Genomic DNA, 54,218 nt, shown 5'->3' with positions numbered 1-54,218 from the left:
GTTCGTTTGTGTGGCGGACGCGTCGAGGGCCGGGCGCAGCGACTGTAGGAGCGGCGCGAGCCGCGACCGCGACACCGCGCATACGACGCGACCTGCTGCCCCGCGGTCGCGGCTTGCGCCGCTCCTACAGGTAGGCCATGCGGGATTAGTCGAGGGCTTGCAGGCGCAGGCCGTCGCGGTCGACGCGCAGCACCGAGCCTTGTTCGTACCAGTCGCCGAGTACCACGCGTTTGCAGGCGCGGCCGCCGGCGTCGAGCTCGTGGATCGCCGGGCGGTGGGTGTGGCCGTGGATCATCGTGTCCACGCCGTAACGCACGAAAGTTTCTTCGACCGTGGCCGGGGCGACGTCGGTGATGGTTTCCATGCGTCCGTCGTCCTTGAGCCCGGCCTGGTGCGCCTTGCTCGCCGCGCGCGCCTGCTGGGCGAAGGCCAGGCGCGCGGCCAGCGGCTGGGCCAGGAACTGCGCCTGCCAGCGCGGGTGGCGGGTCTGGGCGCGGAACTGCTGGTAGGCGACATCGTCGGTGCACAGCAGGTCGCCGTGGCCGATCAGCACCGGCCGGCCGTACAGCACGATCACCGCCGGGTCGGGCAGGATGCGCATGCCGGCGCGGTCGGCGTACTCGCGGCCGAGCAGGAAATCGCGGTTGCCGCGGATGAAGAACACCGGCACGCCCGAATCGGCCAGCGCCTTGAGCTCGGCGGCGACGAAGGCGCCGGTCTCGGCCGGGTCGTCGTCGCCGACCCAGGCCTCGAACAGGTCGCCGAGGATGTACAGCGCATCGGCGCCGCGGGCCTCGTCGCGGACGAAGCGGCCGAACAGTTCGGTGATCTGCGGGCGCTCGGCGTCAAGGTGCAGGTCGGAGATGAAGAGCGTGGTCATGCGGCTAGTTTAGGGCGTTTCGTCTGGTGGGACGGCGTGCGGGCAGGGGGACGGTTGGCTGGTTGGCGCACCGGCGCACCGGCGGCGCAGTTTTCTCTAAACCCGTCATTCCGGCGAAAGCCGGAACCCATTTTGATTTTCGCTCCGCCCGGCGATAGCCGGCCGGCTCTGCGGGCAAACCCGAAGCAAGATCAAAATGGGTTCCGGCTTTCGCCGGAATGACGGTGAAGACGAAGACGAAGGCGCCGGGACAGGGCCGGGCTGAAGCCCCCAACCGCCCCCGCAAAACCCCTGGCCCCCGCATCCGTTAAAATCCCCGGTCTCCCTCCGATCCACCCGAGCCCGCGCATGACCCGCACCCGCTTCGCCCCCAGTCCCACCGGCTACCTGCACATCGGCGGCGCCCGCACCGCCCTGTATTGCTGGCTGGAAGCGCGCCGCGCGGGCGGGCAGTTCGTCCTGCGGATCGAGGACACCGACCGCGAGCGCAGCACCCAGGCGGCGATCGACGCGATCCTGGAGGCGATGGACTGGCTCGGCCTGGGCTACGACGAAGGCCCGATCTACCAGACCCAGCGCCTGGCGCGTTACCGCGAGGTCGCCGAGCAGATGGTCGCCGCCGGCACCGCGTATTACGCCTACGAGACTCGCGACGAGCTCGAAGCCGCGCGCAACGCCGCGCTCGCGGCCAAGGAGAAGCCGCGCTACAACGGCGCCTATCGCGAGCGCAACGAGCCGTTCCGCGACGATCCGAACCGGGTCATCCGCTTCAAGAACCCGCTCGACGGCACGGTCGTGTTCGAAGACAAGGTCAAGGGCCGGATCGAGATCGCCAACAGCGAACTCGACGATCTGGTGATCTTCCGCGCCGACGGCTACCCGACCTACAACTTCGCGGTGGTGGTCGACGACCTCGACATGGGCATCACCGATGTCGTGCGCGGCGACGACCACGTCAACAACACGCCGCGCCAGATCAACATCTACAAGGCGCTCGGCGCGCCGGTGCCGCATTTCTCGCACCTGCCGATGATCCTCGACGAGAACGGCGCCAAGCTGTCCAAGCGCACCGGCGCGGCCGACGTCATGCAGTACCGCGACGCCGGCTACCTGCCGCACGCGCTGCTGAACTATCTGGTGCGGCTGGGCTGGTCGCACGGCGACCAGGAGATCTTCTCGATCGAGGAGATGACCCGCCTGTTCCAGCTCGCCGACGTCAACTCCAGCGCCTCGCGCCTGGACGCGGCCAAGCTCGGCTGGATGAACCAGCAGTACCTCAAGAACGACGATCCGGCCGCGGTCGCGCCGCACCTGGAATGGCACCTGCGCCAGCAGGGCTACGATCTCGCTGCCGGCCCGGCGCCGGCCGACGTGGTGATCGCGCTGCGCGACCGCGTGCAGACGCTCAAGGACATGGCCGAGCGCGCCGCGGTCTGGTATCGCCCGCTGCAGCAGTACGACGACGCGGCCGTGGCCAAGCACCTCAACGCGGCCGCGCAGGCGCCGCTGAGCGAGGCGCGCGCGCGCCTGGCGGCGCTGCCGGCGTGGACCGCCGACGCGGTCGGCGCGGCCCTGCACGAGACCGCCGAGGCCCTGGGCATCGGCATGGGCAAGGTCGCCCAGCCGCTGCGCGTGGCCATCACCGGCACCCAGGTCAGCCCCGACATCTCGCACACGGTCTACCTGGCCGGGCAGGCCCAGGCCTTGCAACGCATCGACGCCGCCCTTACTAAGATTCCGGCATAACCCATCCAGCGAAGGCCGCCGCGCCGCCACCGGGAGCCCGCCATGAACGCCGACACCGCTTGCACCGATCCCCACCACCACGTCCACGACGGCGACGCCTTCGTGCACGAGGTCGAGCGGGCCTGCGAGCAGCGCGGGCTGCGGCTCACGCCGATCCGCGCCCACGCGCTGCGGCTGATCGCCGATGCCGGCCGGCCGATGAAGGCCTACGACCTGCTCGATCAGATGAAGGCCACCCACGACGCCGCGGCGCCGCCGACGATCTACCGCGCGCTGGATTTCCTGCTCGAACACGGCTTCATCCACAAGCTGGCGTCGATCAACGCCTTCGTCGGCTGCCATCACCCGGGCGGCGCCCAGCACGCGGTGCCGTTCCTGATCTGCGACAGCTGCCAATCGGCGACCGAACTGGAAGACGAGCGCATCGTCGACCTGCTCGAAGCCCGCGCCCGCGCGCTCGGCTTCGTGCCGCAGGCGCAGACCCTGGAAGTGCACGGCATGTGCGCCGACTGCGTTACCGCGAAAGCCGCCAAGGCCTGATCGCAGCAACGCCGAAGCCCCTGTAGGAGCGGCGCGAGCCGCGACCGCGACACAGCGCCAACGACGAACCCGGCCCGCGAGCGGGAAGCCCGCGGGCGCAGCCGCGATCGTGCGGCTGCGCAAAGACGTCGCCATCGCCGCGAAGCCCCCTGTAGGAGCGGCGCAAGCCGCGACCGCGAATCCGCAACGACGATGCTTCTACCCGCAAGCCTGTCGCTGGCGGGGCGGATCTTTCGTGGTTGCGGATTCGCGGTCGCGGCTTGCGCCGCTCCTACAGGTAGATAGCGCGGCCTGCGCTCAGGCCTTGGCCGGCAGCAACCCGGGCGCGGTCGGCCTGGCCTCGCGGATCGGCAGATTCGCCGCCGCCGCCAGCAGCGCCAGCACGATGTCGGCGTACCACATCCAGGTGTAGTCGCCGAACTTCGCCATCGCCAGGCCGCCGAGCCAGGCGCCGAAGAAGCCGCCGATCTGGTGCGAGAGCAGGGTCAGTCCGAACAGCGTACCCAGGTAGCGCGGGCCGAACAGCTTGCCGACCAGGCCCGCGGTCGGCGGCACCGTCGCCAGCCAGGTCACGCCGAGGCCGGCGGCGAACAGGTAGAAGGTCAGCGGCGTCGGCGGCGAGAGCAGATAGATCGCGATCAGCGCGGCGCGGCTGGCGTACATGCCGGCGAGCAGGTACTTCATTCGCCAGCGTTGGCCGAGCCAGCCGGCTGCGAGGCTGCCGGCGACGTTGAACAGGCCGATCAGCCCCAGCGCCATCGCCGACACGTCGTCCGACAGCCCGCACAGCGCGATTTCGCCGGGCAGGTGGGTGACCAGGAAGGCGATGTGGAAGCCGCAGGTGAAGAAGCCGACGTGCAGCATCCAGTAGCTCGGATTGCGCAAGGCGATGCGCAGCTGTTCGCGCAGGCCGATGCCGTCCGCCGCGGCGCTCGCGGCGGCGGCCGTCGCCGCGGTCTCGCGCCGGCGCCGCAGCGGCCAGGCCAGCGGCAACGTCGCCATCGCGGCCACGGCCAGGGTCCACATCGCCGCCATCCAGCCGGCCGCGGCGATCACCGCCTGCACCAGCGGCGCGAACAGGAACTGGCCCATCGAGCCGCCGGCGTTGATCACGCCCGCGGCCATCGAGCGCTTCTCGGCCGGAATGCGCTGCGCGGTCGCGCCGATCAGGATCGAGAAGCTGCCCGCGCCCGCGCCGGCCGCGCCGAGCACGCCGAGGGTCACCATCAGACCCCATTGCGACGACACGAACGGCGTCAGCGCCATGCCGGCGACCAGCAGCAGGCCGCCGAACACCAGCACCCGGCCCGGGCCGCGCTGGTCGGCGAGGGCGCCGAACAACGGCTGCACCGCGCCCCACACGAACTGGCCGATGGCCAGGGCGAAACTGATCTCGGCGATGCCCAGGCCGGTGCTTTGGCCGATCGGTTTGATCAGCAACCCCTGCGATTGGCGGATGCCCATGGTGATCAGCAGCATGGCGGTGGCGGCGAGCAGCAGCGGCCAGTAGGACGCGGGCTTGGCGGGCGCCGGAGGCGGCGTGGAGGTCATGGCGGGCTCGGGTGGGAGGGCCTTCAGGCCCGGCGCTGTTCGTGCAGGGCGGCTGAGATCCGCTGTCGTGGCAGGGCTTTCAGGCCCGATGTTGTCGGTACAGGGCGGCTGCGATCCGCTGTGGTGGGAGAGCCTTCAGACGCGATGTTGTCGGTACAGGGCGGCTGCGATCCGCTGTTGTGGGAGGGCCTTCAGGCCCGACGCTTTTCGCTCAGGTCGGGACGAAAAGCGTCGGGCCTGAAGGCCTTCCCACAAAGGCAGTTCCACGGCGGGCGCGGCAATCGCGCAACCCGAGGCGGTCACGGCGCTTCGCCCTGCAACTGCGCGATCGCCCGATCCAGTTGCGCATGCAGCGCGGCGATCCCGTCCGCGCCGAGCCCCTGGTCGATTTCGTCCTGCGCCCGCCGCCACAGCGGCATCGCCCGCTCGACCGCCGCGCGGCCGGCCGCGGTAACCCGCAGCAGCCGTTGCCGCGCGTCCTCGCCCGGCGCCGATTCGATCCAGCCCGCCGCCGCCAGCGGTTTGAGGTCGCGGCTCAGCGTGCTGCGGTCCATGCCCAGCTCGTGGGCGATCTCGCCCAGCGGCCGGCCGCGGCCGCCGGTGCGGCGCAGGATCGAGTACTGGTTGAGGTTGAGCCCGGCCGGCGCCAGCGCCTGGTCGTAGCGTTGGCTCATCAGCCGCGAGAGTTTGCGCATGCGGAAGCAGGTGCAGACGCTGGCCGTGGGGGCAGGAGAAGGGGCGATCGGCGGTGAGGTCATTGAGTGTATATACACCTATTTCGTCCGCAACGGCAAACGCCGGCGCAGGCCGGCGTTCGCGAGATCGCAGCGAAAGCGCGACGCCGGCCGGGACCGGCGCCGCCGCGCGGATGCCGCCCGCCTGCGCGGCGGGCGGCCGCGCGCTCAGAAGAACATGCGCACGCCGAAGGCGACCCCGCGCCCCGGCAGCGGCGCTACGTCCTTGAGGAAGGAGGTGTGGGCGCGCGCTTCCTTGTCGAGCAGGTTGCTGCCGTCGAGGAACACTTCCCAGGCGTTGCCGGCCGGAGTGTCGGCGTGCCAAGCGACGTGCGCGTCGACCAGGGTGTAGCCCGGGGTCTGCGTCTCGTGTTCGGCGACCCGGTCCTGGCGCGCGTAGCGCACCGCGCCCAGCGAGGCGCGCCACGGCCCGCGGTCCCAGCGCAGCTCGCCGCCCACGCGCCACGGCGCGATCCGCGGCAGGTTGCCGCCCTGGGCGATGTCGGCGGTGTAGTCGTGCGTGTGGTCGCCGTGCGCCACCGAGAAATCGACTTCGCGCGAGCCGCTGCCGGCGAGCTTGCCGCGGACCACGTCGCCGAACACGCGCAGGCCCCAGGCGCCGGAGTCGTTGTCGAGGAAGGTCCAGTCGGCTTCAGCCTCGGCGCCGTTGAAACGCGCGTCGCCCTGGGTCCACAGGCGCACCGGGCCGTCGTGCTCTTCCACGCCGGTGTCGGCCAGGTAGATGAAGTCGTTGTAGCGCACGTGGTACAGCGAGGCGCTGAGCTTGAGCGGGCCGTTGTGCCAGTGCAGGCCGATCTCGGCGCGGTTGGCGGTCTCTTCCTTCAGGCGCGCGTCGCCGAGCTCGACGCTGGCGGTGGCGACGTGGGTGCCGTTGGAGTACAGCTCCTCCGCGGTCGGCGAGCGTTGCGCGCGGTCCAGGCCGAAGGACAGGTGGAAGGCGTCGCTGAGGTTCCAGCGCGCCGACGCCGACAGGCTGGTGGTGTCGAAATCGCGGTCCGGGCCGCTCGCGCCCTCGGCCAGTTCGATCTTGTTGCGGTCGTGGCGCGCGCCGAGTTCCAGCTTGACCGGGCCGAACTCGCGCTCGCCGATCCAGAACAAGCCGGCATCGCGCGACTGCGACGGCGGCACGAACGCCTCGTCGCCGACGGCGCGGAAATCGCGCTTGCCGAACTGCAGGCCGAACGCGCCGCTCCAGCCGGCCCAGGGTTTGTGCACCAGTTCCACCCGGCCCTCGGTGCTGGTGTTGTCGAACACGGTGCCCGGCACGGCGCCGTCGTATTCGGTGTGGGTGTATTCGGTGCGGGCCAGCTTGACCCGCAGCGAGGCGAACGGGCCGAGGTCGTTGAGGCCGCCGCGCACTTCGGTGCGGCGCTGGTCCATTTCGATGTGGACCGGGCCTTCCTCGCCTTCCTCTTCGCCGCCGTGGTCGTGGCCGTCGTCGTCGCCGTGTTCGTGCGAATGGCCGGGCACGCCGTAGCGGGTATTGAACAGGCTGTAGCTGGCGCCGAGGAAGCCGCGATCGCCGACCCAGGAAATGCCGAGCGAGCCGGCGTCGGTGCGCACCGCGCTGTTGCCCAGCACGCCCTTTTCGGCCGGATCCGGGGTTTCGCCCTCGGCGGCCATGCGCGCGCGGCTTTCGGCGTAGCCGGGGATGTCGTAGTCGCCGGTTTCGCGGTGCAGGGCGTCGAAATGGAAGACCACGTGGCCCGAGGCCGAGGTGCCGTCCAGGCGCACCATGCCGGTCTTCTCGTCGCTGACGGTGTTGCCGCGCAGCTCGGCGCGGCCCTGCAGCGGCTGTTCGGTGGCCTTCTCGGGAATGCGCCCGTCGACGACGTTGACCGCGCCGCCGATCGCGCCGCTGCCGTAGAGCAGGGTGGCCGGGCCCTTGAGCACTTCGATCTGGTCGGCCAGGAACGGCTCGATGGTCACCGCGTGGTCGACGCTGACGGTGGACACGTCGCCCGAACCCAGGCCGTCGCTGAGCACCTGCACGCGCGCGCCGTCGAAACCGCGCACGATCGGCCGGCCGACGCCGGGGCCGAAATAGGAGGTCTGCACGCCCGGCAGCTTGGACACGGTCTCGCCGAGCGAGTTGGCCTTGGCCCGGTCCAGGCCTTCGCCGGCCAGCACTTCCACCGGCCGGGTCAGTTCCTCGGCGGTGCCGGGCAGCGGCGTCGCCTTGACCTCGACCGCGGACAGGTCCTTGGGGGAATGGCGATCGCCGTCGGCATGAGCCGCGTCTTGCGCCTGCGCGATCAGCGGCAGGGCCAGGTTGAGCGAGAGGACGAGCGGCAGCAGCCGGGGCAGGGAACGCTTCGACATGGGTTTCAGCTACAGTATTGGAGGAGGCGGCGGTAATGTTATACTATTACGACAGCAGGTCCTCCCCCAGAAGTCATCATTAAAATTCTTTAACCTGTCGCCTCGCCGCGACCGGTTGATCGCCACGCTAATGTCCGATTCGCCATCCCGCAGTCTGATCGACCGTATCGGTGCCCTCGGTTCGCTGTTGTGCGCCGTGCATTGCGCGCTGTTGCCGCTGGCGATCGCGCTGATCCCCTCGCTCGGCCTGGCCAGCCTCGCCAGCGACCGGTTCGAGCTCGCCTTCGTCGCCTTCGCCACCGTGCTGGGCGCCTTCAGCCTGATCTGGGGCTATCGCCGGCACCACGCCGTGCGCGCCCTATGGCTGCTGGTGCCGGGGCTGGCCCTGCTCTGGGTCGGCGTGCTGTACGCGCCGCTGCATCATTCGGTGGTCCCGCACGCGATCGCCATGACCATCGGCGGCGCCCTGGTCGGCCTGGCCCACCTCGCCAACCTGCGCCTCAACCACGGCCACATCCACAGCGCCAGCTGCGCTCACTGAGCCGGCCCGCACCGGCCGCGCCCTCGTGCCGCCATCCGGGCCGCCGCAGGCCCGCCGAACCCGTGTTCCAGGCGCTTGTGCTAGGCTTCGCAGCCTCGCGCGCGAGCCTTTCGCGCGGATCCGGGGCATCGCGACCCCGGCCGCGGCGTTCGCGGCTTGCGCGAGCCATCATTTCGAAACACCGTACATCACGATTACAGGAGCACGACCATGGGTAAGGGCGACCGCAAGACCGCCAAGGGCAAGCGCTACAACTCCAGCTACGGCAACGCCCGCAAGGCCGTGACCAAGGCCACCGGCAGCGCCGCCGCGCCGGCCGCCAAGAAGACCGCCAAGACCGCCGTCGCCAAGGCGCCGGCGAAGAAGGTCGTGGCCAAGAAGGCCACCAAGGAGTAAGCCGCGCCGCGGCCCCAGCGGCCGCCGCTGCGACGACGAAGCCCCGCTCCGGCGGGGCTTTTGTTTTGGCGCGGCCGGTGCCGTCCGCGCATGCGGCGCTGGGACGGGCTGCGTACAAAAGTCACTTGAATCGCAGATGCGCCGTGCCCGTCTTCAATATTTCGAGACGGTCTGTGATTTTTTCATTAAGATTCGCGCCGATCCCGAGGAACGGGACGCTTACCGAATCAAGGACCAAGGGGACTTATGAAGAAGCAACTCGCGCTGGCCCTCGCGCTGGCCGCCGCCTCCACCTCCGCCGCCGCCTACGACAGGCTGAGCCACACCTACGTCGAAGCCGGTTTCGCCCATCAGCAGGCCGAAGTGCCGGTGCTCGCTCCGGTCGGGGTCACGGTCGACGACATGAAGGCCAACGGCGGCTTCATCAACGGCTCGATCGCGGTCGGCGAGAAGTTCTACGTGTTCGGCGGCTACCAGAAGGGCAAGGACGACAGCATCGCGGTCAACTTCGAAGGCTTCGGCAAGATCGGCGAATTCGAGATCGACGCCCAGCAGGCCCATGGCGGCGTCGGCTACGGCCACCAGCTCAGCGACCGGGTCCAGTGGACCGGCGAAGTCAGCTTCCTGCGCACCCGCTTCAAGGCCAAGGGCGAAGATATCACCCAGGACACCGCCGAAGGCGACGACTATCGCGCCTCGCTCGGCCTGCGCGGCAACCTGGCGCGCAACTTCGAAGGCTGGATCAAGGCCAACTACACCGACGGCGACATGTACGACCAGGAGTTCAGCGGCACGCTGGGCGGCCTGATCAAGTTCAACGACAACTGGGGCATCGTCGCCGAAGGCGAGTTCGGCAGCGACCAGAAGCAGTACCGCCTGGGCGTGCGCTGGAGCTTCTGATCCGCGCATCGCGCTGGTCGACGGCGCAACGACGACGAAGCCCGGCTCGCGCCGGGCTTCGTTTTTTTTGGGTCATCGCGCTAGGCGAGAGGGTCTTCGGGCCCGAGGTCTTTGCATCCGCCGCGGTGGGGTTCCGGCGACCTGAGCCGAAAGGTGCCGGGACTGAAATCCCTCCCACAACAGCCGCGTGGCAGCGACAGTTGCGAAGAGCTTCTGTGGGAGGGCCTTCAGGCCCGACGCTGTTCGATCCGTCGCGGCATGGCTTCGCGTCAGCCTGAGCCGAAGCATCGGCGCTACGGCGCCGCGCTCACTCCGGCGCGTCCTGCACGATCACGTACTGCTTGCGGAATTCGATCGTTTGCCCGGGCGCGCTCGGCCAGTTCGCGGCGTAGTCGCGCAGGCCGTCCAGGCCCTGCGGCCAGTCCTCGCCGTTGACCCGGCAATCGGCCTGGCATTCGCCGTCCTGATGGTCGCGCGAAGCGAACAGGCGCAGGGCGAATAGGCCCGGCTGCTCGAGCAGCGGACGGAACGCCTCCAGCGAGTTGGTGAACAGGCAGCACGGGCAGAAGCCGTGCGCGTCGCCGTCGTCGCCGGCCTCGCATGCGTCCGCCGGTTCGCCGTCGGCCGCGCAAGCGGCGGCGCGCGCGGCGTCCGCCTCGGCCTGCTGCGCGCGGCCGAAACTGGCGACGGGGCCGAACACGATCCGCCGCTCGCGCCGTGGCGCGCCGTCCTCGCCGCCGAACTCCATGCGCATGGTCATGCAGGTTTCCGGCTCGGCGCGCGTCGCGTCGAGCAGCGCGAGCAGGTCGGTGCGCGCCCACTGGTCGAAGCCGCGCTTGACCGAGTCGTCGAAGGTCTCGCCGGTGGCGTGCTGATACTCGAACAAGCCTTGCGGGAACAGCCGCGGGTGATTGCACTGGATGGTGCTGGCGGTGCGGATCGTGCCGCCGTCGAGTTCGGTGAAGTCGACCAGTTGCGGGAACGCGAACAGGCCGTCGTCGCCGATCTCGATCCAGCCGTTGTCGTAGGCGTGCGCGCGCTGGCCGTGCTCGGCGAGGACCGAGGCCAGGGTGTCGACCAGGTCGAACGGCTCCAGGTAGGTCTCGCCGGCCTCGTCCTCGAAGCGCAGGTGGCCGGCCGGCGAACCGCCGGGATTGGCCTCGAGCAAGCCGAACTCGGGGCCGGCCGCGGATGCGCTCACGAACGCACCGCCTTGGCCTCGACCTCGGCCCACACCCGCAGCAGGTTGCCGCCGAGCACCCTGCGGATGGTCTCGTCGGAATGCCCGCGCGCCTTCATGCCGTCGATCAGGTTGGGATAGTCGGCGACCGACTTGAGCCCTTCGGGCAGCGCGCCGCTGACGCCGTCGAAGTCCGAGCCGATGCCGACGTGATCGGCGCCGAGCAGCTTCACCGCGTAGTCGATCTGGTCGAGCACCGCGTCGATCTTGACCGTGCGCGGCGGATGCGCGGCTTCCCACTGTTTGTCGAAGGCCTCGCTCGACTTCGGCGTTTCGCCGCGCTTGCGCGCCGCGGCCTGTTCTTCCTCGAACTTGGCGCTGGCGACGAAATACGCCTGGGTGTCGGCGGCCGAGGCCGGATCGACGAAGGCGTTGCCGAACACCACCTGGACCACGCCGCCCTTGGCCGCGACCGCCTTGGCCAGCTCGTCGCTGAGGTTGCGCTCGAAACCGGGAGTGAAATGGCGCAGGCCCGAGTGGCTGGCGATCACCGGCGCCTTGCTGCGCGCGAGCACGTCGCGCACCGCGTCGTCGGACAGGTGCGAGACGTCGACCATGATGCCGAGCCGGTTCATCTCGTCGACGACTTTTTCGCCGAACGGGCTCAGGCCCTTCCAGGTGCGCTTGCGGCTGTAGGAGGAATCGCTGATGCGGTTGTCCTCGCTGTGGGCGAGGGTGATGTAGCGCACGCCGCGGTCGAAGAACAGCTTGAGCCGCGACAGGTCGTCGCCGATCGGCGCGCCGTTCTCCATGCCCAGCGCCAGTAGTACGCGCTGGTTGTGCGCGTTGAGCCGTTCGAAGTCCTTGGGCGAGCGCAGCACCGCGAACTGCTCGGGGCGGCGGCCGACCATCGCCTCGACCGCGTCGATCTGGGTGTGCGCGGTCTGGGTGGCGGTGCCGGCGGCGTCCTCGCCGGGCGAGGTGTAGATCGACATGAAAGCGATGTCGAGCCCGCCTTGGCGCGCGCGCGGGTAATCGAACTCGACCTTGGGCGTGTCCAGGCCGAGGTCGGCCCAATGGCGCAGCAATCCAGTCGGCGCGTCGATGTGGGTGTCGACGATGATCGCGTCCTGGGCGAAGCGCTGGCCGGCGCTGAGGGGCTGGTCGGCGTGCGCCGCGAGCGGCGCGAGAGCAAGGGCTAGAGCGAGAGCGGCGATCCGCACGGGTCCTCCGGGTAGGCGCGGCGCGCATCGGGGCGCGCGGGAGGGCCAGCGTACAACAGCGGCGCGGTGCCGGTTGTGGCGGTGCAGCGAACGGCGGCCCGCTTTATGCAGGAGCGGCGCGAGCCGCGACCGCGACCACGCAACCACGCCGTAACCTTCGTCGTAATCGCGTTGTCGCGGTCGCGGCTCGCGCCGCTCCTACAGGGAGATACGCGACTTCAGGCGATCTGGCGGCCTTGGCAGTACACGCGCTGCGCCAGTCGCCCGCCGAGCCAGTAGCACAGCTCGGCCGGATGGCGGATGTCCCACAGCGCGAAGTCGGCGCTGGCGCCGACCTTGAGCGCGCCGGCATCGCCGAGGCCGAGCGCCTGGGCCGCGTGCACCGTCGCGCCGCGCAGCGCCTCTTCCGGAGTCAGCTTGAAGTGCGCGCACGACAGCTGCATCGCCTGGCGCAGCGACAGCAGCGGCGAGGTTCCGGGATTGCAGTCGGTGGCCAGCGCCATCGCCACGCCGTGCTCGCGGAACGCGTCCAGCGGCGGCAGCTTGGTCTCGCGCAATACGTGAAACGCGCCCGGCAGCAGGACCGCGACGGTGCCGTGCGCGGCCATCGCGCGCACGCTGTCGAGCGAGGTGTGCTCGACGTGGTCGGCCGACAGCCCGTCGAAGGCCGCGGCCAGCGCGCCGCCGCCGAGGTCGCTGAGCTGGTCGGCGTGCAGCTTGACCGGCAGGTCGAGCGCGCGCGCGGCTTCGAACATGCGCGTGGTCTGGGCCGGGCTGAAGCCGATGCCTTCGCAGAACGCGTCGACTGCGTCGACCAGGCCTTCGGCGTGCAGCCGCGGCAGCCATCGGCAGGCGGCGTCGATGTAGTCGTCGGCGCGGCCCTGGTACTCCGGCGGCAGCGCGTGCGCGGCCAGGTACGTGGTGCGCACGCGCACGCCGAGGGTTTCGCCCAGGCGCCGGGCGACGCGCAGCATCTTGCGTTCGTTGTCGAAGTCCAGGCCGTAGCCGGACTTGATTTCGAGCGTGGTGGCGCCGTCGGCGATCAGGGCGCGGGCGCGCGGCAGCGACTGGCGCAGCAGTTCGTCCTCGTCGGCTTCGCGCACGGCGCGCACGCTGGAGACGATGCCGCCGCCGGCGCGGGCGATCTCCTCGTAGCTGGCGCCCTGCAGGCGCAGCTCGAATTCGCGCGCGCGGTCGCCGGCGAAGACCAGGTGGGTGTGGCAGTCGATCAGCCCCGGGGTGATCCAGCCGCTGGCCTGGATCACCTGCGCGGCCAGGGCCTCGGGCGCGGCCGGTAGCTGCGCGCGCGGGCCGAGCCAGGCGATGCGGCCGTCGCGCCAGGCCAGGGCGGCGTCGGCGATCTCGCCGTAGCCGGCGGCGGCGTCGAGGGTGGCGAGCGAGGCGCCGAGGATCAGACTGTCGTACGGCAGGCCGTCGTATGGCAGGCCGTCGTACGGCGGGCGGTCGGGGGCGGGCGATGAGGACGTCATGGCGGCGATTCTAGTGGCTGCGGCCGCGCCGGGCTGTGTACGCCGGCGCATCGTGCCGATGCGGCCGCCGCGGGCCGCCGGCTTCGGCAAAACCGCGTCGCGGCGGTTTTCCTCGGCCGCCGCGCGGGCGAGAATGCCCGGCATGAACGCCAACGCTCCGAATTCCGTGTGGACCCCGCAAGGCTGGCGCGGCGACGCGTCCGCCGAACGCATCGTGCCGGGCATCGCCAACCTGCATTCGCACGCGTTCCAGCGCGCGATGGCGGGCATGGCCGAACGCCAGACCAATCCGAGCTTGGGCCTTGGCCCAAGCGGCGGGCACGACAGTTTCTGGACTTGGCGCGAGACCATGTACCGCTTCGCCGCCCGCTTCACGCCCGACGCTTTGTACGCGGTCGCCGCGCAGCTCTACGCCGAGATGCTCGAAGCCGGCTACACCAGCGTCTGCGAGTTCCACTACCTGCACCACGCGCCCGACGGCCGGCCCTACGCCGATCCGGCGGCGATGTCGCGCGCGCTGATCGAAGCGGCGCGCGACACCGGCATCCGCATGACCCTGCTGCCGGTGCTGTACATGACCGGCGGCTTCGACGAGCGCCCGCTGGGCGAGCGCCAGCGCCGCTTCGGCCACGAGGTCGATGCCTACCTGCGCCTGCTCGATACGCTGCGCGCCGAACAGAACGCGACGCTGCGCGTGGGCTGCTGCCTGCACAGCCTGCGCGCGGTGCCGCCGGCGCCGATGCGCGAAGCGCTGGCGGCGCTGCCGGCCGACAGCCGCGTGCACGTGCATATCGCCGAGCAAGTGGCCGAAGTCGAGGACTGCGTGGCGGTGCGCGGCGCGCGGCCGGTGCGCTGGCTGCTCGACAACGCCCAGGTGGACGAGCGTTGGACGCTGGTGCACGCCACCCATCTCGACCAAGGCGAAGTGCGCGACACCGCCCGCAGCGGCGCCACGGTGGCGATCTGCACCACCACCGAGGCCAACCTCGGCGACGGGCTGTTCCCGTTGCGCGACTACCTCGACGCGGGCGGCTATTGGGGCGTGGGTTCGGACTCGCACATCTCGGTGTCGCCGGTGGAAGAGCTGCGCTGGCTCGAATACGGGCAACGTCTGGTCACGCGGCGGCGCAATATCGCGGTGAGCGTGGGCGCGGACGGGTCCGACAGCGTCGGCGAGACCTTGCTGCGCGGCGTCGCCGCGAGCGCGCAGCGCTCGACCGGGTTCGATGCGGCGGCGCTGGCCGGCGACACCCTGGTGCTGGACCGCGACGCCCCGGCGTTCGCCGGCGCCACCGATGCCGATTACGTGGACCGCTGGTTGTTCAGCGGCAACCGCAATCTGGTGCGCGAGGCGTTCGTCGGCGGCGAGCGAGTCGTGGTCGAGGGGCGCCACCGCGACCGCGAGGCGATCGCGCGGCGCTACGGCGAGACCTTGCGCGCGCTGTTGGCCGACTGAGGACGGCTGTCCATCTGTAGGAGCGGCGCGAGCCGCGACCGCGACAACGCAGCCACGACGCAAATTTCGGCGTAGTCGCGTTGTCGCGGTCGCGGCTCGCGCCGCTCCTGCAGGGGGCTCTCAACCGCCGAACAAGTCGGCGGAGTGCGGCGCTTCCTGCAGCGCGCCTTCCAGCATCAACAGATGCTTCTTCACCGGCAGCCCGCCGCCGAATCCGGTCAGGCTGCCGTCCGCGCCGATCACCCGGTGGCAGGGCAGCACGATCGGTAGCGGGTTGCGCCCGTTCGCCGCGCCGACCGCGCGCGTCGCGGTGGGCTGGCCGAGGTGCCGCGCCATCTGCCCGTAGCTCCAGGTTTCGCCGTACGGAATCAGCGCCAGCGTGCGCCAGCACTGCAGCTGGAACGCGGTGCCGTGCGGCGCCAGCGGCAGATCGAAGTCGCGGCGCGCGCCGGCGAAATACTCGGCGAGCTGGCGGCGGGTCGCGGCGAGCACGGCGTCGTCGCCTTCCTCCCAGCTTTCGTCCATCGCCGCAGGATGCCAGGGCTCTTCGAATTCGATCAGGCGCAGGCCGTCCTCGCCGCTGGCCAGCAGCAGGCGGCCGACCGGGCTGTCGATGTGCTGGTAGCGCACCTCGCCGCGCTTGAGCCGGATCGGCGAACTCATGCGGCCCGCCGGGTTTTCTTGGGCTTGACCGCCGGCGCGGACGCGGAGGAGGCGGCCGAGACGGCTGGTTTTGGCGGCAACGACGCCGGCATGCTGTCGCGCCAGGTGTGGATCACGCCGTAAGCGCGCCACGGCCGCCACGCTTCGGCGCGCGCGCCGAGCGCTTTCGCGCTCAGGCGCACGCCGTCTTCGGGCAAGGCTTTCTGCAGCACCAGATCGTCGGCGGGAAACGCATCGGGATGGCCGAGCGCGCGCATGGCGATGTAGTGCGCGGTCCACGGGCCGATGCCGGGCAGCGCGACCCAGCGCGCGACGAAGTCGTCGAGGGTGCGCTCGGCGCGGAAGTCGACGCGCCCGTCGAGCAGGGCGCGGGCGACGGTGCGCACGGTGTCGGCGCGCGCGCGGGTCAGGCCGAGCGGAGCGAGGTCGGCATCGGCCAGGTCGGCCGGGGTCGGAAACAGGTGGGTGAGGCCGGGGCCGAACGGCTGCGGCAAGGCCTGGCCGTAGCGTTGGGCCACGCGCGCGGCCAGCGTGCGCGCAGCGGCGACGCTGACCTGCTGGCCGAGGATCGCGCGCACCGAGATCTCGAAGCCGTCCCAGCCGCTCGGCAGGCGCAGGCCGGGACGCTTGCGCACCAGCGCGCGCAGGCGCGGGTCCACCGTCAGCGCCGCGCCGATCGCGTCGGGATCGGCATCGAGGTCGAACATGCGGCGCAGGCGGTTGGTGATCTCCAGCAGGCGCGACGGCGCGGTGCCGTGCAGCTCCAGCTTCAGCGCGTGCTGGCGCTCGCGCTTGTCCGCGGGCCACGCGCCGACGCGCAACCAGCCGGGCGCGTCGATCGGGCCGATCGCGCGGGTGTAGCTGTGTTCGTCGACATGCTCGACCCCGGGAAGGGCGCGTCCGCGAAGGAAATCGAGCATCGCGCCCAGGTCGTACGGCGGCCGGTAGCCCAGCCGCAGCACCAGCGCGTCGCCGTCGCTCGCGCCGTCGCCCGGCGGCGATTCGTTCGGTCGCCGGCGCAGATCGCGCGGCGCCATGCGGTAGGCCTCGAGGAAGGCGGCGTTGAAACGGCGCAGGCTGCCGAAACCGGCGGCGAGCGCGACTTCGGTGATCGGCAGGCGGGTTTCGGTCAACAGCTGTTTGGCGAACAGCAGCCGGCGGGTGCCGTGCACGCCGATCGGCGGCGCGCCCAGGCGATCGACGAACAGCCGGCGCAGTTGCCGTTCGCCGAGACCGACGCGTTCGGCCAGCGCCGACAGCGGCTGTTCGGCGAGCGCGCCTTCGTCGATGAGCTTGAGCGCGCGCGCGACCACCGCATCGCCACGGCGCCACGCGCCCTCGGCCGGCGACAGTTCCGGCCGGCAGCGCAGGCACGGGCGGAAGCCGGCGGCCTCGCACGCGGCGGCATGGCCGAAGTACTTGACGTTGGCGCTCTTGGCCGTCGGCGCCGGACACACCGGCCGGCAATAGATGCCGGTACTGGTGACGGCGACGAAGAACAGGCCGTCGAAGCGCGGATCGCGGCTGATGCGGGCCTGTTCGCAGACGTGCGCGGGCGGCATCGAGGCGGCCGGAGCGGGGATGACGGGGGCGTCCATGCGCGCAGACTAGCACCGGGCTGGGGGCGCGACTCGCCGGATTCGGACAGGGACATTGGCGGCGCGAAGCGGCCGGTTCAGGCAGCGGCGCACGCGCCCGAGGGGCGTGGACGGAGCCGGTTCGGGCCGTGGTTTTCGCGGTGGTTGTGTTGGCGCGGTCGCGGCTCGCGCCGCTCCTACAGGGGCTTCGGCCAGTACAGGCACAGCCCGCGCATCGTCATTCCGGCGAAAGCCGGAATCCATTTTGCTCTTGCCGTCGCTTGTGCTCGTTCGAGCGAGATGCAGTCGTCCCGCAGCCCCGCAGGGCGTGCGCATGGATGCGCACGCGCGCCATGGGGCAGGATGCCCCTTATGGCGCGGCCCCGCGCCCGGTGCTGGACCTAGTGGCTCTTGATCCGAAAAAGACAAGGCCTTTTCTTTGGTTACTTTCTTTGTGGCTTAAGACAAAGAAAGTGACCCGGCCGCTTGCGGACGGAAGCACTTGATCTTCGCTTGTCGTCACCCGCAGGCACACGCAAAAGCAGAACCCGCCGCGGCACGCCCCCCGTAGGAGCGGCGCAAGCCGCGACCGCGCCACCGCAAACACAGTGAAAGTTCCGTCGTAGTTGCGCTGGCGCAGTCGCGGCTCGCGCCGCTCCTACAGTCGGATACGCACCGCCACGGCCATCGTTCCAGCGAACCCGGAACCCAGCCCACCGCCGACGCCTGCAGCCCCCAACCCCACCGACCAAAGCGAAAAACAAAAGGCCCGGCAGTCGGGGGACATGCCGGGCCGGGTCTTGCTGCGGGGCGGGGAGGTCCCTGGGTTGCCCGCGGACAAACTAGCGCCGATGCGCGCGGCAAAAGCACTGCGCGCGTCACTGAATCCGCATCGGATGACAAACGTCAGCGCTCAAAGCGCGAAACCAATCGGAAAAATCGCAAGCGCCGCACATGCCGCGGCATCGCTGCGGCAATCGTTTCAGCCGTTACTTTTTCTCCGTCGCCTCCGCGGACTCCGCCGCCTGCGCCTTCAGCGCCGGCAACAGCGGCGCGATGTCGCCGTCGTTCTTCGCAGGAACGATCCCGAGCAAGCGCGCGAGCAACGGATACACGTCGACGTTGTCGAACGCCGGAATCGTCGCGCCCTGCCGGAACGCCGGGCCGCGGGCGATGAAGATCGCGCGCATCGACGGCAGCGCCGGGTCGTAGCCGTGCGAGCCGCGGGTCTGGCCCGGGCGCGCCTTGGCGAGCACCTCGCGCTCGATCGCGTCCCAGCCTTCCTGCATCTGGCAGACGATCGGCGGTATCCGCGGATGGGTGCCGTACTGCCAGCGCGCCGGCAGCTCGCCCTTGCGCCAGCATTCGTAATGATCGTGCTTGCCGAGCAGGCGTCGCTCCACTTGCGCTTCGTAGCCCTTGTTCGGCGCGATGCCGATCGATTGCCCGGTCGAGGTCACCACCGCTTCCTGCACCGTGACCATGTCTTCGACCGCGATGCGGTGCTCCGGCGCGACTTCGGCCATGCCGTGGTCGGAAACCACGATCAGATTGGTCCGGTCGAGTTCGCCGCGCGCGGCCAGGGTGTCGATGAGGCGGCCCAGCGCGGTGTCGATGCGCTGCATCGCCGCGCGCGCCTGAGCCGAATTCGGGCCGTAGTCGTGGCTTTGCTTGTCGAGCGAGTCGAAATACAGGGCGGTCACGTGCGGGCGGGTGGCGGCGGGTTCGTCGAGCCACTTCAGCACTTGTTCGACGCGCGCCATCTCGCTGATCTTGGGGTCGAACGCGCGCCGGCGGCTCGCGTGTTGGCCGTGGTTCGGCGCTTCGCCGCCGGGCCAGAGCATGGTGGCGCCGCGCAGGCCGGCGTTCTGCGCGCCGATCCAGATCGGCTCGCCGCCGTTCCACCAGCGCTCTTCGCCGATCGCGGCGGGGTCGTTCACCCGGAACCGGCCCAGTTCCGGGTCGCGCATCATGTTGTGGATCACGCCGTGGTGGTCCGGGCGCAGGCCGGTGACCAGGGTGTAGTGGTTGGGGAAGGTCTGGGTCGGGTACGAGGGATTGATCCATTGCGCGCGCACGCCTTGGTCGGCGATGCGCTGCAGGTTCGGAGTCAAGCCGAGGTCGAGATAACTGGCGCGGAAGCTGTCGATGGAGACCAGCAGCAGCGGGGTGTCGGCCGGCGGCGGATCGCGCGGCGCGGACGCGGCGCAGGCGGCGAGGGACACCAGGGAGGCGAGCAGGGCGGCGCGGGCCGCGAGGACGATCGAAGGCATCGCGGCATGATAGCGGCGGCGCGTGTCGGCCCGGTGTCGCCGGTCGCGGCCGGCGGCCGCGCGGCGGGCCGCCAAGGTCGGCATGGCGGGCGCGATCAAAGCGGGCGCAATGCCGGCGGACATGACTTCAGTCGCTGGCGCGCGGGCGCGGCTGCGCCGATAGTGGCTGCGGGTTCCGTCGCGAGATCCGCCATGCGCCGTGTCGTTGCCGTCGTTGCCGCCTGCCTGGCGGCGTCCAGCCCATGGGCGTCGGCGCAGGACGCCGCGCCCGTGGACGCCGCGCCCGTGGACGCCGCGCCACCGCTGAGCGCGGACGAGTGCGCGGTGTGGGCGCGCGAACTCGGCTTCGCCCGCGCGCTGGCCGAGCACGATGCCGCCGCGTTCGCCGCCTTCGTTCACCCGCAGGCCGCGTTCGGCGCCGGCCGGCCGCAGCCCACGCGTGGGCGCGAGGCCATCGCGGCGCAGTGGGCCGACCTGATCGCCGGCAAGGGGCTGCGCCTGCGCTGGTATCCGCAGCGGGTGACGGTCGCCGGCGTCGGCGACGTGGCCTGGTCGAGCGGGCCGGCGCTGTACCAGCGCATCGATCCGGGCGCGCAGCCGCGTTATTTGATCGGCCAGTACCAATCGGTCTGGCGCCGCGACGCCGACGGCGTCTGGCGGGTCCTGTTCGACGACGGCATCGCGCCGCGGCCGGCCACCGAGGCCGAGGCGATGGCGTTCGAACGCGGCCGCCGCGAGGACTGCCCGCGACGCTGACGTGGGCCTAAACGCCGCGTCCGCGACGACCGCCGCGGCGGCGGGGCGGGCGTATCGTGGCTGCGCCCATCGTCGCTTCTCCCGGAGGTGTTCCATGCGCCATATCCTTTGGATCGCCGCGTTCGCGGCCTCGCTCGGCGCCGGCGCCGCCGTCGCGCAGACGCCGGTCCAGGCCGATGCGCAGGTTCGCGCCGATGCGGTGCAGCCGACCGCCGCGCCGGCGGCGAATGCCGAGGCGAAGACGGGCGCGGGCGTTGCGGCGACCGCCGCGGACCCCACCTGCCTCAAGCAGACCGGCTCGCGCATCGCCGCGCGCGGCAAGCGCGACTGCGCGGGCCAGGGCCGCAGTTACGACCGCAAGGACCTGCAGCGCACCGGCGAGACCGACGTCGGCCAGGCGCTGCGCAAGCTCGATCCGCGGCTGCGCTGAGCGCGCGGCCGACGACGCATCCCTTCCGGCGCGGGCCCGTGCTCGCGTCGCCCTCGCGCCCGGCTTCAGGCCGGGCGCTTTTTTGTGGGCGCGGCGATCTGAGCGAAAGGCATCGGGACTGAAGTCCCTCCCACAAAAGCTCAGGGCAAAGGCGCACGGAAGGCATCGCGATCGAACCGCCGCTGGCGGTCACGCTCAGGCGAGCAGGCCGTCGAGCAGGCGGCCGAGCGAGGCTTCGTAGAACTCGCGGAACTGGCGCTCGTCGTAGCTGAAGCGGCCGGCGCGGTACAGCGCGATCAGGCCGTGGGTGTGCGCCCACAAGGTCATGGCGATGTCCCAGGCGTCGCCGGGCTTGAGCCGGCCGGCCTGCTGCGCTTCCAGCACCACGTCGGCGACCACGTTCAGGGTCGGCGAACGGCGCGCGCGGAAGTCCTCGGGATAGCGCCGCGCGCGTTCGCGCCGCAGCGAGAAAGCGTGGTCGAACAAATGCGGCCAGGCCAGGGCGTAGTCGAGGTAGATGCGCTGGGTGGCGCGCAGCCGCGCGATCACGTCGCCGCCGTGCTTGCGCGCGGTCCAGTGGCGGGCGATCTCGTCGAAGCTGTCGTCGGCCACGCGTTGCAGCAGCGCTTCGCGGTTGGGGAAGTGGCGGTAGACCGCCATCGGGGTCAGCCCGATCGCCTCGCCGATCCGGCGCATGCTGACCGCCTGCGCGCCGCCGCGGGCGAGCAGGGCGCGCGCGGCCTGGACGATGCGTTCGGCGGTGGCGGGCGGATTCATGTGTACAGCGTAAACATTTCGGCCCCGGCGCGACAGTTTCGTGCGCCGCGACGCCCAGCAGCGGTCCGCGCGGGCCGGCGGCGCTGGTGGCAGCGGGAAACCCGGCGCGATAATTTCCGCCTCGCCCGCATCACGGAAACCGCCATGTCCGCAGCGAACCGCAAAGATCCCTCCCGCGTCGTCCGCGCCCCGCGCGGCGGCGACAAGACCTGCAAGTCCTGGCTCAGCGAAGCCGCCTACCGGATGATCCAGAACAACCTGGACCCGGACGTGGCCGAGAACCCGGCCGAACTGGTGGTCTACGGCGGCATCGGCCGCGCCGCGCGCGACTGGGACTGCTTCGACGCGATCCTCAAGTCGCTGCGCGAACTCGACGACAACGAAACCTTGCTGATCCAGTCGGGCAAGCCGGTCGGCGTGTTTCCCACCCATGCCGACGCGCCGCGCGTGCTGCTGGCCAATTCCAACCTGGTGCCGCACTGGGCCACCTGGGAGCACTTCAACGAGCTCGATAAGAAGGGCTTGATGATGTACGGCCAGATGACCGCCGGCAGCTGGATCTACATCGGCTCGCAGGGCATCGTCCAGGGCACCTACGAGACCTTCGTCGAGATGGGCCGCCAGCATTACGGCGGCGATCTGAAAGGCAAGTGGATCCTCACCGCGGGCCTGGGTGGCATGGGCGGCGCGCAGCCGCTGGCCGCGTCGCTGGCCGGCGCGTGCTCGCTGAACATCGAATGCAAGCAGAGCAGCATCGACATGCGCCTGCGCACGCGTTACGTCGACGAACAGGCCAGCGACCTCGACGACGCGCTGGCGCGCATCGCCAAGTACACCGCCGCCGGCGAAGCCAAGTCGGTCGCGCTGCTGGGCAACGCCGCCGAGATCCTGCCGGAGCTGGTCAAGCGCGGCGTGCGTCCGGACTGCGTGACCGACCAGACTTCCGCGCACGATCCGGTGCACGGTTATCTGCCGATCGGCTGGACGGTGGAGCGGTGGCTGGACGAGCAGAAGGGCGATCCCGAAGGCGTGCGCGACGCGGCCAAGAAGTCGATGCGCGTACACGTCGAGGCGATGCTGGCGTTCCACGCACAGGGCATCCCGACCGTCGATTACGGCAACAACATCCGTCAGATGGCGTTCGACGAAGGCCTCGAGAACGCGTTCGATTTCCCCGGCTTCGTACCGGCCTACGTGCGCCCGCTGTTCTGCCGCGGCGTCGGCCCGTTCCGCTGGGTCGCGCTCAGCGGCGATCCCGAGGACATCTACAAGACCGACGCCAAGGTCAAGGAGATCATCGCCGACGACGCGCACCTGCACCGCTGGCTCGACATGGCGCGCGAACGCATCAGCTTCCAGGGCCTGCCGGCGCGCATCTGCTGGGTCGGGCTGGGGCTGCGCCACAAGCTCGGCCTGGCGTTCAACGAGATGGTGCGCAACGGCGAGCTGAAAGCGCCGGTGGTGATCGGCCGTGACCACCTCGACAGCGGCTCGGTGGCCTCGCCGAATCGCGAGACCGAGGCGATGAAGGACGGCAGCGACGCGGTCAGCGACTGGCCGCTGCTCAACGCCATGCTCAACGTCGCCGGCGGCGCGACCTGGGTGTCGCTGCACCACGGCGGCGGCGTCGGCATGGGTTACTCGCAGCACTCAGGCGTAGTGATCGTCTGCGACGGCAGCGAGGAGGCCGACAGGCGCATCGCGCGGGTGCTTTGGAACGACCCGGGCACCGGCGTGATGCGGCATGCCGATGCGGGCTATGAGATCGCGCGGCAATGCGCGAAGGAGCAGGGGTTGAAGCTGCCGATGCAGTGAGGCACCGGCGGGCCGGCCGCCGCTATGCCGCGGATGCGCCCTGTAGGAGCGACGCGAGTCGCGACCGCGTGGCGTCCGCTCGCGGCGTGGTTTCGTTGTAGTCGCGGTGTCGCGGTCGCAGCTCGCGCAGCTCCTACAGTCGGAAACGAAACGGCGGCCTCGCTATGAGGCCGCCGTTTCGTTATCGGGCGTGGCTCGGGCGCAGAGTCGGGATCACTCGGGAATCGTCGGCTCCACCAACCGCTCCAGCAGGGTCAGCGATTCCTGCCAGCCCAGGTAGCACTGCTCGACCGGAATCACCTCCGGAATCCCTTCCTGCACCACTTCCACCTCGGTGCCGCAGGAGACGGCACGGAAGGTGATCGTGGTGACCATGGTCCCGGGCAGGTTGGGGTCGTCGAAGCGGTCGTCGTGGACGATGCGCTCGTTCGGCACCAGCTCCAGGTAGGTGCCGCCGAAGCTGTGGCCGTTGCCGGTGCTGAAGTTGGTGAAGCTCATGCGGTAGCGGCCGCCGACGCGCGCGTCGAGTTCGTGCACGGTGCAGGTGAAGCCGTCCGGCGGCAGCCACTTGCACAGCGCGGCGGGGTCGAGGAAGGCGCGGTAGACGCGCTCGGGCGGGCAGGTGAAGACGCGGAGCAGGCGGACGGTACCGGACATGTGGTTCTCCAGAAGAAGGGACGAGGCGGGGTCCTCACTGATGCGACGAACGGCCGCGGCGCGAATCGACATCGCCGCCGCGTTTTTTTCGCGACGCGGTCCTGGCGCTGCGGACGGACCGGCCGGCCGCGTCCGGCACGGACGTTCGTAGCCCCGCCCTTGTAGCCCGGCCGGGGCGACTTGCGCCAGCGTCGCGTTGCGTGCGGCCGCGTCGATTCCGCTTCCCGCGCATCGTCGTACTGTTGTCACTGGCGGGGCGGGCATGGGGCCCTATCATCCGTCGGTGCGACCGAGCACGGAGCTTGCGATGACCCACGATTCCCCGGCGGCCGATCCGCCCCACGCCGCCGACGCCCATCCGCCGCAGTCGCTGTGGCGCGAACTGCGCGACGCGGTGCGCGGCACCGACGCCGACTACACCAAGATCCCGCTGCGCCGCGCGGTGTTCCTGCTGGCCGTGCCGATGGTGCTGGAGCTGGTGCTGGAATCGACCTTCGCCGTGGTCGACATCTTCTTCGTCTCCAAGCTCGGCCCGTCGGCGGTGGCCACGGTCGGGCTGACCGAGAGCTATCTGTTCCTGCTGTATGCGGTGGCGATGGGGCTGGCGATGGCGGTCACCGCGGTGGTGGCGCGGCGCATCGGCGAAGGCAAGCCCGAGGAGGCCGCGGCGACCGCGGTGCAGGCGATCCTGATCGCCTTGTTGGTGTCGGTGCCGCCGGCGCTGGCCGGCATCTTCTACGCCCAGGATCTGTTGCGGCTGATGGGCGCCGACGCCTGGAGCATCGAGCACGGCTACCGCTACACCCAGTGGATGCTCGGCGCCAACGTGGTGATCGTGCTGTTGTTCGTGATCAACGCGATCTTCCGCGGCGCCGGCGACGCGGCGATTTCGATGCGGGTGCTGTGGCTGTCGAACGGCCTCAACATCGTGCTGTGCCCGCTGCTGATCTTCGGCCCGGGGCCGTTCCCGGCGTGGGGCATCGAGGGCGCCGCCATCGCCACCTGCATCGGCCGCGGCTGCGGCGTGCTGTACCAGCTGTGGGTGCTGTTCCGCGGCGGCAAGCACATCCGGGTGACCGCGGCGCAGCTGGTCTGGCACGGCGCGATGCTGTGGAACATCGTGCGCACCTCGCTCGGCGGCGTCGGCCAGATGATCGTGGCGATGACCGCGTGGATCTTCCTGATGCGCATCCTCGCCACCATCGGCAGCGAGGCGGTGGCCGGCGCGACCATCGCCATCCGGGTGATGATGTTCACGATGATGCCGGCCTGGGGCATGTCCAACGCCGCCGCGACCCTGGTCGGGCAGAACCTCGGCGCCGGCCACGCCGACCGCGCCGAGGCCGCGGTGTGGCATATCGGCTGGTACAACATGGGCTACCTGGTGCTGGTGTCGGTGCTGTTCTTCGCCTTCCCGCAGCAGTTGGTCGGGATATTCAGCGCCGACCCGGAGGTGGTCAAGGTCGGCGCCGAATGGCTGCGGATCCTGTCGTACTCGTTCTTCATCTACGGCTGGTGGATGGTCACGGTGCAGGCCTTCAACGGCGCCGGCGACACCGTGACCCCGACCAAGATCAACGTGGTGTTCTTCTGGCTGATCCAGATTCCGCTGTCGTACTGGCTGGCGATCCAGCTGGGCTGGAAGGAACTGGGCGTGTTCTGGGGCGTGTTCGTGTCGGAGACCTCGGTCGGCGCGTTCACCCTGTGGCTGTTCACCCGCGGCAAGTGGAAGCAGGCCAAGGTGTGAGCGTGCCGGGGGCTTCGGTCCCGATGCCTTTCGTTGCGGTCGCGGTGGCCGGACACGAAAGCGTCGGGGCTGAAGCCCCTCCCACCCAGCGGTTGCCCGGCAGCGGTGGGAGGGCCTTCAGGCCCGACGCTTTTCGCTCAGGTCGCGGCATCGCCGCGACGATTCACTTCGCGCCCTCGTCGGGCCCGTCGTCCGCCAGCGGCGCCGACCATTCGATCTCGTAGCGGTTCCACTGTCCCGGAAACAGCTCGCCCTCGACCGCGCGTCGCCGCAACGCGCCGCGCCTGCGCGCCGTCTGGCCGCGCAGGCGGTCGATGCCGGCGTCGATCAGCGCTTCCAGTTCGGTATAGCGCGGATCGAAGTGGCCGTACTTGGGATGACTCTCCGGCGTCAGCCGGCCGGCGTTGACCTCGGCTTCCCAGCGCTGCCAGATCGCCCAGTGCTGCTGCGCCCGATCCCAGGTTTCGGCATCGATCGGAGTGACCACGAACAAGTCGCGGTATTCCTCCTGCTGTGGATCGAACAGGCAGGAGAAGTAATGCGGGCGTCCCTCGCAATCGGCGATGCCGGTGCGCGGGCCGTCCCAGTAGTCCCAGGTCATGTGGATCGGTTCGTAGGCCATGCGGGCTCCGAAGGTTCAGGCGTTCAAGGCGGTCCGGCTCCATGCGACGGCGAACAGCAACAGCAGCCAGAAGCCCAGACCCGCGAACAGGCAGGCCGTGTCGCCGGGCGGTTTGCGCCGGTAGAACGGCCACAGCAGCAGCCGGCCGGTGCCGTAGATCAGCCACTCCACCACGATTTCGAACAGCATGCGCCCGCACAACCGCAGCGCGGCGCCGGCGACTTCGGCCAATGCGTCCAAGGCCATGCGCGTTCCTCCGTTTGCGCCGCAGCATAGACGCTGCGGCGCGACGGCGGCCAGTGCGGGCGAGCCGTCGCGGATGCGGCGTCAGTCCTGGGTCCACACCGCCAGTTCGTAGCCGTCCGGATCGAGGAAGTGGAAACGGCGGCCGCCGGGAAACTCGTGCTCGGCGACGATCGCGCCGCCGGCCGCCTCGACCCGGCGCCGCGCGTCGGCGAGGTCGTCGGCGTAGATCACCACCAGCGCGCCGCCGGGACGCGGCGCGGCGTGGGTGCTGAAGCCGCCCTTCATGCGGCCGTCGTCGAACTCGCAGTACTCCGGGCCGTAGTCGGTGAAGCGCCAGCCGAACGCGGCGCCGTAGAAGGCCTTGGAGGCGGCGATGTCGGCGACGTTGAATTCCAGGTAATCCAGGCGCAGGTTGCGGTCGGTGGCGGGCATGGCGGTCTTCGCGGTCGGACGGGAGCGTCTTTGTAGATCAATCGACCGCGGCCTGTCTTGTGCGCCCGCTAACGCCGCGCCTACGAAAAAGGCCGCCGGTCGCCCGGCGGCCTTCGCGCGCGCAGCGATGTCCGCGGCGCTTACTTCGACAGTTCCAGCGCCAGCGAGGTCACCCAGCCCTTGTTGCCGAGCTCGTCCTCGACTTCCCACATCGCGCCCTGCTTGTTGCCGGTGGGGTAGAGCATCATGCCCGGGTCGAGCGGACGCACCACCTTGCCGCTGCCGTTGGCGTTGGCGAACAGGCGCGCGGACTTGACCACGGTCACCGCCTGCTGCGCGTTCGACGCCGACGGGTTGCCGGACAGGCCGCCGAGCTCGGCGACCAGGTTGGTGTAGGCCTGCAGGTAGGCCATGGTGATGACCTGGCCGATCTCGGTGTTGGCGTAGCCCGACACGCCGGCGCCGCCGAGGCCGCTGCTGCCGAACAGCGCGCCGCTGGCGCCGAAGCCGATGTCGGTCTTCTTGGCGCTGCCCTCGGCCATCGCGACCTGCTCGGAGGAGCGCACGTCGGTGACGGTCAGCACCACGTCGGCGGTCCGCTTGTTGAAGTTGAGGTTGCCGGCCACCGCGCCGGCGCGGCCGCCGATCAGGCCGCCGAGCAGGCCGCCCACGGCGTTGCCGCCGGCGTTGGAGTTCTTCGAGATCAGGTCCGGCACCAGCACGTAGTCGGCGGCGCGGATCTGGCCCTTGCCGACGTTGGACTTGTTGCGCAGCTGGCCGCTGGCGGCGAGGTCGCGTTCGCGCATCGCCACGTCCATGCCGGCGCCGCGGTCGACCAGGGTGAAGCAGCGCGACTTCTGCACGAACACCTTGATCAGCTTGCTCGGTGCAGGCAGTTGCTGGCCGGTCCACCAGTTGGTCGCGTCTTCCGGCTCGATCACCGAGATCGCGCCGAGGTTCTTCGAGCAGGTCGGAATCTCGTTCATCTTCTCGGCGCGCTGGTCCTGCGCGCTCTTGCGCTGGGCCCAGCCCGGCGCGGCGGCCAGCGCCACGCCCAGGCCCACCACGCAGGCCATGGCCTGGATTCCCCGATTAGCGGTCTTCATCGTTTCGTTCCTTAAAACTGCATCCTGTTTGACCCGCCGCGACCGTTGCGGGCGCGGCGACTGACGGAGTGCGGGCGCCGTTCCCCCGGCCACGCTGCAGGGGGCAGCGGGAGGTCGGCAGGGGGGCCCCGGGCGCAGGCAGGCCGGGCGATCCCGGCCTGCACGACGACTCTCGTCGCCATAGTAACGTGATCCAGTGCTTAAAAAGGACGCTCGTCCGATACTGCGCGCGGGCGCCGCACCCGCTGCGACGCCGGAGCTGCATCCTCGTCTACGTTTTTTTTGCGCAAGGAGCGTTTCAAGTGCTGCAGACCCTGGCGATCGCCCACTACCGCTCGCTGCATAAGCTCGAACTGGGCCTGGGGCGGCTCAACGTGGTCACCGGCGCCAACGGCTGCGGCAAGTCCAACCTCTACCGCGCGCTGCGCCTGCTGGCGGAAACCGCGCAGGGCGGGGTGGTGCCGGCGCTGGCGCGCGAGGGCGGGCTGCCGTCGGCGCTGTGGGCCGGGCCGGAGACGGTCTCGGCGCGGATGAAGCGCGGCGAGGTGGCGGTGCAGGGCACCCAGCGCCAGGCGCCGGTGGCGCTGCGGCTGGGCTTCGCCGGCGAGGACTACGGCTACGCCATCGACCTGGGCCTGCCGATCCCGTCGCGGACCTTGTTCGGCATGGACCCGCAGATCAAGCGCGAGGCGATCTGGAGCGGCCCGTTCCTGCGCAGTTCCAACCTGCTGGTCGACCGCCGCGGCGGCCTGGCGCGGGTGCGCGAGGGCCGCGGCTGGCGCGTAGCGGCCGAGCACCTGAGCCCGTTCGAGAGCCTGTTCGCCCAGCTGTCCGACCCGCGCGCGGCGCCGGAGGTGCTGACCCTGCGCGAGACCATCCGCGGCTGGCGCTTCTACGACCACTTCCGCAGCGACGCGCAGGCGCCGGCGCGGCAGCCGCAACTGGGCACGATGACCCCGGTGCTCAGCCACGACGGCCGCGACCTCGCCGCGGCGTGGCAGACCATCGTCGAGATCGGCGATGCGCGCGCGCTGGCCGAGGCGGTCGACGACGCCTTCCCCGGCGCGCGCGTGCGCGTGGCCGGCGAGGGCGGGCGCTTCGTGCTCGAACTCGAACAGCCCGGCCTGCTGCGGCCGCTGTCGGCGGCGGAACTGTCCGACGGCACCTTGCGCTACCTGCTGTGGATCGCCGCCCTGCACACCCCGCGGCCGCCGCCGCTGATGGTGCTCAACGAACCCGAGACCAGCCTGCACCCGGACCTGCTGCCGGCGCTGGGCCGGTTGATCGCGCGCGCGTCCCGGCGCAGCCAGGTGTGGGTGGTCTCGCACGCGACCCGGCTGGTCGCGGCGCTGGAGGACGAAGACGGCTGCAACGCGATCCGCCTGCACAAACCGTTCGGGCAGACCGAGGTGGAAGGGCAGGGCCTGCTCGATGCGCCGGCGTGGTATTGGCCGGAGCGGTGAGGCGGGGCGTGGGGTTCGTCGTCGTTGCGGCGGCGCGGTCGCGACTTGCGTCGCTCCTACAGGGCGAGCCCCAGGCCGCGTTGTCGTTGGAAATCCGACTGTAGGAACTGCGCGAGCTGCGACCGCGACACTGCGCTTGCGACGCAACCTGCAGCAAGGCAACGGCAACCGCCCGCTTCACGCCACCGCCGCCAGCGGCTTGCCGAAGCCCGTCCCGACCATCCCTGGGATCCGTTCCACCAGCAGGTCGATCGCCGCGCGCGTGCGCAGCGGCAGGTAGTGGGTGTGCGGCCACACCGCGCTGATCCGGCTGCCGACCACGCGGTCGGCGTGCATCACCATCTGCAGTTCGCCGCTGCGCAGGTAGCGGCTCAGCAGCCAGCACGGCAACTGGGCCAGGCCGGCGCCGGCGATGGTCGCGTCGGCGATCGCCTGCAGGTCGTCGAAGCGCAGGCGCGCGTTGACCTGCGGCTCGCGCACTTCGCCGTCGCCGTCGCGCAGGCGCCAGGGCACGAGCTGGCCGTGGCGGCCGTAGATCACCGCGTCGTGGCCGGCGAAGTCGTCGATCTCGCGCGGCAGCCCGCGCTTGGCCAAATACGCCGGCGCGGCGCAGATGCCCAGGTGCTCCTGGGTCAACAGGCGCGCGGCGAGGGTCGCGCTGTCGCGCAGGCGGCCGACGCGGATGCCCAGGTCGTAGCCTTCCTCGACCAGATCGACCATGCGGTCGTTGAACGACAGGTCGATCTCCAGCTTGGGATGGCGCCGCGACAGCTCCAGCACTACCGGCGCCACGCAATGGCGGCCGAACATCACCGGCGCGCTGATCCGCAGCCGTCCGCTGGGCTCGCGCCGGCCGCTGTCGAGCGCGGCCTCGGCGGCGTCGAGTTCGGCCAACGCCTTCACGCAACGCTCGTAGTAGGCCTGGCCGTCCTCGCTCAGGCTCTGGCGGCGGGTGCTGCGGTGGAACAGGCGCACGCCGAGCTGTTGTTCGAGCCGGGCGATGCGCTTGCCGATGGCCGAGCGGGTCACCCCCAGGCGGTCGGCGGCGACCGCGAAGCTGCCGGCCTCGGCGGACTGGACGAAGGCGACGATGCCGAGCAGGCGATCGTTGACGGCCATGGGATTGGTTCCTGTCGGGCTACGGAGAGTGGAAGAAATCTAGCCACTAGAGCGCACGCGGCGACGCTATCGTAGCGCTCCTGGGCCGCGGCATCGTCCCGGCCCCTCATCCCCACTGTTCCAGGAGTGTCCCCCATGAAGGCTTACCGCATCCGCGCCGGCCGCGGCATCGACTCGCTCGCCCTGGCCGAGGAAGCGCCCGCGCCGCTGGGCGCCGGCCAGGTGCGCCTGCGCGTGCGCGCGGTGTCGCTGAACTTCCGCGACCTGATGGTCGCCGACGGCCGTTATCCCGCCGGCGGCGACCGCGCGGTGATCCCGGCGTCCGACGCCGTCGCCGAAGTGATCGAGCTCGGCCCCGGCGCGACCCGCTGGGCGCTCGGCGACCGCGTCGCCACCAGCTTCTTCCCGCACTGGCACGCCGGCGCCGCCAGCGCCCACGCCACCCGCGAGCCGTTCGGCGCCGACGCCGACGGCGTGCTGGCCGAACAGATCGTGGTGTCGCAGGAGTCGGTGTTCGCCGTGCCCGCGCACCTGGACGACGCCCAGGCCGCGACCCTGACCTGCGCCGGCGTCACCGCCTGGAACGCGCTGTTCGTCGAAGCCGGCCTGCGCCCGGGCCAGAGCGTGCTGCTGCTGGGCACCGGCGGCGTCTCGATCTGGGGCCTGCAACTGGCCAAGGCGGCGGGGCTGCGCGCGATCGTCACTTCCTCCAGCGACGCCAAGCTCGAACGCGCACGCGCGCTCGGCGCCGACGAGACCATCAACTACCGCACCCACCCGGAGTGGCAGGACGAAGTGCTGCGCCTGACCGCCGGCGACGGCGTCGATGCGGTGCTGGAAGTCGGCGGCGCCGGCACCCTGGCGCGCTCGCTGCGCGCGGCGGCGATGAACGGCACGGTCGCGATCATCGGCGGGGTCAGCGGCTTCGCCGGCGAGTTCGACCCGTTCGCGCTGATCATGGGCGCCAAGCGCCTGTCCGGCATCTACGTCGGCAGCCGCGGCATGGGCGAGGACTTGGCGCGCTTCGTCGGCGTCAACCGGATCGCGCCGGTGGTGGACCGTATGTTTGCGTTCGAGCAGGCGGGCGAGGCGTATCGCTACCTGGAAAGCGGCTCGCACTTCGGCAAGGTGGTGATCCGGGTCGGCGGCTGAGGCGGCGCCGGTCGGCGCAGGCGGCGCGGGCCGGGGACGGCTCGCGTCGTCGCTGCGGCGTCGCGGTCGCAGTTTGCGCAGCGCCTTCAGTGGGACTTCCAGCAACGCCGCGGACTCGCCCTGTAGGTGCGGCGCGAGCCGCGACCGCGTCAACTCGGCCACCGCGAAAGCCTTTCCGCCTGCGTTCCGGCATATGTCGGAACGGCCGCCGGGATTTCGCAAGCGCGCCGTCGCGGTCGCGTCGCCGTCCGCGACCATCCGCGGATACCGCACCGACGCCTGCGCATGCGATCTTGGCCGCATCGCCTTCGGGCCCTCCGACTCGCCGCCATGACCGATCCCGCCGCCGTTCCCTCGATCCGCCGCGCCCATGCCGGCGACGCCGATGCGCTCGCCCTGGCCGGCGCGGCGACCTTTCTCGACACCTTCGCCGGCATCCTCGACGGCGCCGACATCGTCGCCCACTGCCGCAAGCAGCACGCCGCCGAACTGTACGCGCAGGCCCTGGCCGATCCGGCGACGGCGCTGTGGCTGGCCGAGAGCGCGCTCGGCGCCGCACCGGTCGGCTTCGCGATGCTGACGGCGCCGAACCTGCCGCTGGCCGACCTGCGCGCGGACGACCTCGAACTCAAGCGCATCTACCTGCTCTCGCGCTTCCACGGCGGCGGCACCGGCCGCCGCTTGATGCAGCACGCCATCGACGAAGCGCGCGCGCGCGGCGCCGGCCGCCTGCTGCTGGGCGTGTACGCCGGCAACGAACGCGCGCTGGCGTTCTATGCGCGCTGCGGCTATGCGCAGATCGGCGAGCGCGAATTCCAGGTCGGCGGCCACACCTACCACGACGCGATCCTGGCGCTGGAGCTGGCGGCATGAGCGCCGGCGAGCAGGACAGCGATGCGCAGGATGAGGCGCGCGGCCCTACGGTCCACGCCTTGCGCGAGCAGGACGTGGACGCCGCGGTGGCCTTCGACGGCAGCTTCATCGCCTTCCAGCGCCTGCTGCTGCAACTGCGCGACGGCGCGCTGTGGTGCGACCTGGATTCGTTCGAAACCGAGCGGCTCGAAGAGCCGTACCGCAAGAACTACGGCGACGACGCCGATGCCGAGGGCTTGCGCGATTACCTGCAGCGCGCCCGCGGCAACACCGCGACCGACGCGGCCGCGTTCGTGGTTCGCCTCGACGGGCGCGTGGCCGGGCGGATGATGATGTCGCGCACCTGGAACGGCTTCGCCTATATCGACGACATCGCCATCGACCGCAACGCGCGCCGCCGCGGCGCCGGCACGGCCTTGATGCATGCGGCGCTGGATTGGGCGCGCACGCACGGCTATCCGGGGATCATGCTGGAAACCCAGGACACCAACGTCATCGCGTGCCGCATGTACCTGCGCCACGGTTTCGTGCTCGGCGGATGCGACCGCTACCACTACGCCAACGAGCCGGACATCGCGCATGAGACGGCGCTGTTCTGGTACCGGATGTTGTGACAATCCGGCCATCTGAATACGTAAATTTTTCCGCATCGGCGGATTGAAGCTGCTTTTTTGATGCGTACAGGCATGCGAAGCATGCGGGTTTGCGCGCATCCTGGTTGCGGCGCTGATCATCCGATGCAGCCGCTTCGACGGCGTCACGGCGAATTGACATTCGCCGCGTCGCAATCGCGCCATTCGGAGCCGGGCGCGAACCCTCGCGCCGTCCGGGCCAGGGATGGAACGCACATGGGCGTGGTGCTGATCGAGCATTGGACCGAGTTCGCCGGCGCGGCGCTGCACCGCGTCGATGCCGGCGGCCACCGCGCCTATGCGTTCCTGTGCGCGGGGCCGCCGGTCACCGCCCAGGGCGCGCCCGACGCCTACCACCCCGACGACACCGGCAGCGGCAGCCTGCACGACAGCGGCTGGCCGAGCGGCGCGTGGCGCGAGCGGCTGGTGCCCGATCCGCACCAACCGCAGCGGCCGCTGCGCCAGGCCGAGGGCGCCCAAGCCGGTTACTTCGTCTCCACCACCGCGCTGGCCGACGCCCGCTTTCCGCGCAGCAATCCGCAGGCTTATGTCGACGCGGGACGGGTGCCGTACCTGGCCATGCCGGCGACGTGGCTGGCGCAGGCCGGCGCGGGCGGCGTCGGCGACTTCGTCGTCGTCCACGACCGCGCCACCGCGCGCAGCAGTTTCGGCCTGATCGGCGATGCCGGCCGCGGCCGGGCGCTGGGCGAGATGTCCGAGCGCATGGCCAGCGACCTGTCCGGGGTACGCGCGCACGCGCGCAGCGGACGCGGCGCGCCGCAGGGAACGCTGCTGTGCGTGGTGTTTCCCGGCTCGCGGCGCGAACCGGCCTGGCCGTTGCGCAACTCGGCGTTGCGCTCGCGCTGCGAGCAACTGCTGCGCCCGCTCGGCGGCGTCGCGCGGCTGGCGCAACTGGCCGACTCGCTGGCCGGATTGCCGGCGTTGCGGCCGGAGGAGTAAGCGGGCTGCGAAGTTCCGCGGTGAGTGTGGCGCAAGCCGTTGCCACGCGCCGCGTCCGCCGCGCAGGTGGGGGCGGCGAAGTCGCGCTTCCAGCCCGCGCGGCGAGCCCGCCGCATCGCGGTCGCGGCTCGCGCCGCTCCTATAGTCGGACTTCGTTTGGCGCGGTTGCTCGACTTGCCGGTGAAGCCGCGGCAGCTAGGCAACGAGCGAGCTTCGCAATCGCCCTGTAGGAGCGGCGCAAGCCGCGACCGCGACACAACGCTTACCGCGCAGGCTTCGGCATCCAGGTCGCGCCTGCGGTACGTGCGAGGGCGGCGAAGTCGCGCTTCCAGCCCGCGCGGCGAACCTGCCGCATCGCGGTCGCGGCTTGCGCCGCTCCTGCAGTCGCACTTCGATTCAGCGCGCGGCCTGGTCTGCCAGCGACAGATCCAGGCGCACGAGCCGGCCCAGCCGGTCGCGGCGTTGCGCGCGCAGGTACCAGTGTTCGCGCAGGCGCGGCAGGCGCAGCGGCGGGTACACGGGTTCGCCCCAGAGCGTCAGTTCGTAGCGACGCTCGTGCAGCCACCACAGCAGGCGGTCGAACTCGGCCTGATCGTCGGCTAGCAGCAGGTCGGCATCGGCCGGCGCGCGCGCGTCGGGGGCGGCCAGCCAGCGCGGGTAGCTGCCGTGCAGTTCGAACGCGAATCCCGCTTCGCGCAGCGCCTGCAATTCGTCGCCGGTGCTGTCCAGGCAGATGCGCTCGCGCTGTTTCTGGAACACCAGCGCGTATTCGTGGCTGCGGTCGGTGGACGCGTCGCCGGGCGCCAGCGCGCGCGGATCGCGTGCGTAGCACAGCAGGCGCTCTTCGCGCGTCACGAACAGCGCGCCGAGAATCCGCGCCAGGTCCCAGGCCAGCGGCAGCGTGCGCTCGCCGAGAGTCAGGTTTTCGGCCATGGCGATGCAGTAGCCGCCGTCGGGCAGGGCCGCGCGCACGGCGTGGAAGATGTCGCGCAGGCGCCGCAGGTAGGCTTCGTAGTCGCGTTCCAGATAGAGCTGGCCGGCGTCCGCGCCGGGCGCGCCGGCGGGGTCGGGCCAGCGGCAGCCGAAATACGGAACGTTGGTCAGGCACAGGTCGAACGGCAGCGGCGCCGGCGCATCCGGCAGGCTGCCGACGGCGACCGGCGCGTCGATGCCGTGGCGTTGCAGACGTTCGCGCGCCAGTTGCGCGCGCGCCGGGTCGATCTCCAGTCCGCAGCCACGGCGGCCTTCGAGCGCGGCGGCGAGCAAGGTGGTGGCGAAGCCGCAGAACGGATCGAACACGCGCGCGCCCGGCGCGGCGTAGTGGCGCACGAACGGGCGCATCTGCGCGACCCAGCCGCAGTCGCGGCCGCCGAACGGATCGCGCGCGCGCAGGTCGTCGGGCAGCCGCAGCTGCGGCGGGTCGGGCTCCAGCAGCAGCCAGCTGCGGCTATCCATCGGCGCGCTCCGCGGTGGCGCCGTTCGCGCTCGCGCCGTCGCTGGTTTCGCGCAACGCGGCCGGGTCCTCGTGCAGCGGCCACAGCACGTCGCGATCGGGCTGCCAGCCGGCGCAGAGACGGCCGTTGCCGTGGAACACCAGCTTGTAGATGTCGCCGGAGGCGTGGCGGCGGTGCATGGCGGCGTAGTCGGAGGATTCGAACACCACCTCCATGCCGCTGTCCTGCTCGCGCAGGCGCAGGTTCCAGAAGTAATAGCCTTCGGTGATGCGCAGCGGCGTCAGTTGCGGCCACCACGGCGCGTCCATGCACGCGGCCAGCACCTCATCGATCGGCACGCGTTCGGCGTCGATATAGCGGCGGGTGGCGTTGTCGCGATAGCCCGGGTCCAAGCGCGAGAACTCGCGGAAGATCACCGTGCCGGCGCCGCAGGCGCGCGCCCAGTCGAGGTAGGCGCGCACGCCGTCGGCGTCGTCGATGCCTCCGCGTTGCAGGATGCACACCTGGCGCAGCGGCAGCGCCGCGGACAACTGGCGCGCCACCCGTTCGAATACGGCGCCGTCGGCGATCGGTTCGCCGTCGCGGAAGCGCATGATGCGTTGGTTGCGCGCGGCATCGTAGTGATGCCGCGACAGTTCCAGCCACGACAGGCCGAACGTTCGCAGCGCGGCGATCAATTCCTCGCCACGGCCGCGGGCGAAGCCGGCGCCGTTGCTGTAGAGCACGCGCTCCTCGACCTGCACCCCGTCGCGTTCGGCCGCGCTCAGCGTCGCCAGCAAGCGCAGGAACCAGTCCTCGTCGTCGCTGGACTCCAGTCCCGACAGCGACCACGACAGCGGCAGCCCGCGCAATTGCGCCAGCGCCGCGCTCAGGCGCTCGAAGTGATCGGGGCCGGGACGCAGGGTCTGCGCCATCGCGCCGCCGTCGTGCCGGCGCAGGTTTTCCGAACAGAACAGGCAGCGCGCCGAACACGGCCGCGCCGCGGCGTAAGGGGTGAAGGTGACCGGCTGGGCGACGCGGTAGCGGCGTTCGCCGATGCGGTGCTCGCGCCAGCGCGCGGCGTCGTGTTCGCCCGGCGCGCGCCGGGCCAGCTGCGGCGTGCTCGCGCGCAGGCGTTGGAACAGGGAAGAGGCCGCGCTGAGCGGGAGCGTGCCCGGGTCGGCGGTCGCTAGCCCTTCGAGAGGGGCTGGCATGGATTCGTCCTTGGAAGTTTGGGCGGGGCGGCGGCCCTCACCCTAGCCCTCTCCCGCAGGCGGGCGAGGGGACTGATCGTGGCGATCGCGAAGCGCCCCTGCTTTTAAGCCCCTCTCCCGCTCGCGGGAGAGGGGTTGGGGCGAGGGAACGCTCAAAGCCGCGCCGCGTTCGCCCGTTCCCGCACCTGCGCGAACGTCCAGTCGGCGACCAGCTTGCCGTCCTCCCACACCGTCACCATCGCGTCTTCGTAGCCCACCGGCTTGATCGCTTCCTCCAGCGAAGGCGCGTCCGCCGGCACCGGCACGGTCTTGAAGTGGCCGTATTCGCGATGGCGCAGCAGGGTCATGCGGCCGCGCTTGCTCGACTTGCCCTTGTCGGTGACCGGGTCCTTGTAGACGTCGATCCATTCGCCATCCACGCGCGCGGCCGAGCACTTCAGCGCGAACTTCTGGGTGTCGCGGTCCAGCCGCTGCAGCAGCGCGCCGCCCATGCCGAAGGCGAGGTTGTCGGTGGCGTAGCCGTAGCTGGTCGCGCGTTCCAGGATCGCGCGGATGCTGGTCGGGTTGATGCCGTCGCCCTGGATCACCCGCACATGGTTGAGCACCTTGTAGCCCTTGCCGTTGACGGTGTGGCCGAAGGCCTCGTCGAGCAGGGACAGGCACTGGTGCACGACATCGACCGGGTCGCCCGAGTCGGGGCGCACCACCAAGGTCGCGCCGGAAGCGATGATCTGCTCGCGCAGGGTCTTGCCCCAGTGCTCGCGAATCGCATGGAAGATGTCGTAACTGTCCGACACCACCGCGACGATCGCGCCGGGCTTGGCGAACTGGTCGAGCATGTTGCGGTAGGCATCGACCTCGCGCTCGCGGCCCCAACTGGTGATGGTGCTGTGCTCGGCGGCGGGGATCGAATAGCCGGCCATCGGCTCGTGGTAGTAGCGCTTGGCCAGCAGCAAACCCGAGACGGTGTCGGTGCCGAGGAAGTTGACCAGGTGCGCGGCGCCGCCGAGCGCGGCCGATTCGGTGCTGGACACGCCGCGCGCGCCGAAGTCGTGCAGCTTGAACGGCAGCTGGCCTTCCGGGTCGTCGCTGGTGCGTTCCAGGAACTGGCGGATGGTCTGCTTGGCATGCCAGCTGGTGGTGGCCACCGTCACCGGGTACCACAGGCGCAGCAGCAGGGTTTCCAGGTACGACGGCACCCAATAGGCCTGCGGGTCGGTCGATTCGATCGTCACCAGCGCCTGATGGGTCGGCACCACGGTGCCTTCGGGCACGGCGCGGATCCGGATCGGCATCAGCCCGTCGTGCTTATCGACGATGTAGCGCCAGCCGGCTTCGTTGAACGGTTCGCCGTGCGCGGCGAACAGGTCGCGCGCTTCGTCGATGTCGGCGTGGGTGACCGGCTTGGCCAGGTACTCCTTGAGGATCGCCTGCAGGCCGAAGAACACCGTGCGGTCGTACACGCCGCCGCGCGATTCGATGTAGAAGAACGTCGCATCGGTGCCGGGCGGGTACTGCAGCCAGTGGCTGGCCTTGTAGCTGTCGGTGTTGAGCAGCAGGTTGTCGAGGCATTGCATGACGGGAAGCTCCTTCGCGTCGGGTGTGGCCGGCGGTCTGTCCGCCGGCGGGAGGGCCGGGCGGTGCGCGTTGCGCTCAGCCGCGGCCCAGGAAGTATTCGAGGATGTGCAGGTGGTCTTCGAACAGCTGCGGGCTCATCTCCAGCGCCTCGCTGACCGGGAACCAGCGCGCCTTGTCGGCGTCGTCGCCGCCGCGCACCTGCGGCAGTTCGCCGGCGGGAAAGTCGAAGTGGAAGGCGTGGGTGATGGTGCGCCCGCGCGCGCTGCGCTCGGGATGGTCGAACACGCGCTCGCCCTTGATCGAGCCCTTGAGCACCGCCAGCGGCACTTTCAGCCGGGTTTCCTCGCGCAGCTCGCGCAGGCAGGCGTCGAGCAGGCTTTCGTGCTGGCCGACGAAACCGCCCGGCAGCGCCCACAGGCCCTTGCCCGGTTCGGCGCGGCGGCGCACCAGCAGCACGTGGCCGGAATGCACCACCACCGCGTCGGTGGTGACGAAGGTCGGCGCGTAGGGCGCATCGCTCCAGGCCGCGCGGTACTGCTCGATGAACTGGTATTCGGCGACCAGTTGCTTGAACGCCGGCGAGCTCTTGCGGAACGCCTCGAGCATGTCGAACACCGGCGCCGGCACGTTGGCGCGGATCAGCATCAGTCCGCCGTGGCTGTCGAGCTGGTTGGCCTCGAACAGGTACTTGCGCAGTTCGGTGGCCGACAGCGTGGCGGTGTGGTTGACGTCGACCAGCGGCCACTGCGGGAACTCGCGCAGGTAGTAGCTGGAGGCGTCCTTGTCCATGCCGACCAGGCCGATGCGCGCATCCGCCGCGCCGCCGTCGGCGCGCACCGCCTCGGCGACGCTGCGCTGGACGTTGGCGATCCACTGGCTCTCGTTGTAGAGGTGGTCGCGCAGCGGACGCACGATCAGGCGGTCGGCGCTGTCGGCGAGCGCGGCCTGGATCATCACCGCGCGCTCGGCGACGGTGAAGGGGTTCTTGACGGTGCGGGGGGTGTCGGCGGAACCGACCAGGAAGACGACCTTGGCGGCCTTGCCCAGCGCGTGGCGGGCGACGGCGGCGTGGCCGTTGTGGAAGGGCTCGAAGCGGCCGATGAAGACGAGGTAATCGTATTGCTGCAGTGCCATGAGAATCCCTCACGGAGTTGAAGTGGCCGGCGGTCTGTCCGCTGGCGTATGGCAAAGGTTACGCCGATGCCCGGCGCCGTCAAGTGCCGCCGCTTCGCCGCGGCGCGCGGTGCCGGCGTCGCCCCGAGCGGCGTGGTCCGTTTCGCCCGGACCGCTACAATCGCGCCGAGCAACGGAGGGCGACCATGGGGATGCAGGTTCCGCAGTATTGGGCCGAGGCGCGGCTGCAGGAGAAGTTCGGGAGGGGGCACGTTTCCGGGCGGGTTTCGCTGACGGTGCGTCGCTTCGGTTGGTCCGATTCCAGCCAATCCGACGCCCAGGCCATGGCCGAGACGCGCGTGCGCGACGCGTTCGACCGCATCCTCGCCGGCGAGAAACTGCCGCGCAACGAACCGCGCGTGCCCTACGACGCCGAAGGCCTGCCGATCCGCGAGGAAATCGTCGCCCGCCACGGCAACGAGGTGATCACCCGCAACAGCTACGGTTCGCGCTGCCTCAACTCGCCGGACGTGCTGTTCGCCGATGTCGATTTCAAACCGCCGCCGATGCCGCCGTGGCGACGCAAGCAGTTCGTCGCCGCCGTCGTGGCGGGCGCGGTCTGCGGCGTCCTGTGGCATCCCGTCGCCGGCATCGCGGCGTTCATCGCCACGTTGATCCTGATCGGCACGATCCACGGCTGGTGGGCGCGGCGGCGCGACCTGCAACTGGGCGGCGGACCGGAGGCGCGCGCGCTGGCGCCGGTCAAGGCCTTCATCGCCGCCAATCCGGACTGGCACCTGCGCGTCTACCGCACGCCCAACGGTTTCCGCCTGCTGGCGATGCACCGCACCTTCGATCCGCTCGACCCGCAAGTGAACGCATTCTTCGAAGCGATCGGCGCGGACTCGTACTACGCGCTGTCGTGCAGGCACCAGCATTGCTTCCGCGCCCGCGTCAGCGGCAAACCGTGGCGCATGGGCCTGCGCGAACACATGCCGTACCGGCGCAGCGCCTGGCCGATCGCCGAGGAGCACCGGCCCGAGCGCGAGCGCTGGGTGGCCGAATACGAGCGCAAGGCCGAAGGCTACGCGGCGTGCCGCTTCGTCGAACGGTTGGGTAGCCGCGATTACGTGTCGGCGACGCAGTCGGTGCAGCGCTTGCACGACGATCTGTGCAGCGCGACCCGCGATCTGCCGATGGCGTGAGCGGGCGGTAGCGAACCCGGTCGTACGCTGCCGCGACCGGGATCGTGGCGCGTGCCCATCGGTGCGGGGGGCGATGCCGGTCGCCTGGACCGGCGCGGGGTCAGCGCGGTATCAGCGTCTCGAGTTCGCGATGCAAGTCGTCGGGCAATCGCGCGCGGGCCTGTCGCAGGCGTTCGCGCAGCGTTTGCGGCGATGCCTGTTCGAGCGAACCGAAGCGATAGCGTCCGAAGTTGGCCCATGTGCGCAATTCGGACACAAGCTCCCATTCCACCTGCGAGGCCTGCGGCTCGGACAGCGCCTCCAACAGGAAGTCCAGCGCCTGCCATTTGTCCAGCAAGGTGGTGGCGCAGGTCAGCCGGACGCGGTGCGGCGGGCGCAATTCCCAGGCTTGCCGCAACACCGCCGCCGTCAGCCTGGCGTGGCCGCTAGCGTAGGCCCGCAGGGCTTCGGATGCGACCCGGTAATCGATGTCGTGCAGCGCCCGCGCCAATGCCGCGGGCAGGCCGATGGCCGCGCCGCGGATGAGTCCGCGCAGCGCCAGCAGCCGCAACCGCGACGAAGCGTGCGACAACCACGGCGACAGGCTCGCCTCGTCCTCGGGCAGGGCGCATTCGCTCAAGGCGGTCAGCGCGATGCGCGCCCGCGCCGAATCGCCTTTCTCCAGCGCGTCGCGCCAGATCCGCCGGGGTTCTTCGCCGAACCGCTCGCGCAGCAGATAGGCCGCTACCCGCCGTGGGCCGGTGGAACGGTCGAACATCGCATCGTCCAGGCTTTCGCGCAGCGAGGGCGCATCGACGCGGGCGGCCAGCCGCAGCGCGTCGCGGCGCAAGGCGGGGACGCGGCGCCGGCGGGTCAGGCGCAACTCGCGGTCGAGCCGGTCCGGCGCCAACAGAGTTTGCGCCTGCGCCAACGCGGCACCGGCGATGCGCGGATGCCTATCGTCGAGCGCGGCGATACAGGCGTCCGCCGCGCTGCGGGCGCCGGTCGCGACCGCGGCGGCATAGGCGTATTCGCGCACCTGCGGCGAATCCGACGCGGTGGCCCGCCACAGCCGCTCGGCATGGCGCGGCGCGTGCAGCTGCGGTTCGACCAGCGCGCTCCAGGCGTCGGCGTAGCGTTCGCGCCCGCGCATCGACAGCGCCAGCTCGATCAGGTCGAACAGCCGCTCAGGTTCGCGTTGGAGCAGCGAGTCCAACAGGTTTTCGGCGACCCGCCGTACCGGGTCGACCCAGTCGCCGCAACGGATCAGCGCCGCCGCCATCGCCACGCGGCCGGGCCAGTCGGCGAACGCGCGCAGCGCGTACTCGCGCAGATAGCCGTCGTAATCGCAACTGGCGACGAACAGGCAGGCCTGGGCGCGTTCGGGGCCCGCCGCCTGCAACGCCTGCAGGGGCACAAGCCCGTCGGGCCAGACCGGGACGGGCTGGAACGGCCGCCTGTCGTAGGCGCAAAGTTGTCGTTGAAAGTCGTAACGCCGGCGACTCTTGCGGATCGCCTCCTCCAGGCGCGGCAGCGCGCGCGCCGGCAGCGCTTGCAGCTCGCCGGCGGCGCTTTCCAATTCGCTGTCGACGAAGACGAAGTCGTGCTGGCCGCGCAGCGCGCGCAGGCCCGCGGTCAGGTAGCAGTTCCAGGCCGCCGGCAGGCGCGCCGGGCTGGGAAAATCGATCAGCATCCTTGCGCTCCGAAGGTACGTGCCGCGACAGACAGGTGCCGCGACGCGATTCAGTCCGCCGCCACCTCGATCCGCACCCCCTCGCACTCCACCACCTGGCCCGCGCGGATCTTGCAAGTCTTGCGCAGTTCCACCTGCCCGTCCACCCGTACCGCGCCGCTGGCGACGATGGCCTTGCCGGTGCCGCCGCTGTGGGCGAGGCCGGCCAGCTTGAGCAGTTGGTTGAGTTCGACGTAGTCGTGGCCGGCGTCGAGGGCGAAGCGGATCGGTTGCATGGCGGCGTTGCTTTGGGGCGGTGACGGGGAGGCAGGGTCGCAGCGCTGAGACCTGGACGCAAGACGTTTGCGCGCGCGGCGGCGTACTCTCGGGTTTTCGGCGCCCGTGCGGGCGCCGCCGGCCCATCTCCACGGAGGTCCACGATGAAGCGAGCCCAGTACGAGCGGCGCGGCCCGGTGCCGCAGGACGTGATCGAGGCGGTCGAGTTCCAGACCCCGCCGCTAGCCGCCGGCCAGGTGCTGATCGAGGTGCTGGCCGCGCCGATCAATCCCTCCGACGTGCTGACCCTGACCGGCGACTACGGCCTGCTGCCGCCGCTGCCGGCGGTGGGCGGCAACGAGGGTGTGGGCCGGGTGGCCGAGCTCGGCCCGGAGGTGACCCAGCTCAAGCTAGGCCAGACCGTGCTGCTGCCGATCCAGGGCGGCAGCTGGGCCACGCACATGGTCGGCACGGCCAAGCATCTGGTGCCGCTGCCCGACGGTGCCGATCCCAAGCAACTGGCGATGATCACCATCAACCCGCCGACCGCGCTGCTGATGCTCAGCGACATCGTCGCGCTGGAGCCGGGCGACTGGGTGATCCAGAACGCGGCCAATTCGGCCGTGGGCACGTACCTGATCCAGTTGGCCAAGGCGCGCGGGCTGCGCACGATCAACGTGGTGCGGCGCGAGTCGGCGGTGGAAGCGGTGCAAGCGGCCGGCGCCGACGTGGTCCTGGTCGACGGCGAGGACCTGGGCAAGCGCGCGCGCGAGGCGGCGCAGAAGGCGCCGATCAAGCTCGGCATCGACGCGGTCGGCGGGCTGGCGACCCAGCACGTCGCCCAGGCCCTGGGCGAGGGCGGGGTGGTGGTGAACTACGGCGCGATGAGCGGCGAGGCCTGCCAGATCTCGCCGGCCTCGTTCGTGTTCCGCGACGTGTCGCTGCGCGGGTTCTGGCTGTCGCGCTGGTTCCAGCAGGCGGCGCCGGCGCGGCGCGCGCAGGTGTTCGGCGAGATCGCCCAGCGGGTGGCCGCGGGCGAACTGCACGCGCGGGTGCAGGCGACCTATCCGCTGGAGCGGATCAAGGACGCGGTGGCCGCGGCTGCGGCCGGCGAGCGCGACGGCAAGATCCTGATCCTGCCCAACGGCGAGGTGTGAGCGTGGAGGAGCGAGGAGCGAGCAACAGCCGCTTGCGCTTCTGCTTTTCGCTCACTTCTCACTTCTCTGCGCTCGCTCCTCGCTCAAACGAGTAAAGCCGATGAACACCGAATTGCAGATGCTGGCCTGGTCGGTCGCGCTGGGCATCGTCCACTTGCTGGTGGCGGCCGCGTTCATGACCGCGCAGCGCGGCGTGCGCTGGAACGCCAGCGCGCGCGACGGCACGCCGCCGCCGCTGACCGGCACGGCCGCGCGCATCGACCGCGCCTGGCGCAATTACCTGGAAACCTTCCCGCTGTTCGCCGCGCTGGCGCTGGCCGTGGTCGTCGCCGGCCGCGGCAACGACCACACCGCATTGGCCGCGCAGCTGTATTTCTGGGCACGGCTGGCGTATGTGCCGGTCTATGCCGCCGGCATTCCCTACCTGCGTTCGGCGGTGTGGGCGGTGTCGCTGTGGGGAATCCTGCAGTTGCTGTGGGCGCTGCTGTAGTCGCTCAGCCCGTTGCGCCCTCGGCCGCGACCGGCGCCTGCGCGCACAGCGCGCGCTTGGCCGCTGCGGTGAGCTGTTTGATCGCGTACTCGGCGCGCAGCGCGGCGCCGCGGTCGGGATGCTCGAAGCGCGCCAGCAGCCGCGCCGGCGGATGCGCGCGGGTATAGCGCGCGCCCTTGCCGGCGGCGTGCTGGGCGTAGCGGCGCTCCACGTCGACGGCGATGCCGGTGTAGAGGCTGCCGTCGGTGCATTCGATGAGGTAGACGTACCAGGGCATCGGCGTAGGGTAAGGCGAGGAGCGAGCGAAAACCCGCTTTTTCTCACTCCTAACTCCTCTTCGCTCACTCCTCGCCTCATTTAGGAATTTAGTTAAGTAATCAAGGCTATACTGGCCGCTCCGCGCCGCCCGGCGCGCCCGAGCCGCCGCCATGTCGCAAGACAAGATCTTCGAAGCCCTGGCGTCGAGGCCGCGCCGGCAGATCCTGGCCTTCCTGTCCGAGCGCGAGCTCAGCGCCGGCGACATCGCCGCGCGTTTCGACATGAGCGCGCCGGCGGTGTCGCGGCATCTGTCGGTGCTGGTCAACGCCGGCCTGATCAGCAGCGAGCGCCGCGGCCAGTTCGTGGTCTACAAGCTGGTGCCGGACCACTTGGTCAATACGCTGACCCAGTTCGCGTTCGAAATCTGCCCGGTCGGCGGCCCGCTCAAGCGCGAAAGCCGGCGCGCGGCGCGCAAGAGCGCGGGCGGCAAGCCGGCGGCTTGAGGCGCGGCGCCTGCGCGCCCGCATCGGCCCGGGCCGCGCCCGACGTCACTCCCGTTCGAAGCGCTCGATCTCCTCCAGCACCGCCTCGGCGCGGCGCACGCTGGCGCCGGCGACGCCGTCGTCCACCGCCCGGCGCAGGCGCGGCCGGGCCGGGTCGCGCGACCAGCGCAGGAACCACGCGCTGGCCAGCAGGCCGGCCACCCCGACCGCGCCGCCGTAGACGAACATCGACGGCGCGTTGCGGTACAGGTCGACGCCGAACAGGCTCATCAGGATCGCCGCCAACGCCGGCATCCACAGCAGCCACCAGGCCAGCCCGACCGCGAGGCCGCCGCGCACGTAGGCCCGGCGCAGCGCCGCCAGCCGCCGCTGCAGGGCCAACACCGGTGCGGTGTAGTCGATGCCGGCGACGCAGGACTGCACCCACGCGCCGCACACCACCAGGGCGATGCCGTACAGGTGCAGGGCCAGGCCGAACGCGAGCAGGTGCGCGCTGTGCGCATGCGCGCTCCAGAACGCTGCGCCCCAGATCGTCAGCAGCACGCCGGCGGCCATCTGCAGCGCCTGTCCCCACACCAGCGGACGCAGCCCGCTGCGCATGCGCCGGCCGCGCTCTTCGCGCAGGCGCAGCCGTTCCATCCGGTGCTGGCGGTCGAGCTTGTCGCCCAGCGCCTGCCAGGCTTGCTTGAGTTCGTCGAGTTCCATCGTCGCTGCGCTCATGGTTCGGTTCCGCGGTGGCAAGGGGCGTCAGTCGGCCAGCGCGGCGCGCAGGCGCTGCTTGAGCCGGCCGATCTTGGTGGCGACGTTGCTTTCGCTCAGGCCCAGGACTTCGGCGATCTCGCGATGGCCGCGGTCTTCCAGGTAGAGCAGCAGCAAGGCGCGGTCCAGCGGCGGCTGCTGCGCGATCAGGCGCTGCAGCAGGCGCAGGCGCTGCGCGATTTCCGGCGTGTCGCCGTCGTCGGCGGGCAGCGCGTGCAGGTCTTCGTCCAGCGCCAGGGTGTCGTGGCGGCGGCTGCGCTCGCGCAGGTGCGAGATCGCCACGTTGAGGGCGATGCGGTACATCCAGGTGGAAAAGCTGCGCTGCGGGTCGTAGCGGGGGAACGCGCGCCACAACTGCGCGGCGATGTCCTGGGCGAGGTCGGCGCGCTCGTCCTCGCCGCGGGCGTAGCCGGCGGCGACCTTGTAGACGATGCCGCGGTGCGCGGCCAGCAGCGCCTCGAAGCGGCGCTGCCGCGCCGCCGTAGCCTCCCCGCGCATGCCGTCCGCTCCTGCCATCGCCTGGGTCCGTTGGATGTCCATGCCCGGGTGATTCGCGCCCCGGGGCGAATCATCACACCCGCGGCGACGGACGGGCGAGTCGGTGCGGGGCCGCGTCGTCAGGCCGCCGCCGCGGCCTCGGCGCGGTGGCGGTAGAACTGCAGGATGGTGTCGCTGAAGTCGCCGATCAGCCAGCGCGCCAGCGGTGCGGCGTACCAGTTGAAGCCGGTGCTGACCCGGTAGTCCATGCGGATGCGCAGTTCGGTGGCGGCGCCGCGCGGGACCAGGGTATAGCGGGTGCCGGTGAGGTCGAAGTAATGGCCGCCGATTTCGACGTGGTCGTCGAGCGCGCCGGGCGGGATCGAATCCGGCGCGAACTGGTACTGCCATTGCACGTAGCGGCCCGGCTGCCAGTCGGCCGAGCGCTGGCGGAAATGGATGCCCTTGCCCATGCGCACCTCGCGGGTGAGGCCGGCGGCGTCCTCGTGGGTCAGCCCGGCCAGCGGCGTGGGCACGCCGATGCGGTACATCCAGGCGCGGTCGACCTCGGCGGCGCGGATATGGTCGGCGTCGAGCAATTGCCGCCACACCGCCGCGGGCGCGGCCTGGACCAGCACGCTGCGTTCGACCCGCTCGATCCGCCACGGCTCGTCGTGGCCGACGCCGAACAGGGTCAGCAGCACCGGCAGGAACGCCAGGCTGTAGACCGTCGGCGTCTTCGACCAGCCGGCCCAGCGGCACAGCGCGCCCATCAGCATGCCGCCGATCGAGGCGAGCACGGCGAACAGCGGCCAGATGAGCACGATGCAGATCGCGCCTTCGAGCATGAACAGCATCGTCCCGGCCATGCACAGGGTGACGCTGAGCCAGGGCGCGAAGAAGTGATAGCGCAGCCGGCGCGCTTGCTGGCGTTCGGCCAGATAGACCGTGACCGCGCCGATCGCGACCGGCGCGAGCAGGATGAAGACGGTCAGCATCGGCGCCCAGGCGCTGCCGGCTTCGCCGTTGAAGACCAGGCGCAAGGCCAGGCCGATCAGGGCGCCGCCGAGCACGGGCAGGAGCGCGAGCAAGGGCCGGTCGAAGCGCCGTATCTTCGCCACCCGCGCCGCGTAGGCGGCGTGCGCCTCGGGCGGCAGCGGCGGCGGGTCGGCGGGCGAGGGAGCGGGCGCGTCGCGGTCGGAGGTCGGATCGTTCATCGGCTCGGGATCGATTGCAGGGAAACGGGGGCGCTCGCGCGCGGCGGCGCGGCATCGAGGCAGTGCAGTTCTTCGCGCGGCGGCAGGTCCTCGGGCAGGCGCAGATCGCGCACCAGCCCGACGCGTTCCAGCGCGCGCAGCAGCCACCAGCCCGGGTCCCACTCGCCCGGATACAGCCCCAGCCGCGCCGAACCCGGAAACGCATGATGGTTGTTGTGCCAGCACTCGCCCATGGTCAGCAGCGAGGCGAAGCGCACGTTGCGGCCCTGCACCGCGGCGCCGCGCACTTCGTGGCGCATGCCGCCGTGGTTGTGGGCGAAGTAGCCGACCAGCCAGTGGCCGAACACGCCCGCGCTCACCCGCGCGCACACGCCCCAGAACACCCAGCCCCAGCCGCCGAGGGCGTAGAAGCCCAGCGCCCAAGGCAGGTGCTGCCACATCCAGGTGCGCTGCAGGAAGCGATAGAAACGGTCGTCGGCGATGCGCGCCTCGATCTCGATCTTCGGCGGCGCGCGCAGGCGCAGTTCGCAATGCAGTTGCCACCACGCGTCTTGCAGGAAGCCGCGGCGGTGGGCGAGATAATCGTGGCAGTGCGGCAGGCGCTGGGCGTAATCGCGCAGGTCGTGGGTGCGCACCAACGCGAGCGGCCCGGCCAGGCCGACCTGCACGCCGCAATAGACCAGCAGGTATTCCAGCCACTTGGGGCAGGCGAAGCTGTCGTGGATCAGTTTGCGGTGCATGCCCAGCGAATGACCGAGCAGCAGCACCGCGGCGGTGGAGACGACGAACAGCGCGAACGCGCCCCAACTGAAGGTCAGCGCGCCGCCGAAGATGGCGCCGGCGGCCATGGCGGCGAACCACAGCGAGCGCACCGGCTCCCAGACGACCAGGCCGTCGCTGACGCTGCGCACCGAGTCGGCCAGCCGGGCCCGCGAACGCACGCGGTGCGCGCTCAGGCTGGCGGGGATGGCGCCCGGCGGCGGGGGCGCGGAGGGCGTCGCCTTCGCCGACGCGGCGGTCGCAGACACGGCCTTCGCGGCGGGCCAGGGATTCACGGGCAGCGGGTTCACAGGCGTCTCCTTCGCACGTTGCACGGCCGTCGCGGCATCCGCGCCGGCCCCTGCCGGCGGGATTCATGCATCAGCATTTAACTAATTTGCTAAAAGATTGATTGTGCGTGCCCCTGCCGTCAAGCCCATGCCGACGGGCGGTCGGCCTGGGCAAGCCGGGGTCATGTTCGCGCAGTGCTTCGTCTGCGGGGCGATGGCTTGGCGAGCATGCGTCGCGCCGCAAGGCGACGGGCTTCGGTCTGGCTGGGTTTTCGCTGCAATGCGGCCCACCGCCAAGACGGGCCCGTTAACTACTGCCGTACCGTGATCGCTTCAGCAGCGCGTACGGTGCGCCAGCGCCGTGTCGCGCGCCGGTCCTGACTTGAAACCCGCGGAGCGCGCGCCGCCGCCATTGCTGCCGCGACGGGCACGGAGGCTTCTCATCTCGACCGTGGCGGCGCCGCGCCCTCAGCCGTATTCGATCGCCAGCACTTCCACGTTGGCGTCGCCGGCCGGCCGCTTCCACACCACGCTGTCGCCCACGCGCGCGCCGTGCAGCGCGCGCGCCAGCGGCGAGACCCAACTGATCAGCCCGCGCTCGGGATCGGCCTCGTCCTCGCCGACGATGCGGTAGCGATACTCGTGGCCGGCGTCGTCGATCACTTCGACCCGCGCGCCGAACGCGACCCGGTCGGACGGCTGGCGTTCGGGCGCGATGGTGATCGCGCCGAGGATGCGCGCCTGCAGCCAGCGCATCTCGCGCTGGATATGCGCGCGTTCCAGACGCGCGCCGACCGCTTCGGCCGCGATCGCACCGTCCAGCGCCTGCACGCGCTTGATCGCGTCGTTCAGGCGCGAACGCAGCAGCATCATCCCGCGCGGGGTCACGTAGTTGGGGTGCTCGCTGATCGGCAGTTCCGGCAGTTCGCCGGGATCGGATTCGCCGTCGCCTTCCCTGACGAAGGCGCGGCTCATGTGAAAGGGGCGTGCAAGACAGACATTGTTCGACTTTAGGACGGCTAACGTTGTCTCAGGGTGAGCGTGATGTGATTTGGGGTTTGCCGGAATTGTCGGTTCGGCGGTTCGGCGATTCGAGGCGGAGACGGCGGCGAGGGGTTTGCTCGCATCGCGTGTAGGCGTCGAGCCGTCGGGGAGCAACAGTGATGGCTTCTTTGCGCCGGACTTGCGCCTGCGGCTTTTGGTTATTTCCCATTCGCGATGGGGATGCTTAACCTCGGGCCGAGATACGGCGTTAGTCGACAGGATGTTGGGGAATTCGATGAATCGAAGCGGCGGTACTTCGACTTTTACACGCGCGCTCGCACCCGCGGCGTTGGCGTTCGCCGCCTGCGTGGCCGCGTCCTGCAGCACAGCGGGAGCGAGCGGGGCCGGTCGTGGCGGGCGGGCAGCGGATCCGGCGAGCGCGGTGACGGTCGAGAATCTGTTGCGTTGGTCGGTCCAGGGGCCGGCGGGGATCGCCAAGATCCGCAGTGGCCTCACGCAGACATTCGAAATGAAGCCGTCGGGCAAGCAAGGATTGTACGGCGCGGGTCCGGTGAGGCTGACCGACGGATACACCCTCAACTTTTCGAGCATCCGGGGTCTGACCGGCGCGATCCATATAGGCGTCGAGGAGCGGCCGTGTTATTCGCCGGATCGCGCAGCCGAGCTGCTTCCAGGCGCCACCGATAGCGTCGTACTCGACGCGCATATGGCCGATCGCGGCAAGAGCTACTTCACTCGCCGCAATGGGTTTCAGGTGTATTTCATGACTACGCCCGAGACCTACCAGTGTGTCACCAGCATCCACATTCGGCCGGTCGAAACCACGAATCTATGACCGCCGCCGACAAGGACGTCGAGTATCTGCGATCCAAGCCGGAGTTTCGCGACATGCCGGATCGCATCCAGGCATGGATAGCGCAGTCGCCGACCGCAGCGGCCGGTTTCGCCGATTTCTTCAAACGCGGCGGCGTGGTGGAAGATCTGCCGGATGTCGGACTTCCGTACTACTGGGCGGCGGAGCCTCCGAGGATTTTCGTCGAGGCGTCCCAATGGCAATCGCTGCAGGCCAACGACGCCCCCGCCTGGCCCCAGCGCCACCTGTTCGGAACCCTCGCCCACGAGATCGGCCACCACCGCTACAACACCGGCTCGGTGCCGTTCCACGGCCGCACCGCCGACGAGTACGTGCAGTACCGCGCCGGCCTGGAAGCGCAGGCGATCTTCAACGCGTTTGCGATCTTCAAGGAACTGGAAGGCCAGCCTGAGTTCGCCGGCGGCAAGCCGTTCGGCTCCATCGGCTATTTGAACGAGGTCGAGCTGGGCTCGCTGTACGGCGAGTGGAAGGCCGGCCGGTTGGGCGACACCGAGGCGGTCGAACGGATCGCGGCGAAGGTGGCCAATGCGCCCTATACCTTGGCCAGGCCGCCGCAGGACATGGACGGCAACGGCGCGATCGCCCACCGCGACGCTTACTTGCGCGATTACGCGCGGTATATCGAGCCGAAACTGCAGCCGCAGTCGTCCACCGATCCCGCCGCAGCGCCGCTCGGCCCGCACGATGCCGCGCTGCTCGACCGCCTGCGCGCGCAGGTGCGCGAGCTCGACCGGCTTGCCGGCAAGGGCTGGGACGAGCAAAGCGAACGCTTGAGCGCCAGCGCCCTGGTCATGGCGAAAGAATGCGGATTCACCGCCCAGGACGAGCTGCGCCTGGTCTTCAACCGGCGCAGCGACGATTTCGCCGCGGGAACCTTGCTGCATCTGTCGCGGCAGGGCGCGAACGCGTCTCCCGACCCGTACGCCAACCGCGCGCACATGCCGGTGGCCGACGCCCTGGCCGTCCCGGCTGCGGAGCGCTGCGAGCAGGCGCGGGCCGTCGAGGTCGCGCAGGCGCAGCAGCCGACGGCCGCGCAGCCGCAGGCCGTTTGCGCGCCGGACGATCCTGGCAAGACGGCTGCGAAGCTGCCGGCCTGAAGTCGCCGGCATCGGGCAGGTCCAGGCCGAAGACAAGCCGGGCCGCCGCCCCCGATCCGGGCCGAACCTGCGATCATGTCGCATGGAACCGCAAACCCCCACGGCCGACGCCGCTCCGGCCGCATTCGACACCCTCCCGCTCGCTCCGGCCCTGCTGCAGGGCGTGGCCGCGCTCGGCTACCGCGCCATGACCCCGGTGCAGGCGTGCGCGCTGCCGGCGATCCTCGACGGCCGCGACGTGATCGCCCAGGCGCCGACCGGCAGCGGCAAGACCGCCGCGTTCGGCCTGGGCCTGCTGCAACGGCTGGATCCGGCGCAGATCCGCACCCAGGCGCTGGTGCTGTGCCCGACCCGCGAACTGGCCGATCAGGTCGGCCAGCAACTGCGCAAGCTCGCCTTCGCCATCGCCAACCTCAAGGTCTCGGTGCTGTGCGGCGGCATGCCGCTGGGCCCGCAGCTGGCCTCGCTGGAACACGCGCCGCACATCGCCGTGGGCACGCCCGGGCGCCTGCAGGAACTGCTGCGCCACGGCGCGCTCAAGCTCGACGGCCTGCGCACGCTGGTGTTCGACGAGGCCGACCGCATGTTCGACATGGGCTTCGAAGAGGCGGTGCGCGAGATCGTGCGCAAGACGCCCAAGAACCGCCAGGGCCTGCTGTTTTCGGCCACGTTCCCCGATGCGATCCGCGAACTCGGCCGCAACGCGCTGCGCGATCCGGTCGAGGTCACCGTCGAGGGCGAGACCTCGGCGCCGCGCATCGATCAGTACTTCTACGAAGTCGAGGCCGGACGCAAGACCCCGCTGCTGGGCGCGTTGCTGCTGGAGTACCGTCCCGAGTCGTGCGTGGTGTTCTGCAACATGCGCAAGGACACCGAGGAAGTGGTCGGCTCGCTCGAACACTACGGCTTCACCGCGCTGGCCCTGCACGGCGAGATGGAGCAGCGCGACCGCGACGAGGTGCTGGTGCGTTTCGCCAACCGCAGCTGCAACGTGCTGGTGGCCAGCGACGTGGCCGCGCGCGGGCTCGACGTGGAAGACCTCGGCGCGGTGGTCAACTACGACCTGCCGACCGACCCGGACGTCTACGTGCACCGCATCGGCCGCACCGGCCGCGCCGGCCGCGGCGGCGTCGCGCTGAGCCTGTGCGGGCCGCGCGAAACCGCGCGCGCCGAGCAGATCGCGCAGCGCATGGGCGCGCCGCTGCAGTGGCGCAGCGCCCAGCCGCTCGGCGGCAAGGCCCGCAACGCGCCGGCCGCGCCGATGGCGACATTGCGCATCGACGCGGGCAAGACCGACAAGCTGCGTCCCGGCGACATCCTCGGCGCGCTGACGGGCGAGGCCGGGCTCAAGGCCGAGGCGGTCGGCAAGATCAACGTGTTCGCCACGCGGTCCTATGTCGCCGTCGCCCGCGGCCAAGCCGCCGCGGCGCTGGCGCGGTTGCGCGAGGGCAAGATCAAGGGGCGCAAGTTTCGGGTGAACCGGCTGTAGAGGCCGCGGGCGCGACATCGCGCTTACGACGCGACCTGCCGCAATGCGGTCGCGGCTCGCGCCGCTCCTACAGGGCGAGCCCGCGCTTGCGACGTTGCCGGATGTCCGACTGTAGGAGCTGCGCAAGCGGCGACCGCGACACGGCGCTTACGACGCAAGCCATGACAGCCTGGTCGGGGCCTGCACAGCCCCGCAAAAAAGCGCCGGTGTTGGATCACTTGCCGTTGAGCGAATACTTCCCCGGCCCCAGCAACGCCACCGCGGCCGCCGTGGCCAGGAACATCGCCTGCAACTCGATCGCCCAGCCGCCTTGGTCGTTGAGCTGGCCGAGCTGGCCCAGGTGGACCAGCGCGATCGCCACCAACATGTTGCCGGCGACCAGCACCGCGCCGATGCGCGCGTGCCAGCCCAGGATCAGCAGGGCCGGGCCCAGCACTTCGCCGAGCAGCACGCCGTAGCCGAGAAAACCGGGCAGGCCGTGCGCTTCGACCATGCCGACGATGCCTTCGGTGCCGCCGCGCAGCTTGGCGATGCCGTGCAGCAGGATCAACGCGCCCAGGCTCAGGCGCAGGATCAGTTTGCCCAGGTCGGACCAGCGCTCGGTGGTCATGGCGGCTCGCGTCGGTGGAGGTGACCGCCAGGATCGCGCCGGGGAGGCGCAGGCGTCGTGAAGCCATAAAGAACTAACGATCGATGCCCGGTGTCGGGCTGTGGGAGGGACTTCAGTCCCGATGCTGTCCGTTTGGGTCGCGGCGACCCGGCCGAAGAGCGTCGGGACTGAAGTCCCTCCCACAAGAGCCGACGTCCGGCCCGTTGTGCTGTGGGAGGGGCTTTCAGCCCCGACGCCTTTGTTTCGGGTCGCGGCGATCCAACCCGGCCGATCCCCTCAGCGCAACGCCCGCAGCGTCACCGTCAAGGTGTCCGGATCGCCCGAGCGCGCCGCGCCGCTGAAGTCCGGGCCGCCGCTGGCGGTCACGTCGTCGTACGGGAACGCGTAGCCGCGGTTGTCGGGCAGCCGTTCGTGCACCAGTCGCGCGTAGTGGTTGGTCTGGGCGTTGCGGTAGAAGCGGCTGGCGATTTCGCCGTTGGGCTG

Annotated in this window: 53 protein-coding genes and 5 pseudogenes (1 of these 58 only partly in view); 26 read left to right on the top strand and 32 right to left on the bottom strand. The window is 70.6% G+C overall.

Annotated elements, in window-relative coordinates:
• Nucleotides 1-145: 145 nt before the first annotated feature.
• Nucleotides 146-880, bottom strand: coding sequence for a UDP-2,3-diacylglucosamine diphosphatase (lpxH, locus tag RDV84_RS25345; protein ID WP_057946705.1), 735 nt, complete (start codon nt 878-880; stop codon nt 146-148).
• Between the two features lie 348 nt (nt 881-1,228).
• Between lpxH and gltX the strand changes: the two genes are divergently transcribed.
• Both gltX and RDV84_RS25335 read left to right on the top strand, forming a co-directional pair.
• A complete protein-coding gene (gltX, locus tag RDV84_RS25340) occupies nt 1,229-2,626 on the top strand; it encodes a glutamate--tRNA ligase (RefSeq protein WP_309152035.1) in 1,398 nt (465 codons plus the stop codon).
• Between the two features lie 42 nt (nt 2,627-2,668).
• On the top strand, nt 2,669-3,166 hold the full coding sequence (locus tag RDV84_RS25335; RefSeq protein ID WP_078998932.1) for a transcriptional repressor: 498 nt from the start codon (nt 2,669-2,671) through the stop codon (nt 3,164-3,166).
• A gap of 297 nt (nt 3,167-3,463) precedes the next feature.
• Here RDV84_RS25335 and RDV84_RS25330 read toward each other — a convergent pair whose 3' ends face one another.
• Complete coding sequence (locus RDV84_RS25330; RefSeq protein ID WP_309152034.1) at nt 3,464-4,717, bottom strand: MFS transporter; 1,254 nt, start codon at nt 4,715-4,717, stop codon at nt 3,464-3,466.
• 179 nt (nt 4,718-4,896) lie between these two features.
• Between RDV84_RS25330 and RDV84_RS27210 the strand changes: the two are divergent.
• A pseudogene (locus RDV84_RS27210) lies at nt 4,897-4,968 on the top strand (DUF6053 domain-containing protein); the annotation flags it as partial.
• 48 nt (nt 4,969-5,016) lie between these two features.
• Here the strand turns inward: RDV84_RS27210 and RDV84_RS25325 are convergent.
• Together RDV84_RS25325 and RDV84_RS25320 are read right to left on the bottom strand one after the other, a co-directional pair.
• Complete coding sequence (locus tag RDV84_RS25325; protein ID WP_309152033.1) at nt 5,017-5,412, bottom strand: MarR family winged helix-turn-helix transcriptional regulator; 396 nt, start codon at nt 5,410-5,412, stop codon at nt 5,017-5,019.
• A gap of 207 nt (nt 5,413-5,619) precedes the next feature.
• A complete protein-coding gene (locus RDV84_RS25320; RefSeq protein WP_057946710.1) occupies nt 5,620-7,794 on the bottom strand; it encodes a TonB-dependent receptor in 2,175 nt (724 codons plus the stop codon).
• 130 nt (nt 7,795-7,924) lie between these two features.
• On the opposite strand from RDV84_RS25320, the gene RDV84_RS25315 reads away from it, so the two are divergent.
• The 3 genes from RDV84_RS25315 (at nt 7,925) to RDV84_RS25305 (ending at nt 9,631) form a co-directional block, all read left to right on the top strand.
• Nucleotides 7,925-8,335 carry a MerC domain-containing protein gene (locus tag RDV84_RS25315; RefSeq protein WP_057946711.1) on the top strand — a complete coding sequence of 137 codons (411 nt, stop codon included), beginning with the start codon at nt 7,925-7,927 and terminating at the stop codon, nt 8,333-8,335.
• A gap of 210 nt (nt 8,336-8,545) precedes the next feature.
• Nucleotides 8,546-8,731 carry a 30S ribosomal protein THX gene (locus RDV84_RS25310; RefSeq protein ID WP_057946712.1) on the top strand — a complete coding sequence of 62 codons (186 nt, stop codon included), beginning with the start codon at nt 8,546-8,548 and terminating at the stop codon, nt 8,729-8,731.
• 246 nt (nt 8,732-8,977) lie between these two features.
• Nucleotides 8,978-9,631 (top strand): outer membrane beta-barrel protein, encoded by a 654-nt coding sequence (locus RDV84_RS25305; protein WP_057946713.1) that lies wholly within the window; start codon nt 8,978-8,980, stop codon nt 9,629-9,631.
• A 307-nt stretch (nt 9,632-9,938) separates the two neighbouring features.
• Here RDV84_RS25305 and RDV84_RS25300 read toward each other — a convergent pair whose 3' ends face one another.
• The 3 genes from RDV84_RS25300 to hutI all read right to left on the bottom strand — a co-directional run bounded on the left by RDV84_RS25300 (nt 9,939) and on the right by hutI (nt 13,524).
• Complete coding sequence (locus RDV84_RS25300; protein WP_309152032.1) at nt 9,939-10,832, bottom strand: DUF6348 family protein; 894 nt, start codon at nt 10,830-10,832, stop codon at nt 9,939-9,941.
• Nucleotides 10,829-12,034: a dipeptidase gene (locus RDV84_RS25295; RefSeq protein WP_309152031.1), complete on the bottom strand. Its 1,206-nt coding sequence runs from the start codon at nt 12,032-12,034 to the stop codon at nt 10,829-10,831. Before RDV84_RS25295 ends, RDV84_RS25300 begins: the two co-directional genes overlap by 4 nt.
• Nucleotides 12,035-12,252: 218 nt before the next feature.
• Nucleotides 12,253-13,524, bottom strand: a complete 1,272-nt coding sequence (gene hutI / locus RDV84_RS25290) for an imidazolonepropionase (protein WP_309152030.1) — start codon at nt 13,522-13,524, stop codon at nt 12,253-12,255.
• 142 nt (nt 13,525-13,666) lie between these two features.
• Between hutI and RDV84_RS25285 the strand changes: the two genes are divergently transcribed.
• Nucleotides 13,667-14,980: a formimidoylglutamate deiminase gene (locus RDV84_RS25285; RefSeq protein ID WP_309152029.1), complete on the top strand. Its 1,314-nt coding sequence runs from the start codon at nt 13,667-13,669 to the stop codon at nt 14,978-14,980.
• A 120-nt stretch (nt 14,981-15,100) separates the two neighbouring features.
• On the opposite strand, the gene RDV84_RS25280 is transcribed toward RDV84_RS25285, so the two are convergent.
• The 3 genes from RDV84_RS25280 to RDV84_RS25270 all read right to left on the bottom strand — a co-directional run bounded on the left by RDV84_RS25280 (nt 15,101) and on the right by RDV84_RS25270 (nt 19,493).
• Entirely contained in the window at nt 15,101-15,643 is a 543-nt protein-coding gene (locus RDV84_RS25280) for a methylated-DNA--[protein]-cysteine S-methyltransferase (RefSeq protein WP_309152028.1), read from the bottom strand.
• Nucleotides 15,640-17,241 carry an AlkA N-terminal domain-containing protein gene (locus RDV84_RS25275; protein ID WP_309152027.1) on the bottom strand — a complete coding sequence of 534 codons (1,602 nt, stop codon included), beginning with the start codon at nt 17,239-17,241 and terminating at the stop codon, nt 15,640-15,642. The genes RDV84_RS25280 and RDV84_RS25275 overlap by 4 nt, the downstream gene beginning before the upstream one ends.
• Nucleotides 17,242-18,209: 968 nt before the next feature.
• Complete coding sequence (locus tag RDV84_RS25270) at nt 18,210-19,493, bottom strand: alkaline phosphatase family protein (RefSeq protein WP_309152026.1); 1,284 nt, start codon at nt 19,491-19,493, stop codon at nt 18,210-18,212.
• Between the two features lie 270 nt (nt 19,494-19,763).
• Between RDV84_RS25270 and RDV84_RS25265 the strand changes: the two genes are divergently transcribed.
• Entirely contained in the window at nt 19,764-20,249 is a 486-nt protein-coding gene (locus RDV84_RS25265) for a YybH family protein (RefSeq protein ID WP_309152025.1), read from the top strand.
• Between the two features lie 94 nt (nt 20,250-20,343).
• A complete protein-coding gene (locus RDV84_RS25260; protein WP_309152024.1) occupies nt 20,344-20,679 on the top strand; it encodes a hypothetical protein in 336 nt (111 codons plus the stop codon).
• Nucleotides 20,680-20,744: 65 nt separating this feature from the next.
• Here the strand turns inward: RDV84_RS25260 and RDV84_RS27205 are convergent, their stop codons facing one another.
• Complete coding sequence (locus tag RDV84_RS27205) at nt 20,745-20,813, bottom strand: DUF6053 domain-containing protein (RefSeq protein WP_425606340.1); 69 nt, start codon at nt 20,811-20,813, stop codon at nt 20,745-20,747.
• A 61-nt stretch (nt 20,814-20,874) separates the two neighbouring features.
• Nucleotides 20,875-21,456: a TetR/AcrR family transcriptional regulator gene (locus tag RDV84_RS25255; protein ID WP_078998261.1), complete on the bottom strand. Its 582-nt coding sequence runs from the start codon at nt 21,454-21,456 to the stop codon at nt 20,875-20,877.
• 144 nt (nt 21,457-21,600) lie between these two features.
• Between RDV84_RS25255 and hutU the strand changes: the two genes are divergently transcribed.
• A complete protein-coding gene (gene hutU, locus RDV84_RS25250) occupies nt 21,601-23,271 on the top strand; it encodes a urocanate hydratase (RefSeq protein WP_309152023.1) in 1,671 nt (556 codons plus the stop codon).
• A 213-nt stretch (nt 23,272-23,484) separates the two neighbouring features.
• Here the strand turns inward: hutU and RDV84_RS25245 are convergent, their stop codons facing one another.
• Nucleotides 23,485-23,928 (bottom strand): SRPBCC family protein, encoded by a 444-nt coding sequence (locus RDV84_RS25245; RefSeq protein WP_078998263.1) that lies wholly within the window; start codon nt 23,926-23,928, stop codon nt 23,485-23,487.
• A 262-nt stretch (nt 23,929-24,190) separates the two neighbouring features.
• On the opposite strand from RDV84_RS25245, the pseudogene RDV84_RS25240 reads away from it, so the two are divergent.
• Together RDV84_RS25240 and RDV84_RS27200 are read left to right on the top strand one after the other, a co-directional pair.
• Nucleotides 24,191-25,570, top strand: a pseudogene (locus tag RDV84_RS25240) (MATE family efflux transporter); the annotation flags it as partial.
• A pseudogene (locus RDV84_RS27200) lies at nt 25,519-25,752 on the top strand (hypothetical protein); the annotation flags it as partial. The pseudogenes RDV84_RS25240 and RDV84_RS27200, both read left to right, overlap by 52 nt.
• Here the strand turns inward: RDV84_RS27200 and RDV84_RS27195 are convergent.
• Nucleotides 25,689-25,826: pseudogene (locus RDV84_RS27195) on the bottom strand (hypothetical protein); the annotation flags it as partial. The pseudogenes RDV84_RS27200 and RDV84_RS27195 overlap by 64 nt on opposite strands.
• Here RDV84_RS27195 and RDV84_RS27190 point away from each other — a divergent pair.
• Nucleotides 25,781-26,083, top strand: coding sequence for a DUF6053 domain-containing protein (locus RDV84_RS27190; RefSeq protein ID WP_425606341.1), 303 nt, complete (start codon nt 25,781-25,783; stop codon nt 26,081-26,083). The pseudogene RDV84_RS27195 and the gene RDV84_RS27190 sit on opposite strands and share 46 nt — an antisense overlap.
• Nucleotides 26,084-26,312: 229 nt before the next feature.
• Here the strand turns inward: RDV84_RS27190 and RDV84_RS25230 are convergent, their stop codons facing one another.
• The 3 genes from RDV84_RS25230 to RDV84_RS25220 form a co-directional block, all read right to left on the bottom strand.
• The gene (locus RDV84_RS25230; RefSeq protein WP_309152020.1) at nt 26,313-26,543 is read right to left on the bottom strand and encodes a hypothetical protein; all 231 of its coding nucleotides are present in this window, start codon (nt 26,541-26,543) and stop codon (nt 26,313-26,315) included.
• An 81-nt stretch (nt 26,544-26,624) separates the two neighbouring features.
• Entirely contained in the window at nt 26,625-26,975 is a 351-nt protein-coding gene (locus RDV84_RS25225) for a VOC family protein (RefSeq protein WP_309152019.1), read from the bottom strand.
• Nucleotides 26,976-27,115: 140 nt separating this feature from the next.
• Entirely contained in the window at nt 27,116-28,081 is a 966-nt protein-coding gene (locus RDV84_RS25220) for a CsgG/HfaB family protein (protein WP_057946726.1), read from the bottom strand.
• Nucleotides 28,082-28,383: 302 nt separating this feature from the next.
• Here RDV84_RS25220 and RDV84_RS25215 point away from each other — a divergent pair, with 302 nt between their 5' ends.
• Entirely contained in the window at nt 28,384-29,544 is a 1,161-nt protein-coding gene (locus tag RDV84_RS25215; protein WP_309152018.1) for an AAA family ATPase, read from the top strand.
• Between the two features lie 177 nt (nt 29,545-29,721).
• Here the strand turns inward: RDV84_RS25215 and RDV84_RS25210 are convergent, their stop codons facing one another.
• Nucleotides 29,722-30,663 (bottom strand): LysR family transcriptional regulator, encoded by a 942-nt coding sequence (locus RDV84_RS25210; protein WP_309152017.1) that lies wholly within the window; start codon nt 30,661-30,663, stop codon nt 29,722-29,724.
• Between the two features lie 135 nt (nt 30,664-30,798).
• Between RDV84_RS25210 and RDV84_RS25205 the strand changes: the two genes are divergently transcribed.
• The 4 genes from RDV84_RS25205 to RDV84_RS25190 all read left to right on the top strand — a co-directional run bounded on the left by RDV84_RS25205 (nt 30,799) and on the right by RDV84_RS25190 (nt 34,280).
• The gene (locus RDV84_RS25205) at nt 30,799-31,815 is read left to right on the top strand and encodes a zinc-dependent alcohol dehydrogenase family protein (protein ID WP_309152016.1); all 1,017 of its coding nucleotides are present in this window, start codon (nt 30,799-30,801) and stop codon (nt 31,813-31,815) included.
• Nucleotides 31,816-32,145: 330 nt separating this feature from the next.
• Nucleotides 32,146-32,688, top strand: coding sequence for a GNAT family N-acetyltransferase (locus tag RDV84_RS25200; protein WP_309152015.1), 543 nt, complete (start codon nt 32,146-32,148; stop codon nt 32,686-32,688).
• Nucleotides 32,685-33,302 carry a GNAT family N-acetyltransferase gene (locus RDV84_RS25195; RefSeq protein ID WP_057946731.1) on the top strand — a complete coding sequence of 206 codons (618 nt, stop codon included), beginning with the start codon at nt 32,685-32,687 and terminating at the stop codon, nt 33,300-33,302. The genes RDV84_RS25200 and RDV84_RS25195 overlap by 4 nt, the downstream gene beginning before the upstream one ends.
• A 234-nt stretch (nt 33,303-33,536) precedes the next feature.
• Entirely contained in the window at nt 33,537-34,280 is a 744-nt protein-coding gene (locus tag RDV84_RS25190) for a hypothetical protein (protein ID WP_309152014.1), read from the top strand.
• A gap of 396 nt (nt 34,281-34,676) precedes the next feature.
• Here the strand turns inward: RDV84_RS25190 and RDV84_RS25185 are convergent, their stop codons facing one another.
• From RDV84_RS25185 to RDV84_RS25170, 4 genes and pseudogenes are all read right to left on the bottom strand, one after another.
• Nucleotides 34,677-35,735: a DNA methyltransferase gene (locus tag RDV84_RS25185; protein ID WP_309152013.1), complete on the bottom strand. Its 1,059-nt coding sequence runs from the start codon at nt 35,733-35,735 to the stop codon at nt 34,677-34,679.
• A gap of 79 nt (nt 35,736-35,814) precedes the next feature.
• A pseudogene (locus tag RDV84_RS25180) lies at nt 35,815-36,927 on the bottom strand (hypothetical protein); the annotation flags it as partial.
• A gap of 152 nt (nt 36,928-37,079) precedes the next feature.
• Complete coding sequence (locus tag RDV84_RS25175) at nt 37,080-38,504, bottom strand: nicotinate phosphoribosyltransferase (protein WP_309152012.1); 1,425 nt, start codon at nt 38,502-38,504, stop codon at nt 37,080-37,082.
• A 76-nt stretch (nt 38,505-38,580) separates the two neighbouring features.
• On the bottom strand, nt 38,581-39,639 hold the full coding sequence (locus RDV84_RS25170) for a bifunctional nicotinamide-nucleotide adenylyltransferase/Nudix hydroxylase (protein ID WP_078998276.1): 1,059 nt from the start codon (nt 39,637-39,639) through the stop codon (nt 38,581-38,583).
• Between the two features lie 185 nt (nt 39,640-39,824).
• On the opposite strand from RDV84_RS25170, the gene RDV84_RS25165 reads away from it, so the two are divergent.
• Complete coding sequence (locus tag RDV84_RS25165) at nt 39,825-40,823, top strand: hypothetical protein (protein WP_309152011.1); 999 nt, start codon at nt 39,825-39,827, stop codon at nt 40,821-40,823.
• A 100-nt stretch (nt 40,824-40,923) separates the two neighbouring features.
• On the opposite strand, the gene RDV84_RS25160 is transcribed toward RDV84_RS25165, so the two are convergent.
• On the bottom strand, nt 40,924-42,495 hold the full coding sequence (locus RDV84_RS25160) for a hypothetical protein (protein ID WP_057946737.1): 1,572 nt from the start codon (nt 42,493-42,495) through the stop codon (nt 40,924-40,926).
• 50 nt (nt 42,496-42,545) lie between these two features.
• A complete protein-coding gene (locus RDV84_RS25155; protein WP_057946738.1) occupies nt 42,546-42,770 on the bottom strand; it encodes an RNA-binding S4 domain-containing protein in 225 nt (74 codons plus the stop codon).
• A gap of 144 nt (nt 42,771-42,914) precedes the next feature.
• On the opposite strand from RDV84_RS25155, the gene RDV84_RS25150 reads away from it, so the two are divergent.
• Nucleotides 42,915-43,907, top strand: a complete 993-nt coding sequence (locus RDV84_RS25150) for a zinc-dependent alcohol dehydrogenase family protein (RefSeq protein WP_057946739.1) — start codon at nt 42,915-42,917, stop codon at nt 43,905-43,907.
• A gap of 100 nt (nt 43,908-44,007) precedes the next feature.
• A complete protein-coding gene (locus tag RDV84_RS25145; protein ID WP_078998282.1) occupies nt 44,008-44,397 on the top strand; it encodes an MAPEG family protein in 390 nt (129 codons plus the stop codon).
• Between the two features lie 4 nt (nt 44,398-44,401).
• On the opposite strand, the gene RDV84_RS25140 is transcribed toward RDV84_RS25145, so the two are convergent.
• Entirely contained in the window at nt 44,402-44,674 is a 273-nt protein-coding gene (locus RDV84_RS25140) for a GIY-YIG nuclease family protein (protein ID WP_123649190.1), read from the bottom strand.
• Nucleotides 44,675-44,825: 151 nt separating this feature from the next.
• On the opposite strand from RDV84_RS25140, the gene RDV84_RS25135 reads away from it, so the two are divergent.
• Nucleotides 44,826-45,158: a metalloregulator ArsR/SmtB family transcription factor gene (locus RDV84_RS25135; protein WP_057946742.1), complete on the top strand. Its 333-nt coding sequence runs from the start codon at nt 44,826-44,828 to the stop codon at nt 45,156-45,158.
• Between the two features lie 45 nt (nt 45,159-45,203).
• Here the strand turns inward: RDV84_RS25135 and RDV84_RS25130 are convergent, their stop codons facing one another.
• The 5 genes from RDV84_RS25130 to RDV84_RS25110 form a co-directional block, all read right to left on the bottom strand.
• Nucleotides 45,204-45,878 carry a serine/threonine protein kinase gene (locus RDV84_RS25130; protein ID WP_138884774.1) on the bottom strand — a complete coding sequence of 225 codons (675 nt, stop codon included), beginning with the start codon at nt 45,876-45,878 and terminating at the stop codon, nt 45,204-45,206.
• A gap of 27 nt (nt 45,879-45,905) precedes the next feature.
• Nucleotides 45,906-46,415, bottom strand: a complete 510-nt coding sequence (locus RDV84_RS25125) for an RNA polymerase sigma factor (RefSeq protein WP_057946744.1) — start codon at nt 46,413-46,415, stop codon at nt 45,906-45,908.
• Between the two features lie 119 nt (nt 46,416-46,534).
• Entirely contained in the window at nt 46,535-47,611 is a 1,077-nt protein-coding gene (locus RDV84_RS25120; protein ID WP_309152010.1) for a hypothetical protein, read from the bottom strand.
• On the bottom strand, nt 47,608-48,681 hold the full coding sequence (locus RDV84_RS25115) for an acyl-CoA desaturase (RefSeq protein WP_309152009.1): 1,074 nt from the start codon (nt 48,679-48,681) through the stop codon (nt 47,608-47,610). The genes RDV84_RS25120 and RDV84_RS25115 overlap by 4 nt, the downstream gene beginning before the upstream one ends.
• A 447-nt stretch (nt 48,682-49,128) precedes the next feature.
• Nucleotides 49,129-49,635: a GreA/GreB family elongation factor gene (locus RDV84_RS25110; RefSeq protein ID WP_309152008.1), complete on the bottom strand. Its 507-nt coding sequence runs from the start codon at nt 49,633-49,635 to the stop codon at nt 49,129-49,131.
• Nucleotides 49,636-49,939: 304 nt separating this feature from the next.
• Here RDV84_RS25110 and RDV84_RS25105 point away from each other — a divergent pair, with 304 nt between their 5' ends.
• From RDV84_RS25105 to dbpA, 3 genes are all read left to right on the top strand, one after another.
• Nucleotides 49,940-50,500 carry a hypothetical protein gene (locus RDV84_RS25105; RefSeq protein ID WP_309152007.1) on the top strand — a complete coding sequence of 187 codons (561 nt, stop codon included), beginning with the start codon at nt 49,940-49,942 and terminating at the stop codon, nt 50,498-50,500.
• Nucleotides 50,452-51,636: an XVIPCD domain-containing protein gene (locus RDV84_RS25100; RefSeq protein ID WP_309152006.1), complete on the top strand. Its 1,185-nt coding sequence runs from the start codon at nt 50,452-50,454 to the stop codon at nt 51,634-51,636. Before RDV84_RS25105 ends, RDV84_RS25100 begins: the two co-directional genes overlap by 49 nt.
• 82 nt (nt 51,637-51,718) lie before the next feature.
• Nucleotides 51,719-53,125 (top strand): ATP-dependent RNA helicase DbpA, encoded by a 1,407-nt coding sequence (gene dbpA / locus RDV84_RS25095; protein ID WP_309152005.1) that lies wholly within the window; start codon nt 51,719-51,721, stop codon nt 53,123-53,125.
• Nucleotides 53,126-53,339: 214 nt separating this feature from the next.
• Here the strand turns inward: dbpA and RDV84_RS25090 are convergent, their stop codons facing one another.
• The gene (locus RDV84_RS25090; protein WP_425606183.1) at nt 53,340-53,918 is read right to left on the bottom strand and encodes a DoxX family membrane protein; all 579 of its coding nucleotides are present in this window, start codon (nt 53,916-53,918) and stop codon (nt 53,340-53,342) included.
• Between RDV84_RS25090 and RDV84_RS27185 the strand changes: the two genes are divergently transcribed.
• Nucleotides 53,836-54,123 carry a DUF6053 domain-containing protein gene (locus tag RDV84_RS27185; protein WP_425606184.1) on the top strand — a complete coding sequence of 96 codons (288 nt, stop codon included), beginning with the start codon at nt 53,836-53,838 and terminating at the stop codon, nt 54,121-54,123. The genes RDV84_RS25090 and RDV84_RS27185 overlap by 83 nt on opposite strands.
• Here RDV84_RS27185 and RDV84_RS25085 read toward each other — a convergent pair.
• Nucleotides 54,012-54,218, bottom strand: partial view of a glycoside hydrolase family 64 protein gene (locus RDV84_RS25085; protein ID WP_309152004.1) — the 3' portion only. It continues 981 nt past the right edge of the window; 207 of the gene's 1,188 nt are visible here — the last part of the coding sequence; its start codon lies beyond the right edge, outside the window — the gene reads right to left on this strand; it ends in the stop codon at nt 54,012-54,014. The genes RDV84_RS27185 and RDV84_RS25085 overlap by 112 nt on opposite strands.

The organism is Lysobacter yananisis, assembly GCF_031199375.1.
Lineage (GTDB): Bacteria > Pseudomonadota > Gammaproteobacteria > Xanthomonadales > Xanthomonadaceae > Lysobacter > Lysobacter yananisis.
This window is presented reverse-complemented; position numbering and strand designations above follow the sequence as displayed.

Coding starts and splice junctions, on each gene's coding strand:
- RDV84_RS25130 (WP_138884774.1), bottom strand. CDS start 45,878: ATGAGCGCAGCGACGATGGAACTCGACGAACTCAAGCAAGCCTGGCAG.
- RDV84_RS25120 (WP_309152010.1), bottom strand. CDS start 47,611: ATGAACGATCCGACCTCCGACCGCGACGCGCCCGCTCCCTCGCCCGCC.
- RDV84_RS25305 (WP_057946713.1), top strand. CDS start 8,978: ATGAAGAAGCAACTCGCGCTGGCCCTCGCGCTGGCCGCCGCCTCCACC.
- RDV84_RS25210 (WP_309152017.1), bottom strand. CDS start 30,663: ATGGCCGTCAACGATCGCCTGCTCGGCATCGTCGCCTTCGTCCAGTCC.
- RDV84_RS25200 (WP_309152015.1), top strand. CDS start 32,146: ATGACCGATCCCGCCGCCGTTCCCTCGATCCGCCGCGCCCATGCCGGC.
- RDV84_RS25275 (WP_309152027.1), bottom strand. CDS start 17,241: ATGGACGCCCCCGTCATCCCCGCTCCGGCCGCCTCGATGCCGCCCGCG.
- RDV84_RS25335 (WP_078998932.1), top strand. CDS start 2,669: ATGAACGCCGACACCGCTTGCACCGATCCCCACCACCACGTCCACGAC.
- RDV84_RS25170 (WP_078998276.1), bottom strand. CDS start 39,639: ATGGCACTGCAGCAATACGATTACCTCGTCTTCATCGGCCGCTTCGAG.
- RDV84_RS25260 (WP_309152024.1), top strand. CDS start 20,344: ATGCGCCATATCCTTTGGATCGCCGCGTTCGCGGCCTCGCTCGGCGCC.
- RDV84_RS25325 (WP_309152033.1), bottom strand. CDS start 5,412: ATGCGCAAACTCTCGCGGCTGATGAGCCAACGCTACGACCAGGCGCTG.
- RDV84_RS25225 (WP_309152019.1), bottom strand. CDS start 26,975: ATGCCCGCCACCGACCGCAACCTGCGCCTGGATTACCTGGAATTCAAC.
- RDV84_RS25165 (WP_309152011.1), top strand. CDS start 39,825: ATGGGGATGCAGGTTCCGCAGTATTGGGCCGAGGCGCGGCTGCAGGAG.
- RDV84_RS25110 (WP_309152008.1), bottom strand. CDS start 49,635: ATGAGCCGCGCCTTCGTCAGGGAAGGCGACGGCGAATCCGATCCCGGC.
- RDV84_RS25195 (WP_057946731.1), top strand. CDS start 32,685: ATGAGCGCCGGCGAGCAGGACAGCGATGCGCAGGATGAGGCGCGCGGC.
- RDV84_RS25145 (WP_078998282.1), top strand. CDS start 44,008: ATGAACACCGAATTGCAGATGCTGGCCTGGTCGGTCGCGCTGGGCATC.
- RDV84_RS25205 (WP_309152016.1), top strand. CDS start 30,799: ATGAAGGCTTACCGCATCCGCGCCGGCCGCGGCATCGACTCGCTCGCC.
- RDV84_RS25190 (WP_309152014.1), top strand. CDS start 33,537: ATGGGCGTGGTGCTGATCGAGCATTGGACCGAGTTCGCCGGCGCGGCG.
- RDV84_RS25175 (WP_309152012.1), bottom strand. CDS start 38,504: ATGCAATGCCTCGACAACCTGCTGCTCAACACCGACAGCTACAAGGCC.
- RDV84_RS25255 (WP_078998261.1), bottom strand. CDS start 21,456: ATGAATCCGCCCGCCACCGCCGAACGCATCGTCCAGGCCGCGCGCGCC.
- RDV84_RS25155 (WP_057946738.1), bottom strand. CDS start 42,770: ATGCAACCGATCCGCTTCGCCCTCGACGCCGGCCACGACTACGTCGAA.
- hutU (WP_309152023.1), top strand. CDS start 21,601: ATGTCCGCAGCGAACCGCAAAGATCCCTCCCGCGTCGTCCGCGCCCCG.
- RDV84_RS25230 (WP_309152020.1), bottom strand. CDS start 26,543: ATGGCCTTGGACGCATTGGCCGAAGTCGCCGGCGCCGCGCTGCGGTTG.
- RDV84_RS25315 (WP_057946711.1), top strand. CDS start 7,925: ATGTCCGATTCGCCATCCCGCAGTCTGATCGACCGTATCGGTGCCCTC.
- RDV84_RS25105 (WP_309152007.1), top strand. CDS start 49,940: ATGAATCGAAGCGGCGGTACTTCGACTTTTACACGCGCGCTCGCACCC.
- RDV84_RS25140 (WP_123649190.1), bottom strand. CDS start 44,674: ATGCCCTGGTACGTCTACCTCATCGAATGCACCGACGGCAGCCTCTAC.
- RDV84_RS25280 (WP_309152028.1), bottom strand. CDS start 15,643: ATGAGTTCGCCGATCCGGCTCAAGCGCGGCGAGGTGCGCTACCAGCAC.
- RDV84_RS25320 (WP_057946710.1), bottom strand. CDS start 7,794: ATGTCGAAGCGTTCCCTGCCCCGGCTGCTGCCGCTCGTCCTCTCGCTC.
- dbpA (WP_309152005.1), top strand. CDS start 51,719: ATGGAACCGCAAACCCCCACGGCCGACGCCGCTCCGGCCGCATTCGAC.
- RDV84_RS25160 (WP_057946737.1), bottom strand. CDS start 42,495: ATGCTGATCGATTTTCCCAGCCCGGCGCGCCTGCCGGCGGCCTGGAAC.
- RDV84_RS25310 (WP_057946712.1), top strand. CDS start 8,546: ATGGGTAAGGGCGACCGCAAGACCGCCAAGGGCAAGCGCTACAACTCC.
- RDV84_RS25220 (WP_057946726.1), bottom strand. CDS start 28,081: ATGAAGACCGCTAATCGGGGAATCCAGGCCATGGCCTGCGTGGTGGGC.
- RDV84_RS25270 (WP_309152026.1), bottom strand. CDS start 19,493: ATGCCTTCGATCGTCCTCGCGGCCCGCGCCGCCCTGCTCGCCTCCCTG.
- RDV84_RS25285 (WP_309152029.1), top strand. CDS start 13,667: ATGAACGCCAACGCTCCGAATTCCGTGTGGACCCCGCAAGGCTGGCGC.
- RDV84_RS25330 (WP_309152034.1), bottom strand. CDS start 4,717: ATGACCTCCACGCCGCCTCCGGCGCCCGCCAAGCCCGCGTCCTACTGG.
- RDV84_RS25125 (WP_057946744.1), bottom strand. CDS start 46,415: ATGCGCGGGGAGGCTACGGCGGCGCGGCAGCGCCGCTTCGAGGCGCTG.
- RDV84_RS25185 (WP_309152013.1), bottom strand. CDS start 35,735: ATGGATAGCCGCAGCTGGCTGCTGCTGGAGCCCGACCCGCCGCAGCTG.
- RDV84_RS25150 (WP_057946739.1), top strand. CDS start 42,915: ATGAAGCGAGCCCAGTACGAGCGGCGCGGCCCGGTGCCGCAGGACGTG.
- lpxH (WP_057946705.1), bottom strand. CDS start 880: ATGACCACGCTCTTCATCTCCGACCTGCACCTTGACGCCGAGCGCCCG.
- RDV84_RS25135 (WP_057946742.1), top strand. CDS start 44,826: ATGTCGCAAGACAAGATCTTCGAAGCCCTGGCGTCGAGGCCGCGCCGG.
- RDV84_RS25245 (WP_078998263.1), bottom strand. CDS start 23,928: ATGTCCGGTACCGTCCGCCTGCTCCGCGTCTTCACCTGCCCGCCCGAG.
- hutI (WP_309152030.1), bottom strand. CDS start 13,524: ATGACGTCCTCATCGCCCGCCCCCGACCGCCCGCCGTACGACGGCCTG.
- gltX (WP_309152035.1), top strand. CDS start 1,229: ATGACCCGCACCCGCTTCGCCCCCAGTCCCACCGGCTACCTGCACATC.